Raw genomic sequence first — 55,863 nt, forward strand, 5'->3', positions numbered from 1 at the left:
CAGAAGACGCCAGACGAGTTCTAGGACGGTCTCGGGGGCTCGGAGAGGTGTATATGCGACAGGGGTGGTCCGCGGGGCGACGCTCCGCCGCCGCCTCCGGGTGGTCCCGACGGTCCCGGCGGGCGCGGCGGGCCTGCCGGACCGGGTGGGCCCGCCGGACCGGGTGGGCCTGCCGGACCGGGTGGACCGGGTGGGCCTGCCGAGCAGGCACCGCCACCGCCTCCGCCCTCCGGCGGGCCCGCCGGCCAGGCGCCTGCTCCCGCCGGCCAGGCGCCCGCTCCGAGCACACCGCCGCTGCCCGCCGAACGAGGTGCCACACCACAGGCGTGACGTCAGCCGTTGCGGTCCAACCGGTGTCGCAGGTTGGACCGCACGGCCGGCCATTCGACATCGAGGATCGGCTCAGCTACACAGGGTTTGGCGTGGAGTTCGCCCGTAGTGCTGGCGGTAGTACATCGCGAACCGACCGGTGTGGAAGAAGCCCCACTGACGGGCGACAGTACTGACTGTCGTGACTCCGCGGTTGGCGGCGACCAGGTCGAGGTGCGCATTGTGCAACCGAACGCGCCGCAGGTATTCGATCGGAGTGCAATCGCGGTGCCTGCGGAACATGTACTGCAAGGCGCGGGTGGTGACGAAGATGTGATTGGCGATGTCAGCGACCGTGATATCGGTCTGGGCGTGGTCGTCGATGTAGGCAAGGGCGCGCCGCAGCAGCGCAGGCGTGGAGTCGTGTCGGTCCTCGATGGTCGGTTCGAGCAGAGCGTTACTGGGGAAAGCGGCGATCATGGTCGCGGCGAGGTGCCGTGCGACCGAACCGACCATCAGTTGGCTGGCTGCAGCATCGGAGCTTGGCGCAACGTCATGAAAGAGGTGATGGAGCGTGTCCGCCATCAGCTTGTTGGCGACCGGTGACACCGGCATACCCCCGACAAGCTTCACAGGTTCAGGACTGCTGCCGAGCCCGGGTGCGGTCGAGGCCACGGCACCGAGCAACCCCCGGTCAACCGTCACCACATCGAAATGCCCGCGGTGAATGTCGCCAGCGATAGGCGCTTCAGCCTGCCACCCTATTGCTGTTGCCGTTCCTCTGTGACACGCGTGACCCATGCCTCCGGGGTGCGCATGGCGAAGGGAACCCGACCGCACCAGACACAACACGATGTCGCCCATCGGGTCACACTCGAAACGGCAGCGATAGCTGTGCCTGAGTTGATCGAACGCCAAAGGGCCCAACTGTGATCGCCCTGCCCAGGTATGGGGGGGTCGATCAGAGGTCGGGCCGAACGTGGTCTTCGTGTAGTTCGCGCTCACGAAGCTTTCTGCAGCGTCAAGCTCAGTCGTATCGAGGACGACGGCGCCCGCCGCAGGTGCACCACCCGGAGGATCCTCGTGATCGCCGCGTTGCAATTGAGCCGGTTCCATGGCGGACCCCCGTCCTCTCGGCGTACGTGTACTCAACCCACACTGGGCTTTCACCACGCCTGTTTCCTGATCCCACGGGCGCGAAGGGGCGACCGCAAATTCCTCCTCCTGTGCCCTGTTGACATCGCAGATGCGCCCTCGCGATGTGTAATCTGCGACCGGCCTTGACGTCTGCGCACAACGGCGTCGACTGCGGCCCGGTCGCCGTTGCGCCACGGTCTTGCACGCTTACGCTGGCGCGAATTGTCCGCTGTCCGAACATGTTTTAGCCGATCCCGGTCAGTGCGAATCGCGCATTCCGAGGCGGGTAGCCAGCGTTTCGGAGCACGGGAAACGTTCCCGCCGACGCTCTGCGCCGGGCACTGCCGCGTCACTCTCGAGCAGCCGTGACTGTTCCACTCCACAAGAGATGAGGAAAAGCAGATGATCGCAACAACGAAGTTCGTGATCGGGGCCGCGCTGAGCGGGGCGGCTCTGGCGATGACAGGCGCCGGCACCGCGGCAGCGCAACCCGCAGACGAAAGCGTCAACGTGATGGTTGACGCCGTCACGATCCAGGAGCACGCCAGTCCAGAGGACGCAGCGCAAACCGCCGCGGCCATCTGCGCCCAGAGCACTGCGCAGATCACCGCACTGGCGCGCACCGTCAACACCACTGGTGCGCCGCAAACCGTCTGCAACGTCCCCGGAGGATCTGTCGTGCTGACCAAGTACGGTCAGACCGAGGGCAACGTACCGGTCCACCCGCCGGCCGGCGCACAGCCCGCGCCTCCTCCGGCCCCCGGACGCTGACCTCACCACAGGAGCATGTCGCCTGACCTCGCGTCAGGCGACATTGCTCTTGCCGCCTCTGCCCCTCCAACCGGGCGACGGCGCAACGGCTCTCGAGCTACCGTCGGTCTAAGCGGTACCGCAGGTTGGACCGCACGGCCGGCCATTCGATGTCGAGTATCGAGTACACGACCGTGTCGCGCCGCGACCCGTCGGGCAAGACCTGGTGGCTGCGCAGGATGCCGTCGAGCTTGGCGCCCAGCCTCTCGATCGCGGCACGGCTGTCGCGATTGAGGTGATGCGTACGCAATTCGACTGCCAGACAACCTAGTTCATCGAACGCGTGGCCGAGCATCAGCAACTTGGTCTCGGTGTTGACCCCGGTGCGCCGGGCCGAGGCGACGTACCAGGTGTGGCCGATCTCCAGGCGCCGGTTCGGTGGATCGACGTTCATGTAGCTCGACGAGCCGACGATCGCCCCCGAGCGGTCCCGCACCACGAAAGTGAGCCCGGTGTGCGGGGTCTGCGCGGCCAGCCGGCCCGCCACCCACTGCGCGGCAGCCCCAGCTTTCGGCGCCGCGGTGAACCACAGCCCACCGAGCTCGCCATCGGCTGCCAGGACCTCGATGTCTGCGACATGGTCTTCTCGCAGGGGTTCCAGCGACACCCCGCTCTTGCCTGTCAGCAGGACCGGTTCGACGAACCCGCTCACCTTCGGGCACCGGCGATTCCGGCCGAGCGCCAACCCGAGACCATCGTCCAGATCGAGAGCACCACCGCTGCGGCGGCCACCCCGCCGGCGATGTAGAGGCCGTAGGCAGCCGTCACCGGCGGGTACACATACAACCGGTAGAACCACACTGCGAGCACCACCAGGACCACCGAAATCCCCAGCGCCGCAGTTGAAGCCATGCGCACCGAGACACCGCGCGCCGCCATGGCGCCTGCCACCACCAACGTCGACGACAACAACACGATCAGCTGTCCGACGCCGAATCCGGGGGGCGGCACCGGCATGGCGCCGGCGACGCCACCGATGCCGTTGGCGCGTCCTCCGCCCCCGGCCGATGAACGCAGCCACGGCAGCCAGGCGCTCACCGCCACCACCAGCGCGCACACTGCCACCAGCCAGCCGGGACGGGCGCGAGACATGGGCAAAGACTACTAGGGTGAGCCGATGAGCGATCTCCCCGAATGGGCGCGTCGGCTGAACCTTTCTCCGCACCCTGAGGGCGGCTGGTTCACCGAGACGTGGCGCAGCGAGCTCACGGTGCCCGAGTCGGCACTGCCACCGGACTACACGGGCAGCCGCAACGCCGGCACCGCAATCCTGTTCCTCCTCATGCCCGGTCAGCAGTCGGCGTGGCACACCGTGCGCAGCGCGGAATTGTGGCTCTTCCACTTCGGCGGTCCCCTGCTGCTCGACGTCGGCGCCAGCCAGGACGGCGCCACGACCCACGTGCTCGGCACCGACATCCTCGGCGGTGAGCACCCTCAGTTCGTCGTCCCGCCCGGACACTGGCAGCGCGCCCGCCCCCAGAGCGAGGAACCCTGCCTGGTCAGCTGTGTCGTCGTCCCCGGGTTCGACTTCGCCGACTTCGCGCTCGGGGCACCTACCGACTGAGCAGCTCGACCGCGGCCGCGACCAGCGAGGCATTGCCGTCGGCGAGCGAACCATCAGGCAGCCGCAGCGTGTCCTCCAAACCGATCCGGGTCTGCAGACCATGTGCCCCGGCATGCTGCAGCAGGGGCCAGCAACTCTCGTCCAGTCCGTGCAGCAGCACGGGGGCCGGCGACTGCGCCTCGGCAACCACTTCCAGCACCTCGTCCGCCGTCGCGACGTCGCCGTCGGCGCCCAGCTCGACCATCACCCGCAGACAGTGCGCGGCCAGATCAGAGGCTGCCCACGCCCGGGCCGCCTCGGTGTGGAAGACCCCCGCCTCCACGCCGATACCACGGGACAGCAGCAGCTCGGCAAGCTCCTCAGACCCCGGCTCGTGCCAGTTGACCGACGCGAAATCGGGTAGCACCGACCACTTTTCGATCGCTCCTCGACGCTGCTCGGCGTCCGGCAGCGCCCAGAAGCCCGTCGTCACCCCCAGCGGCAACCCGGGGAGCGCCTCCCGGACGGCTACCACCGCTGCCGCCACATTGGCGGCCAGCAGCGAATCCACGCCGCGGTCGTCCTTGGGGTGGAGGTGCACCGCCCGCGCGCCCGCGCCGTGAGCGGCCACCGCTTCGGCCGCCAACTGATCCGGGCTGACCGGCAACGCGGAGTGTTCCTCCGGGGTACGCACTCCGTTGATGCACGCCTTCAGATAGAACGCCTGTTCGTCCACGGCACCATCTTGACGCTTCCCCGACCATGTGACAGTTTTCGGATCCGCACTCTCCGCACGCCGCCTGTCGATGGGCGGTGGGGAAAGGTATGGTCGGCGAAGCCAGTTTCTGGCGGCCGCGCGGGTCAGCAGCGTACCCGCGCCGCGCGCCGCAGGTGAATCTAGAACTCAGATGAGGATGGGCGAATGTCGAACACCGAAACCGATCAGCCGCAGGGCACAGCCCAGTCGAAGTGGCTGTCGAAGTCTGCGTCGGAGACCCGCGGCTCGGACAAACAAGAGGTGCAGTTCCACTACGACATCTCCAATGAGTTCTTCCGGCTCTGGCAGGACCCCAACCAGGTCTACAGCTGCGCCTACTTCGAGAAGGACGACTACACCCTCGAGCAGGCCCAGATGGCGAAGATCGACCTGTCGCTGGGCAAGCTCGGCCTCAAGCCCGGAATGACGCTGCTCGACATCGGCTGCGGCTGGGGCGCGACGATCATGCGGGCAGTGGAGAAGTACGACGTCAACGTCATCGGCCTGACGCTGTCGGAGAACCAGAAGGAACACATCGAGAACCACTGGTTTGCCAACTCCACCAGCGAGCGCAGCATGGAGGTGCGCCTGCAGCCCTGGGAGGAGTTCGAGGGTCAGGTCGACCGGATCGTGTCAATCGGCGCGTTCGAGCACTTCGGCTTCAACAAATACGACGACTACTTCAAGAAGACGTACAGCTGGATGCCCGACGACGGCGTCATGATGCTGCACACGATCATCATCCCCGAGGATGAGGAGATCAAGGCCAAGGGACTGCCCCTGACCATGTCCAAGGTGCGGTTCATCAAGTTCATCATGGATTACATCTATCCCGGTGGCCGCTTGCCGCTGGCGTCGATGGTGCGCGACCACGCTGTCAAGGCCGGCTTCACGATCACCCGCGAGCAGCACCTGCAGCCGCACTACGTGAAGACCCTCGACACGTGGGCGTCGAACCTGGAGAACAAGAAGGACGAGGCCATCGAGATCACCTCCGAGGAGATCTACGAGCGGTTCCTCAAGTATTTGCAGGGCTGCGCCGACCTGTTCCGGGACGGCTACACCGACGTCGCGCAGTTCACCTGTGAAAAGCAGGCATTGACGTCTGTGTAGTAATTTGAGCAGATTCGCCATCGGTGCGGATGAATTGGAGGTCGGTCGGGGAATGGGTAAGGGCGCAGCAGGACGGTCCGACTCGAACAAGGACATGACGCCCCACTTCGAAGAGGTGCAGGCGCACTACGATCTCTCCGACGACTTCTTCGGTCTGTTCCAGGATCCGTCTCGGACCTACAGCTGTGCGTACTACGAGCGTGACGACATGACGCTCGAAGAGGCCCAGATGGCCAAGATCGACCTCGCGCTGGGCAAGCTGAACCTCGAGCCGGGCATGACACTGCTCGACATCGGCTGCGGCTGGGGTTCGGTGCTGCAGCGGGCCGTCGAAAAGCACGACGTCAACGTGGTCGGGCTGACCTTGAGCCGCAACCAGTGCAAGTTCGCGCAGGAACTGCTCGACGGTCTCGACACCGACCGCTCACGGCGAATTCTGCTGCGCGGCTGGGAACAGTTCGACGAGCCCGTCGACCGGATCATCAGCATCGAGGCGATCGAGGCGTTCCCGCAGGAGCGCTACGAACCGTTCTTCAAGATGTGCAGCAGTGTCCTGCCCGAGGGCGGCCGCATGCTCCTGCAGGCCATCCTCGGCCATCCGCTGAAAAAGTGGCCGGAGCTGGGCATCCCGATCACGATGACCGACCTGAAGTTCATGCGGTTCATCGCCAAAGAGATCTTCCCCGGCGGATCGGTGCCCGGCGAGGAGAACATCGTCGAGTTGTCCAGCCAGGCCGGGTTCACCCTCGAAAAGACGCAGTTCCTCAACGCCGACTATGTGCGCACGCTCGACACCTGGGCCGAGGCGCTCGAGGCCCATCACGACGAGGCGGTCGCTGCGACCTCCGAAGAGGTGTACCAGCGCTACATGAAGTACCTCGTCGGCTGCAGCGACTTCTTCAACCGCGGCGTCAGCGAACTGGGGCAGTTCACGCTCGTCAAGAACTGACCACCGTCACCCTTCGGTCAGGTCTGCGCGGCCGCGAGCCGGGTACTCGCCGCCTATGAGCGAATTCAAAAAGGGCGACAAGGTCACCTGGGAAAGCCACGGCAACACCGTCAAGGGCACCGTCGAGGAGAAGATCACCTCAGACACCGAGGCGGCAGGACGGACGGTCCGTGCGTCCAAGGACGACCCGCAGTATCGGGTGGTCAGCGACAAGAGCGGCAATGACGCCGTCCACAAGCCGGACTCGCTGAAGAAGTCCTGACAGTCGCGCGAGCAGACGCGAACTCGAGTGAGTTGGGCCGCGATCACTCGAGTTCGCGTCTGCTCGCCGTCATGAGGTGACCCCCAGGACCCGCAACGCGTTCTGCTTGTAGATCAGCGGCAGCACCGCGGGATCGACGTCGAGGGTGTCGAAGTCGCGGCGCCACCGGTCGAGCTGCAGATACGGGTAATCCGTCCCGAACAGAGCCTTGGTGCGCAACTGCCGGCTGAGCGCATGCACCAACTGCGGCGGGAAGTACTTCGGGCTCCATCCCGAGAGATCGACGTAGACGTTCGGCTTGTGCGTGGCGATCGAGATCTGCGCATCGACCCACGGCACCGCAGGATGGGCCATCACGATCGTCAGCTCCGGGAAGTCGGCGGCGACATCGTCGAGCAGCATCGGATCGCTGTAGCGCAGCTTGATGCCATACCCGCCCGGCAGCCCAGATCCCATCCCCGTCTGCCCGGTGTGGAACAGCGCGGGCACACCGGCATCGGCGATCGCGTGATAGATCGGGTAGTACGCACGGTCGTTCGGCTCGAACGCCTGCATGCTGGGATGGAACTTGAAGCCCTTGACGCCGAAGTCACGCACCAGCTCATGGACCCGATGTACCGCGTGCCGACCCTGGTGGGGGTCCACGCTTGCGAACGGGATCAGCACGTCGTTGTTGCGCTCGGCCCCCAGCACCAGATCCTCGATCGAATTGGGCGCATGCCGCATCCCGTGCCGAGCATCGATGGTGAACACGACGGCAGCGGTGTTGTGGCGGCGGTACTGGTCGGCAATCGCGTCCACGCTGGCGACGATCCCCGGTGCCATCTTGAAGTACTTCGCCGTCGCCTCGATGAGCACGTCGTCATAGGCGCGATGGCCATGTCCGTCGATCTCGACGTGGGTGTGGATGTCGATCGCCTCGATGCGGTCGAAATCGATGGCGTAGGTGTACATTTCGCTTCCTCCGCGGCCGGATCGCCGGTTCAGGCCGACGTCACGGCCTTGATCTCGAGGTACTCGTGGAAGCCGAACCGGCCCCATTCGCGGCCGTTGCCACTGCGCTTGTATCCGCCGAACGGCGCCTCGATGTCGAAAGCGTGATTGATCGCCACCGATCCCGCGCGGATGCGCTTGGCCACGGCCCGGGCCTGCGCGGGGTCAGCGCCTGCCACGTAGCCGGCCAGCCCGTAGTCGGTGTCGTTGGCGATTTCGATCGCGTGGTCGAGATCGTCGTAGCCGAGGATGCACAGGACGGGTCCGAAGATCTCCTCGCGCGCGATGGTCATGTCGTTGGTGACGTCGGCGAACACCGTCGGCCGCACGTAGTAGCCGGTGTCGAGACCGTCGGGCCGACCGAGCCCGCCGGCCACCAGCGTGGCCCCTTCGTCGATGCCCCGGGCGATCAGACCCTGGATCTTCTCGTACTGCGCCTTCGACGCCACCGGCCCGATGGCTTTCTTGTCTGCCGGGTCGCCCACACGCACGGCCTGCGCCGAATCCCGGGCCGCCTCCACCGCCTCGGCCATCCGAGCAGCCGGCACGATCATCCGCGACGGCGCGTTGCAGCTCTGACCGCTGTTCAGCATCATCGCCGTCGTGCCGACGGCGACACTCCTGGCGAATCGGTCGTCGTCGAGCACGATGTTCGGGCTCTTGCCACCGAGCTCCTGCGTCACCCGCTTGACCGTCGCGGCGGCGTTCCTCGCGACGTCGACGCCGGCGCGAGTCGACCCGGTGAACGAGACCATGTCGATGTCGTCATGCGCGGACAGCGCAGCACCCACTCCGGGACCGTCACCGTAGACCAGGTTGTAGACACCCGCGGGAACTCCTGCGGCAGCGACGATCTCGGTGAAGATCTGAGCGGAGAAGGGCGCCACCTCCGAGGGTTTGAGCACCATCGTGGCGCCGACGGCCAGCGCGGGGAACACCTTGCAGGCGATCTGGTTGAGCGGCCAGTTCCACGGCGTGATCAGACCGCACACCCCGATCGGTTCACGCACCACCTGTGTGCTGCCCTGCTGCTCGTCGAAAGCGAAGGTCTTCAGCGTCTCGATCGCCGAAAGCAGATGGCCCATCCCGAGGTTGACCTGAGTGCCTCCTGCCAGGGCCGGCGGCGCCCCCATCTCTTCGTGCACCGCGTCGGCAAGGTCGCTGCTGCGTGAGCGGTATTCGGCCAGGATCGACGACAGCAACTCGAGGCGCTCGTCACGGCTGGTCTGCGACCACCCGGCGAACGCGCGCCGAGCGGCCTGGACAGCGAGGTCCACATCGGCGGAGGAGCCGAGAGCGATGCGGCCCGCAACCTTCTCGGTGGACGGATTCTCGACGTCGAGGGTGTTCGGCCGCAGCGGGGGCACCCACTCACCGTCGATGTAGAACTGGAGATATTCGCGCATGACCCCACTTTTCCTCACCGGGTCCGAGTGCGGGCGCCTTCTGCGCATGGATTCGTGGGGTTTGGTTTTGACGGAACTGGTAATTCCTCTGACGCAATTATGACGTGAACGTGTCCTTCGAAGATCGGATTGATCATGATCGTGCTCGGCATCATCCTTCTGTTGATCGGCTATTTCACCAGCCTGTCGATCCTCTACACGATCGGCGCGATCCTCGTGGTCGTCGGAGTGGTGCTGTGGATTCTCGGCGCCGTGGGCCGTCCCGTCGGCGGGCGAAAAGTCTGGTTCTAGCGGGCCGACACATGCCGCCAAAGCCCACGGGCTTTGGCGGCATGCGGCATCGTTGATCCATGACCCCTCAAGTCCCCAGTCCGAAAGAGCTCAGAGCGGCCGCGCAGGCGGCGGCAGACGCGGCCCAGACGGTCGCCTCGACCGCCATGCGACTCCCGCCCGCCTCCATCCAACTCGCGGCCGAGATGCCCGACCTGATCGAGAATCTCGCCGCAGCTACCGCGAGACTCAATGCGGTGATCGACCGCACCGAACGCTATCTGGCGCTGGCCGACCCGATGCTGCGCACCCTCGATGCCCTCCTGCCCCAACTCGAAGCGCTGGTGGCCACCGGCAACGACGTCTACCGCACGGTGTCGACGATGCCCGGGGTGTCCACGCTGGGCCGGTTCACCAACCGCGGCGCCACGGAGCCGCCCCGTGAGGAGAAGCCGCCGCGGAGGCGATCCTCACGCGACAAGCCTCACCCCACGTAGATGGTCTCGCCGGTCGACGGAGGCGCGTCGATCGCCGCGACGATCGCACCGGCGAACTCTGCCACTGTCGGCAGAGGGCCCGCTTCCCGTCGGGCCGCCACCCCGTCCGGGTCGAGACGGTGCAGCATCCGCACCGCCACCGACCCTTCCAGCAGATCCCCTGACACCACGACGAACGTGACGCCGCGGGCGGCGAATTCGTCCTGCAGCGCACGCAGCGCCACCTCGCCGGCGTGCTTGCTCTCCGCCACGTCGGCATAGCCGTCGATCGGAACCGGTCGACGGCCGAAGAAGTGAGCGGGATGACTGGTGACGAACACGATCAGTCCCCCGGCCGGCATGCAGGCCAGCGCCCGCCGCGCCACCGCCACCTGAGCGTCACGGTTGAGCCGCAGCGCGTATTCGGCGTCCGCATGCCGCTCGAGACCGCCAGAAGCGTTGAGCACCAACACCTTCAGCACCCCCAACCGCGAGATTTCGTCGAACATCGTGCTCACGGCGTCCTCGTCGCACAGATCCGCCTGCACCGCCGTCGCTCCCGCACCGGACTCACGCACCGCCGCGACGACCTCAGCGGCCCGGCGCTCCTTCTCCCGGTAGTTGACGACGACGTGCCGGCCCGGACGCGCCACCCCGACGGCCACGCCGGCACCGACTCCGCGCGACGCGCCGGTCACGACCACGACGTCGGGACGATCACCCATCGATGTCGAGGGCTGCGCCGGTATCGGCGTCGCTGAGGTCGTAGTCGACCATGACGCCTCCCCACGCCTCGCCGGCGCCGTAGGCAACCAGCAGCGCGCGACCCTCAGTGGGGATGGTTCCCTGCCGCAACGATTCACCGAGCGCCAGCGGGATCGACGCCGCCGAGGTGTTGCCGAAGTTCTCGACGCAGTCCACGAACACGGCGTTCCCGATGTCGGCTTCGTCACGGACTCGCTGCAAGATACGGGAATTGGCCTGGTGACCGATCACGATCGAGGGCTCGACATCGCCGTCCTGCAGGATCTTCGCCGTCTCGGTCATGGTCCGGACAGCGCGATGGTAGACGCGGATGCCGTCGAGTTGAATGCCCTGACCCACCTGCCCACGCATGAGATCCGCACCGGCGCCGTCGGATCCGGCGTGCCAGCGATGCTTGCGGAACGCCGGCCTCGGGGCGATCAGCACCGCACCCGCCCCGTCGCCGAACAACGGACCCGTGTTGCGGTCGGTCTTGTCCAGCATCCGCGACATCGCCTCGACGCAGCAGACGATCACCGCCGAGCCGTCGCCACCGTCGCACAGAGTCAAGCCGTTGATCAGACCGTAGATGAATCCGCTACAGGCCGCGGACATGTCGAAAGCCAGGATGTCGTGCGGCAATCCGGCCTTCGTGGCCACGCGCTGCGCGATACCGGGCACGGCGCCGCCGGCCGAACTGCTCACCACCACCAGCGCGGCGATCCGGATGTCCCGGTGCCGGGCGACCAGCGGCGCGCACACACGCGCCGCGACATCGTCGAGCGCCTCGTCGTCGTCCATCCACCACCGCGCGGCGACGCCGGTGCGCCGACGGATCCACTCGTCGGTGAGCCCGATGGCGTCGAAGAATGCGTTCGGGACGTGCTCACCCGTTGTGGCCGTGACGATATCGACGATGCCGGCGTTCACGGTGTGCCGATCAGTCCCAGGAAGTAGGCCTTGATGTCGGCGGGGCTGACGCACTCGTCGAGCTTCTCGAGATCGGCCTCGACGCTGAACTCCTTCTCCAGGAGCTCGGTCAGCTCGGCGACGTCGAGCGAATCCAGGTCGAGATCCCAGACCGCCGTGCCGAAGTCGTCGACGCCGGCGTCAGGAGATCGACGTCGGACGATTTTGAGCATGATGGTGTTCATTCGTTCTTCGATGGATGACATCGCTTCGACCTTTCACCGTCGCTCGTCGATTTTGTACAACACTGATCCTGACGTGGTGATCGACCGGGCATCGACCACTATTTCGACCACCGTGCCGGCTCTTTCGGCCATCAGATCCACACTGCTCTTGTCCGTTTCGAGAACGGCGACCACATCGCCGCGCTCCACGGAATCACCGACGGAGACCAGCCACTCCACCACCAGCGCGTCGGTCAGCCCGTGACCGAAGTCCGGGACGTGGATGTCGACCGTCGAATCTTCGCTCACCGGCACATCTCTTCCATCATGCGGACGACGGCCGGTTGGTCCACCAGATGGTCGGCCTCGAAGTCCGCGGGGGGATAGATGTGGCGCGGCGGCGCCAACCGCCGAACCGGGGCGGTCAGGTCGGCCCAGCCTCGCTCACTCACCGTGGCCGCCAATTCTGCTCCCACACCGCAGAATTCGACGGCTTCGTGCACGATCAGCAGCCGGCCGGTGCGCGCCACGGAGGTAAGCACCGTGTCGACATCCATCGGCGCGATCCAGCGCAGGTCGATGACCTCGACATCGACGCTGCCGGCCAGGTCGTCGGCCGCGGCCAGGACCTCTTCGAGCACCGCGCCCCAACCGGCCACCGTGATGTCCGACCCGGACCGCACCACGCGTGCACCGAGAGCCGACAGCGCGTGCGCATCAGATCGGGCCTGCCGCCGACGATGCCAGTACAGGCGTTTGGGTTCGAAGAAGATCACCGGCGCCCCGAGATGGCACGCGTACTCGAGCATCGCCGCGGCATCCTCGGGCGATGACGGATAGGCGACATGGAGGCCCGGCGTGTGGGCGAACAGCGCCTCGGGGGATTCACTGTGGTGCTCGACCGCGCGGATACCACCGCCGACGGGAACCCGCACCACCAGATGCAGGTCGAGGTCGCCGTTCCAGCGCGTGATCATCTTCGCGGCCTGGGTGACGATCTGATTCATCGCCAGGTACACGAAGCCGTCGAACTGTATCTCGCAGATCGGTTTCAGCCCTGCGATCGACATCCCGATCGCTTGGCCGACGATGGACGACTCCGCGAGCACGGCGTCGCGCACGCGGTCCACACCGAAGCGACCCTGCAAGCCTCGCGTCACCCGGAACACCCCGCCCAGGCGTCCGATGTCCTGCCCGATCAACACGATCGAGCTGTCGCGGTCCATCATTTCGGACAGCGTGCCGTTGAGCGATTCGGCCAGGCAGCTGGGCCGCGCGGTGGTCATCGACCGAACGCCTCCACCATCGCACGGCTGTGCGCTTCGATGTCGCGGTCGATCTCGGCGAGCCACAGGTCGTCCACGACGCCGGCGGACAGCAGCCTGTCGCGGTACCGCTGCACCGGATCGTTGGCTGCCGCTGTGGCCAACTCGTGTTCGTCACGGTAGAGCGTGTGGGCGTCAGAGCTGCTGTGCCCAGCCGTTCTGGTGGTGCGCAGTTCGATCAGCCCGGGCGTGCCGGTGGTCTCGACGTGCTCGCGTGCACCGACACAGTGGAGGTAGGCGAGTTCGGGATCCTCGGTAGGCACCGACCATGATGTGATGCCGAAGCCGCGGGCCCGCTCGGCGATACTGGTCCGCATCTGTTCGTGGCTCGGTTTGGAGATGGCCCACCCGTTGTTCTGCACGACGAACAGGACCGGAACCTGTTCCACCGCAGCGAGGTTCATGGCTTCTGACACATCCCCCTCGCTGGTTGCGCCGTCGCCGAGGTAGACGACCACCATCTCGGAGAGGCTCTGCAGCCGGCGGGCGATCGCGAAGCCGACCGCGTGCAGGGTCTGTGCCGCCACCACCAGGGTGTAGGGAAAGAAGCGGTGCCGATGGGGATTCCACCCGCAGAAGGTCTTGCCGGCCCATTGCGCCACCAGCCCGACACCGTCGATGCCACGCACGATTGCCACGGCGTGTTCCCGGTAGCTGGGAAAGATGGTGGTGGCCTCACCGATGGCCATCGCCGAGGCGACCTGCGCTGCTTCCTGGCCGCGGCACGACAACCACAGATCGACCCGACCCTGATTCTGCAGACGGACCGCTTCCGCGTCCACGCCGCGTGCGACCAGCATGTGGCGCAACATCGCGCGGCTGGTCTGTACATCCACAGACGTTGCCAGATCGGTCAATTCAGCACGTTCCTGTCGGCGTCAACGACTACGACCTACCCAATGGCATCCCGGTGACCAGCCCCGGATGCGTGAGAGATGCAGTTGACGCAACGCTGTGACTGACCTACGGAACAAGTTCTTAGCCACTGTAACTTACCGCACCGTTGAATACAGCGGGTGCACTAATTCACAGCATCGGGAGGTCAGTCCGGCTGCGGCGCCTGTTCTCCGGAACTGGCGGGGCGTGACGGAGCCGTGTTCCCCGTCGGACCCCCGGCACCGAACAGGCCCGTTCGCGGCGGGGCGCTCTGTCCATGTCCGTGACCGTGAACGCCTTCTGCATAGGCGGTTTCGGCGTGCTGGGAGAAGTCCACACCGGACACCTCGTCCTCGGCGCTGATGCGGAAACCGATGACCCTGTCGACAATTTTGGCCAGCAGGAACGACGCGGCGAACGCATAACCCGCGACGACCACGACCGCGACCGCCTGCTTACCGAGCTGACCGAAGCCGCCACCGTAGAACAGACCGCTCGCCCCGCCCGTCATCGTGGACGACGCGAGGAGACCGATCAGCAGGACCCCGACCACGCCGCCGACGAAGTGCACCCCGACCACGTCGAGGGAATCGTCGTAGCCGAAGCGGAACTTGAGGCCGATGGCGAAAGCGCAGACCACGCCGGCGGCCACACCCACCAGCGCGGCACCGAATGTGGTGACGGTCCCGCACGACGGCGTGATCGCGACCAGGCCGGCCACCACTCCGGACGCTGCGCCAAACGTCGTCGGCTTGCCGTCGCGAACCTGTTCGACCGTGAGCCAGCCGAGCATGCCCAGGCACCCTGCCACCAGTGTGTTCAGGAAGATGGCCGCGGCGGTCCCGTTCGCAGCCAGCGCCGAGCCGGCGTTGAATCCGAACCACCCGAACCACAGCAGTCCGACGCCGAGCAGGACGAACGGCAGATTGTGCGGTCGCATCGCTTCCTTCTTGAATCCGATGCGCGGTCCCAGCACCAGCGCCAGCGCCAACGCCGAAGCGCCCGAGACGATCTCGACGACCAGACCGCCGGCGTAATCCAGCACACCCCAGCGCATCATCCAGCCGTCCGGTGCCCATACCCAATGTGCGACAACGGAGTACACCACGATCACCCACAGCGGCACGAAGGCCACCCAGGCCATGAACTTGGCGCGGTCGGCGATCGCACCGCTGACCAGCGCCGCAGTGATGATCGCGAACGTCAGCTGGAACGTCACGAACAGCAGTTCGGGAACCTGCCCGTGCACGCTGTCCGGGGTGATGCCACTGAGCCCCACATGCGCCAGGCTCCCGATCGCTCCGCCGGCGCGGCTGTCCGAGAACGCGAGGCTGTAGCCGGCGAGCAACCACGCCACCGTGACCAACGGAATCGCGATGAAGCTCATCATGATCATGTTCAGCACGCCGGTGGTGCGGACCATCCCGCCGTAGAAGATCGCCAGGCCCGGCGTCATGAGAAGCACCAGGGCGGTGCTGGCCAACAACCAGGCGGTCGCTGCGGGGTCGATCTGATTCACGTGCGCACTCCTTCGGGCGGTCCCGCACGAGAATGTCGGCCCCGCGTTTCCACCACGAGGCGATCATGTTTCCGACATGTTTCGCAGGACCCACCGTCCTGCCGCCCTGCCGCCCTCCTATCGAACAGAGCGGACAGCGCCTGGTGTGCGGACGCCGCTGAGTCAGCGGCCGTGCGCGGCGAAGAAGTCCGCGCTCGCCTGGCTGGCGTCGAACCCGAATCCGGTCGGCCAGACGTGGCCACCACCGCCGAGGATCACGAACTCGACCGCGGTGCCGTCGGCGCAACCCGTCGCCGACGAGCGACCCGGGCTGTCGACCGGGGGCGGGCAGCCGTCGATGGCGCGCCAGCGGTTGACGAGCTCGGGAGCCGAGACGATGACGCTCGGTCCGCCGCGACCGACCATGGGGCCGCCGCCGAAGGGCACCACCGGATCGGCGTCACCGTGCACGGCGAGCACCGACACCGGTCGCGACGGCGCGCACGGGACCGTTGCGCCCAGCGTGCCCGCGACTGACACCACGGCCGCGACCAGATCCGCGCGGTCGCAGGCCAGCCGCTGCGCCATGAAGCCGCCGGCCGACATGCCGGTGACGAACACCCGGCCCGGGCTGACCCCGTACTCGTTGGTGAGCTGGGTGATCAGCGTGGAGAGGAAGCCGACGTCGTCGACGCCCTGCCGCTCGGGAACCGAGCCGCCGCGTCCGTCCGCCCAGCTCATGTCGACGCCGTCGGGGTAGGCGACGACGAATCCGTAACGGTCGGCGACCGCGTCGTAGTTTGTGAACGTCTCCTGGTCGCGACCGGTCTGGCCGGCACCGTGCAGGTTGATCACCAGGCCCGTCACGGCGCCGGGCGGTACGTGCACCGAGTAGGTGCGCTGCAGGCCGCCGACCTGGAGCAGGCCCTGAGCCGGGTCCGGGGCGGCACCGGCCGGCACGGCTGACGCGACGACGGTGACCACCGCAGCGGCCAGCGCGGTCAAGACACGGGCGACTCTTGCGGGCACGGGCGCCAGTATTGACCCAACGGTTTCGGCCGAAACACGCCGGGGCACGGTGGTAGACACGGGGTCAGTGTCCCCGACCGAGAGGAACAGACGGTGAACGTTGTCATCGCAGGTGGTCACGGCAAGATCGCTCTCATCACGGAACGGCTGCTCGCTGCGCGGGGGGACGCGGTCGTCGGACTGATCCGCAACCCCGACCACGCCGCCGATCTCGAGGCCGCCGGCGCCAGGCCCGTCGTCATCGACCTCGAGAAGGCGACGGTCGACGAGGTCGCCGGCCACCTCGCCGGCGCGGACGCCGTGGTGTTCGCCGCCGGCGCGGGCCCCGGCAGCGGGGCCGCCCGCAAGCAGACCGTGGACCGGGATGCAGCGATTCTGCTGGCCGATGCCGCCGAGGCGGCGGGCGTACGGCGCTACGTGATGATCTCAGCCATGGGCGCCGACGTCGACACCCCCGACGACGCGGCCGACGAGGTCTTCGTCGCCTATCTGCGCGCCAAAGGTGCTGCCGATGACGACATCCGCTCGCGCACAGGACTTTCGGCAACCATCGTGCGCCCGGGACACCTCACCGATGACAAGCCCACCGGCCGGGTCACCATCGCCGAGCACACGGGCCGGGGAAGCATCGCCCGCGCCGATGTCGCAGCTGTGATCGTCGACGTGCTCCACGACCCGCAGACCGAGGGCCGCACGTTCGAGCTGATCGCCGGGGACACCCCGATTTCCTCGGCGCGAGGAGACGCGAACTCGAGCACTTAGAGCCCCGAACAGCTCGAGTTCGCGTCTGCTCGCCGGAAGACGATCAGGCCGGCGCGAACACGGCCTTGAAGCGGTTCAGCGACTCCTCGATGTCACTGCGCAGCGCACTGGCGACGACCATGCCGATCGGACCGAACAGCGCCGGCCCGCCCAGGTGGACGTCGAACTGCACATTCGACCCGTCGGGGGAAGTGGTGGCGGAAGGCCGCACCTTGCCGATCAGCTTCACCTTCACTCCCCCGCGACCGACGCCGTTCAGCGTCATCGCCTCCGGCGGCTTGAAGTGCACGACAGTCCAATTGATGCGGTTGAGCATGCCCTTGACCTCGACGATCGAGTCGAGGGTCGTGCCCTTGTCGATGGTGTCGGGCAGCGGCGAGCGCCACACCCGGTGAATGGAGAGCCACTCCTTGTAGCGGGACAGATCCGAGGCGCTCTCCCAAGCCTTTTCGGGCGGTAGCGGCACGTCGACGGAAACCGAGAGCTTGGCCATCGGCGCGTTACGAGATCGGAGGGGCCGTCGGCGGTTCCTGCTGCGGCGGTACCGGCGGCTTGACCGCGTCGGGTTGACCGGGCGTGCCGGGCTGCCCCGTCTGATCGGAGACGGCCTTCCTCGCGGCCTCCTGCACCTTGTCGACAGTCGACGTGTACTTGCCCTGCGTCTTCTTGTCGACGAGGTCACCGGCCTTGTCGATCACGGTGTCCACTTTGTCGGCGTTCTTGGAAAGAAGATCTTTCGCCTTGTCCAAAAATCCCATGCGCCCGACTTTACCGTTCTGGCGAACGCCACAGCCTGCGGGTTTCGCCGAGGACCCTGCCCTGCACCCACCAGATCACCTCGACCGCGGCCGCCCCGACCAGCCCGATGGCCAGCGCGGTCGACGTGGTCGTCAGGTTCGTCGGGTCGAGCAGGAACAGCTTCCAGGCCGCCGGCAGGCTGAAGATCAGCACGTAGGCCAAGGCGGACACGGCGACCAACGCCACCCGCCACCATTCGTAGGGCCGGGCCACCACGGCCAGCACCCACAGCGCCGACACCAGCAGCGTGATGAGCGCCGCGGTCGAGGCCTGCGTCTGCTCGACCGCAGTGGCGGCCCGCCCCTGATAGGCCAGCAGATACGACACAAACGTGGCGATCCCGACCACCAGGCCCGAGGGCAATGCCGCGGTCATCACCCGGCGGACGAACCCGGTGTGCGCGCGTTCGGCGTTGGGCGCCAGCGACAGGATGAACGCCGGCACCCCGATCGTGAACCAGGCCGCGATCGTGACGTGGATCGGCTGGAACGGGAACAGGAGCGGATCGGTGCCGAAGATCTTGGCCGACAGGCCGGCCACACCCACGAGCACCGCGAGCAGCACCGAGTAGACGGTCTTGGTCAGGAACAGGTTGGAGACCCGTTCGATGTTGCCGATCACCCGACGGCCCTCCCCCACCACGTAGGGCAGGGTGGCGAACTTGTTGTCCAGCAACACGATCTGCGCCACCGCGCGAGATGCCGAGCTTCCGGACCCCATCGCGACGCCGATATCGGCGTCCTTGAGCGCCAGCACGTCGTTGACTCCGTCGCCCGTCATCGCGACGGTGTGCCCCCGCGACTGCAGCGCACGCACCATCGCCCGCTTCTGGTCAGGCCGCACCCTGCCGAACGTCGTGCACTCCTCCAGCGTGTCGGCCAGGCGGTCGTCCTCGGTGGGCAGTCGGCGCGCGTCCATCGTCTCGCCCGCCAAACCCAGGGAGGACGCCACCGCGCCCACCGACACCGCGTTGTCCCCGGAGATCACCTTGACCGAGACCCGTTGGGAGGCAAAGTAGTCGAGGGTGTCGCGGGCATCGGGCCGAACGCGCTGCTCCAGCACCACCAGCGCGGCCGGGGTCACCGAACCCGGTGCCTGCGGATCGTCGACCGGCACGTCACTGGAGCCCAGCAGCAGCACGCGCAGACCCTGGGCACCGATCTGCTCGGCCTGCGCGGCCGCCGGCGACGCCGGGTCGAGCAGCACGTCCGGCGCCCCGATGACCCAGTTCCCGTGCTCGCCGTACGACGCGCCGCTCCACTTGGTGGCCGACTTGAACGGCGCGGTCGCGGTGGCCCGCCAACCGGGCGGCATGCGGTAGGCCTCGGCGATGGCAGCCATGCTGGCGTTGGGCCTGGCGTCGTCGGCGGCGAACTGGGCCAGCACCTCGGTGACCTCGCTACCGTCCAGCGGCTCGACCTCGCTGACCCGCATGCCGTTCTCGGTGAGCGTGCCCGTCTTGTCCGCGCACACCACGTCCACCCGGGCCAGGCCTTCGATGGCGGGCAGCTCGTTGACCAGACACTGCCGCCGCCCCAAGCGGACAACGCCGACGGCGAATGCGATCGACGTCATCAACACCAGGCCCTCCGGCACCATCGGCACCAGCGCACCGACCATGCGCAGCACGGATTCCTGCCAGCCCGCATCGGTGGTGAACAACTGGGTGTAGATGATCAGCGCGCCGGCCGGCACCAACAGATAGGTGATGAACTGCAGGATCTTGTTGATGCCGCTCCGCAGTTCGGACTTCACCAGCGTGAACTTGCTGGCCTCCTCGGCGAGCTTGGCGGCGTACGCCTCCCGCCCCACCTTGGTGGCGCGGTAGACGCCGCTGCCGGCCACCACGAAGCTGCCCGACATCACGTGCTCACCGGGGTGTTTGGCGATCGCATCGGCTTCACCGGTCAGCAGCGATTCGTCGATCTCGAGGTTCGCCGCCTCGACGACGTCACCGTCGACGATGATCTGGTCGCCAGGACCGAGTTCGATCAGATCGTCGAGGACCACCTCGCTCGGCGGGAGCGGCGCCGTGCCGGAAAGCCTCCGCACCAAGGGTTTCGCCTGCCCGACGATCGCGAGCTTGTCCAGGGTGCGCTTGGCCCGAAGCTCCTGGATGATGCCGATCCCGCTGTTGGCAATGATCAGCAGGCCGAAGGCACCGTTGATCACCGACCCCGTCGACAGCACGATGACCAACAGCACACCGAGGATCGCATTGATGCGGGTGAACACGTTGCCGCGGATGATCTCCGAGACGCTGCGCGCGGCGCGGGTCGGCACGTCGTTGGTCTTGCCCGCGGCGATGCGCTGGGCGACCTCGGCATCGGACAGACCTGTGGTCACCGGGTGAACACTCCCTTGCCCTCGGCGTTGTAGTAGTCGAGCGTCAGACGCGGACCGTCGAACGTCGCCGACGCCACCGTGCCCGGTGGCGCGTTCTCGGTGATGAAGTCGTAGGCGAATGTGTTGCCGTTCCAATGCCGCAGCGGCACATCGAGGTTCGCTCCGATCCGGAGTCTCAGCGCGCCGTCGGCTTCGGTCACGGTGGCCGGACCCCAGAAGTCGTTCCGATAGGTCCCCAGATAATTCGCCAGCGGAGCAGGCGGCGCGGGGTCGGCGGGGGGCTGCTTGCCGGACAGAGATCCCGTCGGGGCGTCGATCTTCTCGAATGCCTTCGCATACAGGCTGCGCCAGTCCTGCCTGATCTCGCCGAACTGCACCAGGTCGGCGAACTCGGCGGTCAGCGTCTCGGGCACCCCGGTCGGCGTCGCGTTGGTGAGCGCGACGATCGCCACATCGGCCGACGGGAGGATCAGGATGTTCGTGCCCGCGCCCAGTTCGAACGCGCCGGAGTGGCTCAGCTCGGTGCGCGCCGCCGACGTGGTCCCCACGTTGAAGCCGAACCCGTAGAAGCCCGTGCGCATCGCCGGCTCGGTGGCCGGGCTGGACACCGACTGGGGGGTCAGCGCGGGGAGCAGCGCCGCCGGGTCGATCACCTGCCGGCCCTCGTAGGTCCCGTTACCCAGCACCATCGCCAGCCAGTGCGTCATGTCGGTCACCGAGGCGCTGGCCCCGCCGGCGGGAGCTTGGGCGTCGGCGTCGCGGACGAACTGCGGCCGGTAGGTGCCGTCGATGCGGATGTGGCCGATCGCGCGATCGGGACGGCGGGCGTAGTCGGCGAAGCGGTAGCTGGCCGTCGTCATGCCGAGCGGACGGAACAGCACATCGGTGGCGAGGTCTTCCCACGGCTTGGTCGCGGCTGCCGCTGCCGCCTCGGCACCCGCGGTGAATCCGAAGTTGGTGTAGGCGTACGAGATTCGGAACGGGTCGAGCGGATAGTCGCGCAGTTTCTCCAAGACCTGCCTGCGGTCGTTGCCCAGATCCTCGAGCAGGTCGCCGGCATGGTCGGGCAGCCCGGAGCGGTGCGACATCATGTCGCCGATCGAGACCATCGAGGTGACGGCCGGATCGGCGAGCTCGAACCACGGCAGCTTCGACACGATCGGGGTGTTCCAGTCGACGGTCTTGACTCCGACCTCGTGGGCCACCACCGAGGCCGACAGTGATTTCGACACGGACGCCAGCTGGAACACGGTGTCCGGTCCGACGGCGTTCTCCGAGCCGTCGGGGCGGGTCAGATCTTTCCTGCCGAAACCCTTCGCGTACACGGTCTTTCCACCGTGAACCACGGCGACGGCCATCCCGGGAATGCGCGAGGACGTCATCAACTCCTCGGCGAGCTCGTCGAGCTCGGCCACCGCGCCCTCGACCGCGCCCTCGGGCAGCGGCATCGCCGGCACCAACGGCGGGGGTGTGTCGGCGCTCTGACTCGGGGGCGACGCCGTCGTCGTCGGATTCGACGAGGGTCCGGCGCCGCAGCCGGCGGCCAGCAGGGACAGCACGGCGAGCACGGCCAGCTTCATGATCGAAACGGTAACCCGCGGCGGTCCGCTAGAACCGCCACCACGGATCGAAGTCCGACTCGCCGTCCACCCGGCCGCCGGGGATGGGCACCGCGATCCGCACGCCTTCGGCGTCGGCGGCCACCACCAGCCGCTCCGCCGGTTCGGCCCACGGATGCGGCGCCAACCGGAACGTCGCCCAGTGGATCGGCATCATCAACCCGCCCTCGGTCATGTCGAGGTGCGCGCGCACCGCGTCCTCGGGGTTCATGTGGATGTCCGAGAACGCGGGGTGATACGCGCCGATCGGAAGCAGCGTCAGGTCGAACGGCCCGAACTCGGCGCCGATCTCGGCGAAACTCTTGGTGTATCCGGTGTCACCGCCGAAGAACGCGCGATGCTTCGGCCCCATGACGACCCACGACGCCCACAGCGTGGTGTCGCGGGTGAAGAGCCGGCCGGAGAAATGCCGGGCCGGCGTGCAGACCAGCGTCAGATCCCCGATGCGGTGGGATTCGTGCCAGTCGAGTTCGACGATGCGGCTCTCCGGAATGCCCCACTTGCGCAGATGCGCGCCGATGCCCAACGGCACCAGGAACGGCGCCCGCTGGCTGTGGGTGAGCGCGATGACGGTGTCGATGTCGAGATGGTCGTAGTGGTCGTGGCTGATGACGATCGCGTCCACCGCGGGCAACGCTTCGATCAGCAGCGGCACCTCGTGCATGCGCTCGGGACCGACGGCACGCGACGGCGAACACCGCCGACTCCAGACGGGGTCGGCCAACACGCGGTAGCCGTCCACCTCGATCAGCGAGCTGGAGTGGCCGTACCAGCTCGCGGCGGCCGTCTGGGCCTCCGGATGCACCGCCGGCGGGACGGCGATCGGGATCGGCCCCGGCGGCTTACCCGAGGAGCCGGCGTTGGCCAGATCGCGCAGCAGGGTGCGCTGCGCCTGCCGGTCCATCGTCATACCCGACGGGGGCTCCAGGTTGACGAACTTGCCGTCGCGGTACTGCGGCGAGCGCCGGGCCACCGGAGCGATCTCGGCGGGCGTGGCGCCCAACGATGCCGAGGTGCCCTGCAGCGCCCGCAGCACCCAACCGGCACCCAGCAGAGAGGCTGTCCCGAACCCGAAGCGCAGCGCCGCGGCGAACATCAGGCGCCCAGGAATTTCGGCGCGCGCTTCTCGATGCGGGCCACCTGCGCCTCGATGATGTCGTGGCTTTTCCACGCCTTGTCGAACAGCTCCTGGTGCGTGGGCCACGGATCCTCGTAGGCGCCGTCGTCATTGAGCACCCGCTTGGCGTGCTGAAGGGCCAGCGGCGCGTAACCGGCGATCTCCTGCGCCCAGGCCTGCGCGTCGGCCAGCGTGCCGATGCGGTTGGCCATCCCGGTCTGCAGCGCCGCCTCCGAGGTGAGCCGCTCGGCGGCCAGCAGCATGCCGCGTGCCCGGCCGGCACCGACGAGTGAGGTCAGCCGCCGGATGCTCCAGTTGTCCAGCGCGATGCCGTACTTGGCGACCGGGAACTGGAAGTAGGCCTCCGGCGCCACCACCCGCAGATCGCAGATCATCGACAGGATCACCCCGGCGCCGATCGCCGGGCCGTTGACCGCGCCGATCACGGGCACCGGCGCCCGGTCGATCGCCAGATTGAGGGCCCGCGCCTTGTCGGGCAGCTCATCGGCGACGCCCTGGCCACCCGACAGATCGGCGCCCGAGCTGAAGACGTGCCCGCCTCCGGTGAGCACGATCGCGCGGACGTCCTCGGTGCCGGCTTTCTCGATCGCCTCGCGCAGACCGTCGACGAGTTCGGAGTTCAGGGCGTTGCGCCGCTCCGGACGCTGCATCTCGAGAGTCAGCACATGGCCGTCACGGGTGGCTTCAATCATGGGCCCAGCCTATTAGCCTCGAGCTGTGAGCCGGATCCGCGCCCTCGAGCTGCGCGACGCCGTTCTCGACGAGGAATCGTTCGTGAGCTGGGACTCCGCGCCCCTGCAGGTGCCGATGTCGGACACCTATCGTCATGAATTGAGCACTGCCAGCGCGGCCACCGGGCTCGACGAGTCGGTGCTCACCGGCGAGGGCCGGGTGATGGGCCGCCGGGTCGCGCTCATCGTGTGCGAGTTCGAGTTCCTCGCCGGTTCCATCGGGGTGGCCGCCGCGGAACGCATCGTCGCGGCGGTGCACCGGGCCACCGCCGAGCGGCTGCCGCTGCTGGCTTCCCCCAGTTCGGGTGGCACCCGCATGCAGGAGGGCACCGTGGCCTTCCTGCAGATGGTCAAGATCACCGCCGCCGTACAGCAGCACAAGCAGGCCCATCTGCCCTACCTGGTGTATCTGCGGCACCCGACGACGGGTGGCGTGTTCGCGTCGTGGGGCTCCCTCGGCCACGTCACCGCGGCCGAACCGGGCGCGCTGATCGGGTTCCTCGGCCCACGGGTCTACGAGCACCTGTACGGCGAACCGTTTCCGGCCGGGGTGCAGACCGCGGAGAACCTCCGGCGCCACGGCGTCATCGACGCCGTCGTGCCGCTCGATGTCCTGCGCGCGACCATCGACCGCACGCTGACCGTGGTGTCCGATCCGCCGGGCACAGCGCCACCCGCTCCCCCGTCCGAGCCGCTGCCCGACGTGCCCGCCTGGGACTCGGTGGAGATCTCCCGGCGGCCGGATCGGCCCGGAGTCGGCGCTCTGCTGCGCCACGGCTCCACGGAGCGGGTCCTGCTGTCGGGCACCGGGCAGGGCGAGGGAGCGACGACGCTGCTGGCGCTGGCCCGCTTCGGCGGCCAGCCCGCCGTCGTGCTCGGTCAGCAGCATGTCGTTGGTGGCGTGGTGGGCCCAGTCGCGCTGCGTGAGGCGCGGCGCGGCATGGCGCTCGCGGCCGGTCTGCAGCTGCCGCTGGTGCTCGTCATCGACACGGCAGGACCCGCGCTGTCGGTGGAGGCCGAGGAGGACGGCCTGGCCGGGGAGATCGCGCGCTGCCTCGCCGATCTGGTCATGCTGGACACCCCGACCGTGTCGATCCTGCTGGGGCAGGGCAGCGGCGGCCCCGCCCTGGCGATGGCGCCGGCCGACCGCGTGATCGCCGCGCTGCACGGCTGGCTCGCGCCGCTCCCGCCCGAGGGGGCCAGCGCGATCGTCTACCGCGACGTCGACCACGCCCCCGAATTGGCTGCGGCACAGGGAATACGCTCCGCCGACCTGTTGCGCAGCGGCATCGTCGACGCGATCGTCCCCGAACATCCCGACGCCGCCGACGAACCCCGCGCCTTCATCGGCCGCCTGTCGGACACCATCGCCGCGGAGCTGCACTCCTTGCGGGCAGTGCCCGCCCTCGAGCGGCTGGAAGCCCGCATCGCGCGGTACAGCCGCATCGGCCTGCCCTGACTTCTCACACGACGAGCGTGAGTGCGCCGAGCACCACCTGCAGCGCCAGCCCGCCGAGTGCGAGCCATGCGGCAGGACGCGTCCTGGCCACCTGCCAGACCGCCCCGGCGAGGGTGAGCATCAGCACGGCGAAGCCGCCGTAGCGCAGCACGGGGCCAGCACCGTGGGAATGGAACATGGCTGCGCGCCAACAGAATCCCTGCAGGAGCAGCAGCACCACCGCGCCGGCGAAATCCTTCAGCCGTCGATCGTCGTCACGGCTCACCTCACACCTCGATCGGCGGATGCAACCGCTCCATCGTGTACTGCCTGTTGCGCCGCGCCGCCCACGAGCTGGCCGCCAGCGACGCCAGCAGCACCGCCGAGAGGACCGCGATCGCCGTCCACAACCGAGCATCCACCCCGCCGACGATCAGCTGGCGTAACCCGTTGACCGCGTAGGTCATCGGGTCGAAGGGGTGCAGGATCTGGAAGGGTTTCGCGGTGGTCTCGACCGGATAGATCCCGCCCGCCGACACCAGCTGCAGCATCAGGAACGCCAGGGTCGCGACGCGGCCGACCGCGACGCCGAGCACCGCGTTGAACGCCTGGATCAACGCCAGGAAGGCGCCGGCGACCAATGCGAGGAACGCGACCGTGGCCAGCGGGTAGGTGGCGTGGAGTCCGACCCCGAAGTGCACGACCACATACATCACCACCACCTGGCAGACGACGATCAGCAAGCCGGGCCAGTACGATGCCAGCACCACCCGCAGAGCGCCCAGACCGTTCACGATGGGCCGGGACTGCAATGGCGTCAACAACATCCACACGATCAGCGCACCGATGAACAGTGCCAGCGGCAGGAAGAACGGCGCGAAACCGGTGCCGAACGTCGGGGCGGGATGGGTGTTGCGCAGCTCGAGTTCGGTCGGAGCGGCCAGCGTGCGCGCGACCTCGGTGCGCTGTTGGGGGTTCCACGCCGGGATCTGCTCCGCGCCCTGACGCAGGCGGGTCGCCAACTCCTGACCGCCGGTGCGCAGCTGCGCCGTGCCATCGGCGAGTTGATGCGCGCCCGAAGACAATTGATTGCCGCCGGCGGCCAGCTGACCGAGTCCGGCGTCGAGACGCCGCGCACCGGAATCCAATTGGTGCACGCCGTCGCGCAGCTGCGCGACGTCGGCGCGCAGACCGCCGTTCAGTGCACGCGTCAGGAATGTCCGCAACCGGCTGTTGGGGTCGCCCAGTTCCCCCTCCAGCGTGGCGGCGCTGTCGCGCAGCCGGACGAGCCCGTCGTCGGTGGTGGGATCGATGCCCTGGGCGCGCAGCAGCCGCTGCGCGCCGGCGAGGGCCTGCCCGGCGTCGCGCACCGCCGGATCGGGATTGTTCTGCAGGAACCCGACGGCCTGGTCGACGATCGCGGCCGCCTGCGCACTGGTGACGTTCAGCGCGGCGATCCGGTCCGTCGTCGACCGAACCGCACCGGACAGATGCTGCGCGGCGCCGGCGACCTCGTCGGGGTTCAGGCCCAACGCGCCCACGCGGTCGAGCACATCCAGCAGCGGTGCCGTCGCGGTGTCGACGGCTCCACTCAGACGCCGGGTGCCCGCGGCCAACTGTGTCGATCCCGCCTGCGCCGTGCGCAGACCCGACGTCAACGTGTCCGCGCCGCCGGCGAGGCGATGGGCGCCGTCGTCGGCCGTGACCAGACCATCCGCCAGCTGTTCGGCCCCACCGGCCGCCTGATCCAGACCCGTGCCGGCGGCGGCCAGCCCGTTCACGACGGTGCCGATACCGCGTTCGCCGATCTTCGCGTTGACCTGGTTGAGGATCTCGCGCGAGGCATTCTGTCCGATGACCGTGCCGAGGTAATTGTTGGCGTCGTTGAACGTGAACTGCAGCGGGGCCTGCGCCGGACGGGGTCCCGATGGCGAGCCCACCAGCTCGGAGAAGTTCTCCGGCAACGTGATCGAGAAGTAGAAGCGGCCGTCGGCGACCCCGTCGGCCGCCTCCTGCGCAGACACCTCGGTCAGGTCCAGCTGACCGGAGTCGAGCAGCGCCCGCGCGACCTCGTCGCCGGCACGCACCTGCGCGCCCTGCACCTGCGCGCCGCGGTCGGCGTTGACCAACGCGACGGGCACCTTGCCGACTTCGGCGAACGGATTCCAGAACGCCCACAGATACATCGCGCCGTAGAGCAGCGGCAGCACGATGATCGTGACGAGTGCGATCCGCGGCATCAGCCCGTGCGTGTACCGCTTGAGATCCGTGCCCAGTGACAAACCGGCCAGCACCACTAGATCCCACCTTTCGGATGTGCCGCCAGCTCGGCACGGGAGACGTTGGCCACCGGGACCTCCCGGAGGCCGGGGCGCGCGGCCACCCCGTTGACGCTCGCGGTCAGCACCGTCTGCGCCCGGCCCAGATCGACCAGGCGATCCACCAGCAGATCGCGCTGCCGGTCGCTGGTGACCTGTTCGAGATTGCCGACGACGAGCAGTTCGGGGCGGCGTGTGTTGGCCAGAGCGATGCGCAGCAACAGACCGTCGAGTTCGGTGAGCTCCTCGACGAACTCCGAGCGCGGCGGCAGCGGCAGCTCCCCGAACACGGGCCCGCACACGCGCACCAGGTCGTCATCGTCGGCGCGGCCAATGAGCTTGTACCACGGCGCATCCCAGCGCAGTTGCTCGGTGATGAGATCCCCCACGGTGACCGACTCGGCCACGGTGTCCAGTTCGTCGATGCCGGCCAGAGCGGCGACGGCGAAGATGTCGCGGGCCGACGTCCGTCCGAACACCGTCAGGGAGCCCGATGTCGGACGCATCCGCCCGGCGAGCGTCATCGACAGCGCGGTGCGTCCCGACCCCGCGGGGCACACCATGACCGTCACCCCGCCGGCGGTGACGTCGAGATCCACGGGGCCGTACACCGGCCCCCACGGGCCCCGCAGGGTGAGCCCGCGGGCGATGACCGCGAGCTCGGGAGCGCGATCTTCGGCACCGGGATCCGGGGACACATCCGACATCGGCCAATCCCACCACATCGGCCGGTGGCATTCTGGGCATGTGGAGGCGCTGTTGCAGTTCGCCGGCAACTACTGGTGGCTGGTCTTTCCGCTCGGCGGGGTGATCGGCGGGGCTGCGCGCGGAATCTCGGCCGCCAACGAGCGCCGCGCCCAACGGCGGCTCGAGCGGTACCGGATCAAGCAGGAGACGAAAGTCGCGCTCGCCAGGGAGAAGGCCGCCGGACAGTCCACCGGGGAGAACCGGCGCCGCGAGCTGAGCAAGGTCCTCGAGCGTCACGACGCCACCGACGCGCGGTGGCTCTCCTACGAGATGGATGTCGCCAAACTGCTGGACTTCCCCGTCATGACCGACATGCGCGAACCGCTGACCCTGGCATTCCACAGGGCGAAGAGCCGGGCGGACCTCCTGCGGCCCGCGCACCCCGACGAGATCCTCGGCGACCGTGACGCCGTGGCCGCGTATCGCGACGCGGTCGGCGACTACGTCGCCGCGTTCGATGCCGCCGAGGCCGAAGCGACCCGACGGCGGCGCAGCGACTTCTCCGCCGACGACCAGGACCGCCTGGCCCGCGCCCAGCACCTGCTGCGGTTGGCCGCCGACGACGCCGCCACTCCGCAGGAACGCCAAAACGCCTATGGCCGTGCGCAGAAGGAGCTGGCCGGACTGCTCGTCCTGCCGGTCGCCACCCGCGCGGCGATCGAGCGAAAGTTGCTCGGCGAACTCGAAGCATGAGTCCGCCACGGGCGGTCGGTAGCCTCACCGACGTGGACTACGAAACGCTCCAGTGCACCGTCGACGCCGACGGGGTCGCTCTCCTGACGCTCTCGCGGCCCGAGCAGCTCAACGCCTTCTCCGTGACGATGGCCCGGGAACTGGAGCAGTTCTTCGCCGTCGACGCTTACGACGACGCGATCCGCGCCGTCGTCGTCACCGGCGCCGGCCGCGCGTTCTGTGCAGGAATGGACCTCTCCGCCGACGGCAACGTGTTCGGTCTCGACGAGGGTCTGGCGCCCACCCCCGAACAGATGCGGGCCGACTACGCGAGCGAGCCGCTGCACAGCGGCATCCGCGACACCGGCGGCCGCGTCACCCTCGCGATCCATGCGCTCCCCAAGCCCGTCATCGCGGCGATCAACGGCGCCGCGGTCGGCATCGGCGCGACCATGACGTTGGCCATGGACATCCGGCTCGCGTCGGAGAACGCCCGCATCGGATTCGTCTTCGGCCGTCTGGGCATCGTGCCCGAGGCCTGTTCGTCATGGTTCCTGCCCCGGCTGGTCGGCATCCAGCAGGCGCTGGACTGGGTGTACTCGGCCGACATCCTCACCGCCGAGGACGCGCTGCGTGGCCGGCTGCTGCGCTCGGTGCACCCGGCGGATTCGCTGGTCACCGATGCGGTCGCGCTGGCCCGCAGCTACGTGTCCGGGCGTTCGCCTGTGGCGCTGGCGCTGGCCAAGCAGCTGCTCTACCGCAACGGCGCCGCGGAATCACCGCTGCACGCCCACCTCAGTGACTCGCTGGCGATGTTCTACACCTCCATCGGCGACGGCAAGGAAGGCGTCGCGGCGTTCCGGGAGAAGCGATCACCGAACTTCACCGGCAGCGCCACCGAGTTGCCGCGGATCTTCCCCGAGGACTGAACTCAGGCCAGTGCCAGGGCGGTGAGCATGGCGCCGGAGGTGACGAGCAGCAGCGGCACGCGCAGCAGGTTGCGGCGCGTCCAGCGCACCGCCGCGGCCTCGTCGACGTCGGCGGGGTCGGTGCGTTCGAACTCCGCGGCGCGCGGGATGAGGTCGAACAGCGCCCACAGCCGCATCGCGGCGTGGCTGACCAGCGCCACCAGCAGGGCGGTCCCGATCGCGGAGTCACCCCAGGTCACGATCAGGGTGAGGATGAGCAGCACCTCGAACACCACGGGGGCGGGCAGCCAGAACCGGACGCGGGCGATGCCGCCGTTGCGCGACTGGATCAGTCCAGGGCGCCGCGGCCAGTACGGATCGACGACGAGCACTTCGTAGAGCGCAGCGCCCAGGCAGATGCAGGCCGCCAACGTGGTCGCAGCGAGCAGGATGAGCGTCGGGGTGGACACGAGATCCGATTATCCCGGTGTCAGGATGAGTCATGCCCGCCGTCACGCCGTTCCGCATCGACATCGCCGACTCCGACCTCGCCGACCTCCACGAACGGCTGCGCCGCACCCGCTGGCCCGAACAGGAATGCGTGCAGGACTGGAGCCAGGGTTTGCCGCTGGCCTATGCGCGGGAGCTGGCCGACTACTGGCGCGACGAATACGACTGGCGGACAAGGGAAGCCTTGTTGAATCGGTTCGACCAGTTCACCACCGAGATCGACGGTCTGCAGATCCATTTCATCCACCAGCGCAGTGGCCGCGATGATGCGTTCCCGCTGCTGATCACCCACGGCTGGCCGGGATCGATCGTCGAGTTCACCAAGGTGATCGAACCGCTGACCGCCGCAGGGTTCGACGTGGTGTGCCCGTCACTTCCCGGCTACGGCTTCTCGGGTAAACCCACCTCGACCGGCTGGGGCGTCGAGCGGATCGCGACCGCGTGGGACGAGCTGATGGTCCGCCTCGGCTACCAGCGCTACGGCGCCCAGGGCGGCGACTGGGGGTCTGCGGTCACCACGCAGATCGGCCGCAACAAGGGCCACTGCGTGGCGATCCACACCAACATGCCGATCGGGCGACCACCCAAAGACTCCAGCGATATCACCCCGGAGGAGCGCGAGGTCCTCGAGGCGTATGCCGATCACCAACAGTGGGGCACCGGTTATTCCAAGCAGCAGTCGACGCGACCGCAGACGCTGGGCTACGGGCTCACGGACTCGCCCGTCGGTCAGATGGCTTGGATCGTCGAGAAGTTCTGGGCCTGGACCGATTCCGACGGGCACCCGGAGAACGTGCTGACCAAAGACGAGATGCTCGACAACGTGATGCTCTACTGGCTGACGGCCAGCGCGGCGTCGTCAGCCCGGCTCTACTGGGAGAGCTTCGGTAGGTTCGGCAGCCCAGGCCGGGTCGACTTGCCCACGGGCGCCGCATCATTCCCTAAAGAGATCCTGCGCGCGTCACGCCGCTGGTGCGAGGAGACCTACAACATCACCCGGTGGACCACGATGCCACGCGGCGGCCACTTCGCCGCGTTCGAGCAGCCCGAACTGTTCACCGACGACGTCGTCGCCTTCTTCTCCGAGTTCCGCTAGAGGCCGAGGATCTCGACGCTGCGCTCACGCATCTCGACCTTGCGCACCTTGCCGGTGACGGTCATCGGGAACTCGTCGACGATGTGTACGTAACGTGGAATCTTGTAGTGCGCCAGAGCCTCCGACGCGAACGCGCGGAGCTCGGCCGCGTCGAGCGCGGGCCGGCCGGGTCGCATCCGGATCCAGGCGCAGATCTCCTCGCCGTATCTCGCGTCCGGTACACCGACGACCTGCACGTCTTCGATGTCGGGATGCGTGTACAGGAACTCCTCGATCTCGCGCGGGTAGATGTTCTCACCGCCACGGATCACCATGTCCTTGATGCGGCCGACGATCGTGCAGTAACCGTCCTCGCGCATCACCGCGAGATCGCCGGTGTGCATCCAGCCATCGGAATCGATGGCCTGCGCCGTCTTGTCGTCGTCGTCCCAGTAGCCGAGCATCACCGAATAGCCGCGCGTGCAGAACTCGCCGGGCTCACCGCGCTCGACGGTCTCGCCGGTGTCGGGGTCGACGACCTTGATCTCGACGTGCGGATGCGCACGCCCTATCGTGGCCGTGCGCCGCTCGAGGTCGTCGTCGACGAGTGTCTGGCACGACACCGGCGATGTCTCGGTCATGCCGTAGGCGATCGCCACCTCCGACATCGACATGTCCTCGATGCAGCGCTTCATCACCTCCACCGGGCACACCGAACCCGCCATGATTCCGGTGCGCAGCTCGGACAGGTCGTACCGCGCGAAGTCCGGGTGGTTCTGCATCGCGATGAACATCGTCGGGACACCGTAGACCCCCGTACAGCGTTCCTGTTCAACAGCTTTCAACGTCAACTCGGGATCGAACCCCGGCGCGGGAATCACCATGGTGGTGCCGTGGCTCGTGCAGCCGAGGTTCCCCATCACCATGCCGAAGCAGTGGTAGAACGGCACCGGGATGCAGAGCCGGTCCGTGGGACCGAGCCCGATGAGTTCGGTGGTGAAGTAGCCGTTATTGAGGATGTTGCGATGCGACAGCGTCGCCCCCTTGGGGAAACCCGTTGTGCCCGAGGTGTACTGGATGTTGATCGGGTCTCGGTTGTCGAGAGCGGCACCGCGGGCGGCGAGCTCGTCGGCGCCCACCGCGGACGCCCCGGCGCGCAGCGCGTCCCAGTCGGGGGTGCCGATGAACACCACATCGGTCAGCACCGGCGCTTCGGCGCGAACCTTATCGACCATCGACACGTAGTCCGACGACTTGAACGACGTGGCCGCGATCAGCAGCCGCGTTCCGGACTGGTTGAGCACGTAGGCAAGTTCGTGCGTGCGGTAGGCGGGGTTGATGTTGACCAGGATCGCGCCCACCTTGGCGCAGGCGTACTGCGCGATGGTCCACTGCGCACAGTTCGGCGCCCAGATCCCGACGCGGTCGCCCGTGGCGATACCCCTCGCCATCAGACCGCGCGCGACGACGTCGACCTCGGCGTTGAACTCGGCGTAGGTGAACCGCAGACCCTGCGCGACGTCGACGAGCGCCTCGACGTCACCGTGGCGGGCCGCGGTGCGCTCCAGGTTCGCACCGATGGTCTCCTCGAGGATCGGCGTGCCGGTGGGCCCGGCGTCGTAGCTCTCGGTCACGGCAACAGATCCTCGTATCGGTGTTCGGTCTCGATGGGCGCACCCGCGGCATACGCCTCCTCCTCGCGGCGGCGCAGGTCGACGCGGCGGATCTTGCCCGAGATCGTCTTCGGCAGCTCGGCGAATTCGACGCGGCGCACCTTCAGGTACGGCGCCAGGTGCTCACGACTGTATTGCATGATCTGCCTGGCTGTTTCGGCATCGGCAGACCATCCTTCTGCCAGCGCCACGTACGCCTTCGGCACGGCGAGCCGGGTGTCGTCGGGGGCGGGCACGACAGCCGCCTCGACGACGGCCGGATGCTCGATGAGCACGCTCTCCAGCTCGAACGGTGACACCTTGTAGTCCGACGACTTGAACACGTCGTCGGTACGGCCGATGTAGGTGATGTAGCCGTCCGCGTCGCGGCTGGCCACGTCCCCGGTGTGGTAGTAGCCGTCGCGCATCACGTGCGTGTTGCGCTTCTCGTCGTCCAGATATCCGGTCATCAGGTTCAGCGGGGCCGCCCCCAGATCGAGGCAGATCTCGCCTTCCTCGGCCCGCGCCCCGGTCAGCGGATCGACCAGGACGACCGGCACCCCCGGCATCGGACGGCCCATCGAGCCGGCCTTCACGGGTTGGCCGGGGGTGTTGCCGACCTGCAGCGTCGTCTCGGTCTGGCCGAACCCGTCGCGGATCGTCAGGCCCCACGCCGTGTCCACCCGGGCGATCACGTCGGGGTTCAGTGGTTCGCCCGCGCCGAGGATCTCTCGCAGCCCCTCGGGTCTGGCACCCAGCTCGGCCTGAATCAGCATGCGCCACACGGTCGGTGGCGCGCAGAACGTGTTGACGCGAGCGCGGCGCAGCTGGTGCAGCAACGCCGCGGCATCGAAGCGGGCGTAGTTGTAGACGAAGATCGTCGCCTCGGCGATCCACGGCGCGAAGAAGCAACTCCAGGCATGTTTGGCCCACCCGGGCGAACTGATCGCCAAGTGCACATCGCCGGGCCGCACGCCGAGCCACGCCATCGTCGACAGATGCCCGACTGCGTAGCTCACCTGCGAATGCTCGACGAGCTTCGGCCGGCTGGTGGTGCCCGAGGTGAAGTAGACGAGGCTCGTGTCCCCGACCTCGGTGCACGCGGTGAACGGCTGAGCGGGCACGGAGTAGGCGTCGGTGTAGGTGTGCCATCCGGTGACGGGTTCGCCGACGACCACCCGCATGGACCCGCCCTCGACCGCATCGAACTTGGCCGTGTCCGCGGTGTTCGCGATGACGGCGCGGGCGCCGCCGCGGCCGATGCGATCGGCGAGATCGGCGGGGCCCAGCGCGCTCGTCGTCGGCATGATGACGGCGCCGAGCTTGGCGATCGCGAGCATCGACTCCCACAGCTCGAGCTGGTTGCCCAGCATCAGGATGACCCGGTCGCCCTTGCCGACGCCGAGGCCCTGCAGCCACGTCGCCACCTGATCGGAGCGCGCCGCCATGTCGGCGAACGTGATCTTCTGTTCGCTGCCGTCCTCTTCGACGATCCACAGCGCGATGTCCTGAGGGCGCCCACGGGCGATGACGTCGAACCAGTCGGTGGCCCAGTTGAATTGACCGGTGATGCGGGGCCACGCGAACGTCTCGACGGCCGTGGCGTAGTCACCGATCGTCTCGACGAGGTGGTCACGTGCCGCGCGATACCGATCGGTGTTCGTGGTCATGGCCACTAGGATCTATGTCACACCTGACCGACCGCTACCCCCGAAAGAGGGGAATCCGTGCCATCGCTGACGAGGCCTCGCGACGCCGACGTGCTGCGCGCCGAGCTGCGAAGAGTAGCCACCGAGGGCCGGGTGCCGGTGCTGTTCGGTGGCGAGGTACAGGGCGACGTACTGCGGCTCAGCGAGTTCGTGGGAACGAGAACTTCCTTGCTGCGGGGCCTGGTCGTGCGTGCGAGTTCCGGCCTCGGCGGCGCGAGCATGGTCGCCGGCCGGCCGCTGTCAGTCGCCGATTACCGCAGCGCTGCGACCATCACCCACGACTACGACACTCCCGTGTTGTCCGAGGGCATCAAGTCCGTGCTCGCCGTGCCGGTCATCGTCGAAGGCGTCCCCCGCGTGATGCTCTACGGCGCCTACAGGTCAGGAGCGCCGGTCGGCGGCCGCGCCGCGGACCTGATGGTCTCAGCGGCTCGCCGGATCGGCGACGAACTCCGCATCCGCGACGAGGTCGACCGTCGACTGTCGATGCACGAGACCGCAACCTCGCTGGGAGCGACGTCGGAGCGGGTCCGCGAGGTGCATGCCGAACTGCGTCGGCTCGCGAGTGTCGCGCCCTCTCTGCAGGACGAATTGACGCGGCTGGCCGAGCGGTTGGTCGGCGGCGAGGACGCCACAGTGCGCCTCACTGCCCGCGAGCTCGACGTCCTCACACAGGTCGCTCTCGGTTGCTCGAACGCCGTTGCTGCAGAGCGCCTCTCCCTGAAGACCGAGACCGTGAAGAGTTATCTGCGCAGTGCCGCGGCCAAGCTGGGTGCCCATACCAGGCACGAGGCGGTCTCGAAGGCGCGCCGGGCAGGCCTCCTGCCCTGACCGAGTGCTCGAGACTGCGGGCAGATCGCATTTCCGGCGCCGATTGCGATCTCCCCGCAGTTTCGGCGCCGAAGAGTTACGCCAGCGACTGCACCCAGGACCGATGCAGCGCCGCGTAGTGCCCGTCGTCGCGGGCGGTCAGCTCCTCCGGCGACCCGTCCTCGACGATCTGACCGTGCTCCAGCACGAGCACACGGTCGGCGATCTGCACGGTCGAGAGCCGGTGGGCGATCACGATCGCCGTCCGCTCGGCGAGCACCGTCTCCAACGCCCGCTGCACCATCCGCTCGCTCGGGATGTCCAGCGACGACGTGGCCTCGTCGAGGATCAGCACCGCCGGATCGGCCAGGAACGCCCGCGCGAACGCGACCAGCTGGCGCTGCCCCGCCGACAACCGGCCGCCCCGCTTGGCGACATCGGTCTCGTACCCCTCGGGCAGCGCGGAGATGAACCCATCGGCGCCGACCGCCGCGGCCGCCGCCCGCACCTCCTCATCGGTGGCACCGGGCTTGCCGAACCGGATGTTGTCGGCGACCGTGCCGCCGAACATGAAGTTCTCCTGCGTCACCATCACCACGTGGCGGCGCAGATCGCTCTGCCGCAGATCACGCAGGTCGACACCATCCAGTGACACGCTGCCCGCCACCGGATCGTAGAACCGGGTGACCAGTTTGGCGATCGTCGTCTTGCCCGCGCCGGTGGTGCCGACCAGGGCGACGGTCTGGCCCGCCGGAACCACCAGGTTCAGCTGCGGCAGCACGGGCCTGTTCGACACGTAGGAGAACCGGACGTCGCGGAACTCGATGTCTCCGCGCACCGAGTCAAGTGCGACGGGATCGGCCGGGTCGCTGATACCCGGCTTCTCGGCGAGCACACCGGCCAGCTTCTCCAGAGCCGACGACGCGGATTGGAACGTGTTGAAGAACTGCGAGATCTCCTGCATCGGCTCGAAGAACATCCGCAGGTAGAGCAGGAACGCGGCCAGCGTGCCGATCGTCATCTCGCCGTGCAGCACCCGGTACCCGCCATAGATCAGGACGAGGCCGGTGGTGATGTTGCCGACGAACTTCACGCCCGGCATGAAGATCGCGAGCAGCTTGAACGTCTTCTCGTTGATCACCCGGTAGCGATCGGCGACGTCCTCGAAGATCTCCTGGTTGCGCGGCTCCCGGCGGTACGCCTGCACCGCCTTGATGCCCGTCATGGTCTCGACGAACTGGACGATCACCAGCGCCGAGATCTCGCGCACCTCCCGGTAGATGCGTGACGATTCGCGGTGGAACCACGCGACCAGCATCACCAGGATCGGGAACGCCGCCAGGCACATCAGCCCGAGCTCGGCGTCCAGCGTGATCAGCAGCACGGCGGTGCCGACGAGCGTCAGCACCGCGGTGATCAGGCTGTCGAAGCCCGTCTCCAGCATGTCCTGGATAGCCTCGACGTCGTTGGTGGACCGGCTGACGACCCGGCCCGAGGTGTAGCGGTCGTGGAACGCGATGTCGAGCCGGCCGAAATGCCGGAACACCCGGCGCCGCAGTTCCCGCAGTACGCGCTGACCGACGCGGCCGGAGCGGCGCAGGAAGAACATGCGCGCACTCGCCTGGACGACGACGACGGCGCACAGGATGCCGACGATCGTCATCAGCGTGGCGGCCGAGCCACCCGCCAGCAGCGGGGGGATGCCGTCGTCGATGCCCTTCTGCACCAGGATCGGAACCGACAGGCGCGCAGCGTTTTCCACCACGACGACGACAGCCAGCGCGGCCACCGTCCACTTGTAGGGGCGCAGCAGCGAGCCCAATAGCGCGCGGGCTTCGCGGCGCCGGGGCACCGATTCGTCGATGGGCAGATCGTCGTGTTCGTCGAAGCGACCGCGCCACTCCGGGGTCACACTCGCCACGGTCGTCGGCTCCTCGCGCAATCGCTCGTCATAGTCGTCGGTTCCTCGCGCAAGCGCTCGTCATAGTCGTCGGTTCCTCGCGCAAGCGCTCGTCATAGTCGTCGGTTCCTCGCGCAAGCGCTCGTCACGGGCGCCCCTCCAGGATCTCGTGGTCCAACCGTGCCCGCTCAGCACGCTCCGCCCAGTCGACCTCGTGTTCGCAGCCGTCGTCGAGTTCGTCGTCGGCGGCCAGCAGGTAGCGGTACGCCGGGACGTTCGCCAGCAGCTCGGCATGGGTGCCCACGTGGGTGATGGTGCCGTTCTGCAGTAGTGCCACCCGATCTGCGAGCAGCACCGTCGAGGCGCGGTGGGCCACCACCACGCCGGTGACGGCGTGCAAGACCCGGCGCAGCGCCTCTTCGACGACGGCCTCGGTGTGCACGTCGAGGGCGCTCAACGTGTCGTCGAGCGCCAGGATCCGCGGTGCCGCCAGAATGGCCCGCGCGAGCGAAAGACGTTGCCGCTGACCGCCCGACAGGCTCATCCCCTGCTCGCCGATGCGGGTGTCCAGGCCATAGGGCAGGTCGTAGACGAACTGCGCGGCGGCCACCTCGACCGCCTGGCGCACCTCGTCGTCGGTCGCGTCCGGCTTGCCCAGCTTCAGGTTCTCGGCCACCGACATCGAGAACAACGTCGGATCCTCGAACGCCGTGGCCACCGACTGTCGCAGCGCCTCCAGGCTCAGCTCGCGGATGTCCTGGGCGTCGATGCGGATCTCGCCCTCGGTGACGTCGTAGAGCCGGGACAGCAGACCCACCAGCACCGACTTGCCCGATCCGGTCGCGCCGACAAGGGCGAGGGTCTCCCCCGGCTCCACGGTCACGTTCACGTGGCGCAGCGCCCATTCCTCGGAGTCAGGGAACCGGAAGCCGACGTCGACGAGTTCGAGCCGACCCCCGCGCGGGGCCTGATCGCGCGGGCCGTCGGCGATCTCCCGTGGCGCGTCGAAGATCTCCGCGATGCGGTTGGCCGCAGTGAAGGACTCCTGCGTCATCGACAACAGGAACCCCAGCGACGCGATCGGCCAGACGAGCGACAGCATCATCGTGATGAACGCGACCAACGTGCCCATCGTCACGTAGCCGTGGCCGGCAGCGTAGGCGCCGAAGCCGAGCACCAGGATCAGCGTCAGGTTCGGGATGATCTCCAGCAGCGTCCAGAACTTCGCCGACACCGTCACCCGGCGCACCTGCGTCTCGTACAGGCCGGCCAGTTGTTCGTCGAAGCGGTCGTAGACGTAGTCCTCCCGGCCGAAGGATTTGACCACGCGCAACCCGAGCGCGGCCTCCTCCACGTGCGTCGCGACATGGCCCGCCTGATCCTGGGCCTGCCGCGACAGCCGCGTGTACTCCTGCTGGAAGTGCAGCACCGTCAGCGTGATCGGCACGATCGACACCAGCACCACCACACCCAGCGGCCAGTACATCGCGAGCAGGATCGCGGTGACGATGGTGATCTGCAGGATGTTGAGGATCAGGAATGTCAGCCCGAACGACATGAACCGCCGAATAGAGCTCAGGTCGTTCATGATTCGCGACAACAGCTGACCGGACTGCCAGCGGCCGTGGAAGGACATCGGCAGGATCTGCAGCCGCGCGTAGAGGTCTTTGCGGATGTCTGCCTCGACGCCCATCGTCGCGCGCGCCACCAGCCACCGTCGGATGAACCACAGCGCCGCCTCGGCGATCCCGAGGCCCATCGCTGCCGCGCCCAGCGTCCACAGCCCCTGCTGGTCCTGATGTCGCACCGGTCCGTCGATCACCGCCTTGGTCATCAGCGGAATCCCGACCGTGGCACCCAGGCTCGCGAAGGCCACCGTGAACATCAGGATCCAGCGGCCGCGGTACGGGAGCAGGTACGGCAGCATCCGCCACAGGTCCGAGCTGGGCCTCACCCGCCGGGGCTGCGGCGCGATCGCGGGCGCTGCGCGCAGCGCAGAAGTTCCGGAGTCAGCCACTCACAACATCTTCCCACTGCGAGCAAGTGGTTAACCCATCTAGCGAATGCGACCGGTGGCACGGCAGATGAGCATGTGCGCCCGACGGCGCCCCGAACTGCGTGCGGTACAGCTCGGCGTAGCGGCCACCCCGCGCGAGAAGCTCCGGGTGCGTGCCGCGTTCGGAGATGCGGCCGTCCTCGACGACGAGAATCACGTCGGCCGCCCGAATCGTCGACAGGCGATGCGCGATCACCAGAGACGTGCGGCCGGCCAGCGCCTCCGCCAGCGCCTGCTGCACCTTGGCCTCCGATTCGGAGTCCAGCGATGCAGTCGCCTCGTCGAGCACCACCACGCGGGGCGCGGCCAGCAGCAGACGCGCGATGGTCAGCCGCTGCCGTTGCCCACCGGAGAGCCGGTAGCCGCGCTCCCCGACGATCGTGTCCAGACCGTCGGGCATGTCGGCGACCACCGTGTCGAGTCGGGCCCGGCGCAGGGCCTCCCAGATCTCGGCGTCGGTGGCATCCGGCGCCGCGAGCGCGACGTTGGCGCGGATCGACTCGTGGAACAGGTGCCCGTCCTGGGTGACCATGCCCACGGTGTCCTTCAGCGACGCGAATGTGGCGTCGCGGACATCGACTCCGTTGAGGCGGATGGCCCCGGACGACACGTCGTAGAGCCGGGCGAGCAGCGACGCCGTCGTCGACTTCCCGGCCCCCGACGAACCGACGAGCGCGATCATCTGACCGGGCCGGGCCGTGAACGAGATGCCGTGCAGGACTTCGTCGCCACCACGGTCGTCCAGCTCGCTGACGTCTTCCAGCGAGGCCAGCGACACGGTGTCGGCAGCGGGATAGCCGAACCGGACATCGTCGAACTCGACGGTGACCGGGCCGTCGGGGATCGCCACCGCATCGGGGCGCTCCTGGATCAACGGCACCAGGTCGAGCACCTCGAAGACCCGCTCGAAGCTGACCAGTGCGGTCGCGATCTCCACGCGGGCGTTGGCGAGCGCGGTCAGCGGCGCGTAGAGCCGGGTGAGCAGCAGGGCCAGCGACACGATCGCCCCGGCCTGCAGATGGCCACCCAGCGCGAGCGCGCCGCCCAGGCCGTACACCAGCGCCAGCGCCAGCGCCGACATCAGCGTCAGCGAGTTCATGAACGTCGACTGCAGCATCGCGGTACGCACCCCGATGTCGCGCACCCGGCCCGCCCGCAGCCCGAACTCGCGCGACTCGGCGTCCGCGTCGCCGAACAGCTTGATCAGCGTGGCGCCCGGCGCGGAGAACCGCTCGGTCATCTGGGTGTTCATCGTCGCGTTGTGTCCGGCGGACTCGCGTGACAGCTTCGCCATCGCCGCGCCGATGCGGCGGGCCGGAAGCAGGAACAACGGCATCAGTGCCAGCGACACCAGGGTCACCTGCCAGGAGATGCTGATCATCACGGCCAGCGTCAACGTCAGCGTGACGATGTTGGAGACCACGCCGGACAACGTGTCGGAGAACGCGCGCTGCGCCCCCATCACGTCGTTGCCCAGGCGGCTCACCAGCGCACCGGTGCGTGTCCGGGTGAAGAACGCCACGGGCATGCGCTGCACATGGTCGAACACCGCGGTGCGCAGATCCAGGATCAGACCCTCGCCGATCGTGGATGACAGCCAGCGAGTCAGCAACGACATCGCCGTCTCGGCGAGCGCCACGCCGGCGATCACCAGGGCCAGCACCACGACCGTGGCGACGGTGCCGCCTCGCGTGATCTCGTCGACCACGCGGCCCGCAAGCAACGGCGTCGCCACGGTCAGCACCGCACCGAGCACGCTGACCAGCAGGAACCACCCGAGCATGCGATGATGCCGGGCGGCGAACCGCCAGATGCGCGCCATCAGCCGGCGATCTGCCAACGAATGCAGATCACCGCCCCGGGCGTGCGTCTGCCGGTACAGCGACTGCCGGGCAACCGTTTCCAAGCTCATCTCATCACCGTAGAACCTCAACAATGGGTGAGGTCAAAGACTTCCCAGGCGGTCGCACTACCGTCAGAACCGTCGCGACACGATTTCGAGGAGTACACGGCGTGGAGACCAAGTTGCAGGCCTGGGAGCGCCGCGCCGAGTGGCCGCTCGCGATCGCCGCACTACTGTTCCTGGCCGCCTACAGCGTCGAAGTGCTCGCGCTCCCCGCCGGGGCCGCCGCCGTGGCAGTCCACGTCGTCAGCGTCGTCACGTGGGCGATGTTCGTCGTCGACTACGCCGTGCGCCTGTACCTCGCCGAACACCGCTGGCGGTGGTTCTGGCGGCATCTGTTCGACCTCGCGATCGTGGCGCTGCCGATCCTGCGCCACCTGCGGCTACTGCGGCTGGTCACGCTCATCACGGTGCTCAACCGCGCCGTTGGTCACGCCATCCGCGGCCGCGTCGCGATGTACACCGTCGGCGGCGCGGTGCTTCTGATCTACGTGTCCTCGCTGGCCGTGCTGCAGGCCGAGAGGCACTACCCGAACGCCCACATCACCCACTTCGGCGAAGCGCTGTGGTGGGCGATGACGACGATCACGACCGTCGGCTACGGCGACCTGACCCCGGTCAGCCCCACCGGACGGGTGATCGCGGTGCTGCTGATGATCGGCGGCATCAGCCTGCTCGGCTCGATCACCGCGACGTTGGCGTCGTGGCTCGTCCAGCGGGTGGCCGACGAGGACACCGCGGCGCAGATGGTGACGACCGCGCACATCGACACCCTGGTCCAGGAGATCGCCCAGCTGCGCGAGGAGGTGGCCCGGCTGGGTGACCCGGCGGCCACGCGCGACCGCCCCGACGGGTAACGGGCCAGGTTCCCGCAGCTTGGACCCGACGTCAGGCAAGATTGCGGGCATGGACAGTCCAGTGGGTTCGCCCCGAGTGCTCGTGGTCGACGACGATCCCGACGTGCTGGCCTCGCTGGAGCGCGGCCTGCGGCTGTCCGGCTTCGACGTGTTCACCGCCGTCGACGGCGCCGAGGCGCTGCGCAGCGCCACCGAGACGCGGCCGGACGCGATCGTGCTCGACATCAACATGCCGGTGCTCGACGGCGTGTCCGTGGTGACCGCGCTGCGCGCGATGGACAACGACGTGCCCGTCTGCGTGCTGTCGGCGCGCTCCTCCGTCGACGACCGGGTCGCCGGCCTGGAGGCCGGCGCCGACGACTACCTGGTCAAGCCGTTCGTGCTCGCCGAGCTGGTGGCGCGGGTCAAGGCGCTGCTGCGCCGGCGCGGATCGACGGCGACGTTCTCCTCGGAGACCATCGCGGTGGGTCCGCTCGAGGTCGACATCCCCGGCCGGCGCGCCCGCGTCGACGGCGTCGACGTCGACCTGACCAAGCGCGAATTCGACCTGCTCGCCGTGCTCGCCGAACACAAGACCGCGGTGCTGTCACGCGCCCAGCTCCTCGAGCTGGTGTGGGGCTACGACTTCGCCGCCGACACCAACGTCGTCGACGTGTTCATCGGCTACCTGCGCCGCAAGCTCGAAGCCAACGGCGCGCCCCGCCTGCTGCACACCGTGCGCGGCGTCGGGTTCGTCCTGCGACAGCAGTAGTCGTGATCCGCTCATGATCGTGGTGTCGCGGATTTTCCGCCGCACGCCGTCGCTGCGCACCCGCGTCGCGTTCGCCACCGCGATCGCCGCGGCCATCGTGGTCGGGATCGTCGGCGCCGTCGTCTGGGTCGGCATCACCCAGGACCGCAAGGAGCGCCTCGACCGGCGCCTCGACGAAGCCGCGGGCTTCGCGATCCCGTTCCTGCCGCGCGGCCTCGACGAGATCCCGCCCTCCCCCAACGACCAGGACGCCGTCATCACCGTCCGGCGTGCCGACGGCCAGGTGACCTCGAACTCCGTCGTGCTGCCCGAACTGCCACCCGGCTACGCCGACACCACGGTCGACGGAGTGCGCTACCGGGTGCGCACCGTCGAGCTGTCCGCGCCCGAGCCGATGTCGGTCGCCGTCGGCGCCACCTACGACGCGACGATCAACGACACCAACAACCTGCATCGCCGGGTGCTGATCATCTGCACGTTGGCGGTGGGCGCGGCGACCTTCGGCGGATGGCTGCTGGCGGCGTTCGCGGTGCGCCCGTTCAAGCGGCTGGCGCAGCAGACCCGCCAGATCGAGGCGGGTGACGAAGCACCCGACATCGACATCCGGGGCGCCACCGAAGCCGTCGAGATCGCCGACGCCATCAAGGGTCTGGTCGGCCGCGTGTGGGAGGAGCAGGGCCGCACCAAGGCGGCGTTGGCCTCGGCCCGCGACTTCGCGTCGGTCTCGGCCCACGAGCTGCGCACCCCGCTGACCGCGATGCGCACCAACCTCGAAGTGCTCGCGACGCTCGACCTCGGCGAGGAGCAACGCAAGGAGGTCGTCGGCGACGTCATCCGCACCCAGACCCGGATCGAGGCGACCTTGGGCGCACTGGAGCGGCTGGCGCAGGGAGAGCTGTCCACCGAGGACGACCATGTGCCCGTCGACATCACCGAACTTCTCGACCGCGCCGCGCACGACGCGATGCGCGTCTACCCCGATCTGGAGGTGTCGCTGGTGCCGGCGCCGACGGTGATCATCGTCGGATTGCCCGCCGGCCTGCGGCTGGCTGTCGACAACGCGATCGCCAACGCGGTCAAACACGGCGGCGCGACACGGGTGCAACTGTCCGCGGTCAGCTCACGCGCCGGTGTGGAGATCGCGATCGACGACGACGGCGTCGGCGTGCCAGAGGAGGAGCGCACGGTGGTGTTCGAGCGGTTCTCCCGGGGCTCGACGGCGTCGCACTCCGGCTCGGGTCTGGGGCTGGCGTTGGTGGCGCAGCAGGCCGAATTACACGGCGGGACAGCGGCATTGCAGGCCAGCCCGCTGGGCGGTGCGCGCCTGCTGCTGCGGCTGCCCGGGCCGCGCTAGCTCTTAGCGAGCGCCGAGCAGGTCGATGATGACAATGACGTCATCGGGTAGCCAGAAGGTCGATGACAAAGATCAAAGTCTTGCCCGACAGGCGGTGTCCGCCGCCGGCCGGACCGTAGGCCTGCTCCGGCGGGATGGTCAGCTTGCGCCGGCCGCCGACCTTCATCCCCGGAATGCCGTCCTGCCAGCCCTGGATCAACCCGCGCAACGGGAACTCGATGGACTCACCGCGGTTCCAGGAGCTGTCGAACTCCTCGCCGGTGTCGTACTCGACGCCGAGATAGTGCACCTCGACGTTGGCGCCCGGGACCGCTTCGGGGCCGTCGCCGACGACGATGTCTTCGATCACCAACTCGGTGGGTGCGGGGCCGTCGGGGAATTCGATCTCGGGTTTGGTCGCCATGCGCTCAGCCTAGACCGGCGCCTCGCCCGGCGACCGGACCTCCTCGGGCTGCAACCACTCGGTGGGCCGCAGCAGCACCACCTCGGGAAGGATGCACGCCGCCGACAGGCGCGTCGTCATCCGCACGACCTCGGCGACGTCGCGCGGCGTGATCATCGTCGAGGCCTCGATGGAGTCGCGGTAGACGTCGGCCATCGCCGTGTCCACCAGACCCGGGCAGATCGCGGTGGCCTTGATGCCCGAGGTCGCGAGCTCGTCGTGCAGCGATTCGGTGAACCCCACGACGGCGGCCTTGGTCGCCGAGTAGGACGACAGCGTGGCCTCCCCGCGCTTGCCCGCATTCGACGCCGTGTTCACGATTTGAGCCCAACCGTGTTGCCGCACAGCTTCTCTGAGTAGTGGCTGACATTTCGCGGTCAGCAGCACGACGGCGCGGATGTTGACGGCCAGCTGCGCGTCGAGGAACTCCGCGGTGATGTCGGCGACCGCCCGGTTCCCGGCGATCCCCGCGTTGTTCACCAGCAGGTCCAGCGCCCCGTACCGGTCGGCGTGGAACGCGACCACCTCGTCGAGAAACGACTCCTCGGCCAGCGAGCCGGCGATCGTGTGGACCGCCGATCCGCCGATGGACGTGGCGACCGCAGCCAGCTTGGCCGGATCTCGGCCGACCAGGGTCAACGCGAAACCCTCCTCGTGCAGGGCTGCCGCGATCGCCGCTCCGATACCGCCGGACGCCCCGGTCACCAGGGCACTACGCATGGTCACCGGTTCATTAGATCGCGCCGAGGGGCAGACTGTAGGCGTGGCCAACGACGAAGACATCCTCGCCCAGGTGAACCAGCTCGTCGCGGAGGAGAAAGACCTCCGCGCCAAGCTGCAGCATCACGAGATCGACGAGTCCGAAGAGCACCAGCGGTTGCGCGCCGTGGAGGTCAAGCTCGACCAGTGCTGGGATCTGCTGCGCCAGCGCCGGGCGCTGCGCGAGACCGGTGGTGACCCGACCGCCGCGCAGGTGCGTCCGGCGGACGAGGTCGAGGGCTACCTGAACTGAGCGTGGCCTCGGACTCCCGCACCGACGTCGTCATCGTCGGCGGCGGGCACAACGGTCTGGTGGCAGCCGGGTACCTGGCCCGGGCCGGCCGTCGGGTGTGCGTGTTGGAGCGGCTCGACCACGTCGGTGGCGCCGCCGTGTCGGCCCACGCCTTCGACGGCGTCGACGCGCGTCTGTCGCGGTACTCCTATCTGGTGAGCCTGCTGCCGCAGCGCATCATCGACGACCTCGGGGTCCGGGTGCGTCTCGTGCGACGCCGCTGGTCGTCCTACACCCCCGACCCGGCGTCCGGCGGCCGCACGGGACTGCTGGTCGGGCCGGCCTCCACGTTCGGCGCCGTGGGCGCGGGGGACGACGAGGCCGGCTTCGACGAGTTCTACCGGCGCTGCAACACCGTGACGTCGCGGGTCTGGCCGACGCTGACCGAACCGTTGCGCACCCGCTCGGATCTGCGTCTGGCAGTCGGCGGGGGTCCTGACGAAGAGTGGGCATGGCGGGCGCTCGTCGACCAGCCCATCGGGGACGCGATCACCTCGGCGGTGCGCAACGACCTGGTCCGCGGCGTGATGGCCACCGATGCCCTGATCGGAACCTATGCCGCGCTGGAGGATTCGGCGCTGCAGCAGAATGTCTGCTTCCTGTACCACCTGATCGGCGGCGGCACCGGGGACTGGGATGTGCCGGTCGGCGGTATGGGCGCGGTCAGCGGAGCGCTCGCCGCAGCGGCCGCGGGCTTCGGCGCCGACATCCGCACCGGGGCCGAGGTCGAGTCGATCACCCCCGACGGCGAGGTGCGCTACTGCCAGGACGGTGTGCAGCACCGTGTCGTCGCCGACCACGTGCTGGCCAACGTCACGCCGACGGTGCTGGCCCGACTTCTCGGAGAAGACGCGCCCGACAGCGCGCCCGGCGCGCAGGTCAAGGTCAACCTGATGCTGCGGCGGCTCCCCCGGTTGCGCGACGACAGCGTCACCGTCGAGCAAGCCTTCGGCGGCACCTTCCACATCAACGAGACGTACAGCCAACTCGAGTCGGCCTACCGACGCGCCGCAGAAGGCGCAGTGCCGGAGCCGCTTCCGTGCGAGATCTACTGCCACTCACTGGCCGACCCCACGATCCTGTCGGATGAGCTGCGCGCCTCGGGCGCTCACACGTTGACGGTGTTCGGGCTACACACCCCACACCACCTGATGACGGCAGGCACCCCGGAGCGCCTGCGTGACACGCTGACCTCCGCGGTCTTGACGTCGTTGAATTCCGTTCTCGCCGAGCCGATTCACGACGTCCTGATGGAGGACGCGGCGGGCCGGCTGTGCATCGAGACGAAGACGACCGCCGACCTCGACGATGCGCTGGGAATGACGAACGGCCACATCTTCCACGGCGCGCTGACGTGGCCCTTCGCCGAGGACGACGAGCCACTCTCGACGCCGGCGCAGCGCTGGGGCGTGGCCACCGCGCACGACCGAATCCTGTTGTGCGGATCGGGGGCTCGCCGCGGCGGCGCCGTCTCGGGCATCGGGGGGCACAACGCGGCGATGGCGGTGCTGGACCGCTAGCCGGGTGGTCGGCCGGCCAGCTTGTCCAGCAGCGTCCGCAGCGTCGCCAGGTCGTCGGCGTCCAGGCCGGTCAGCATCGGCGGCGCCGGATCGCGGACGTCGTCGATCGCGCGCACCAGCTCGTGCCCCGCATCGGTCAGCGACACCACCTTGCAGCGCCGGTTGCGCGGATCGATCTCGCGAACCACGAGTCCGCGCTCTTCCAGGTCATTGATCGCGACTGTGGCGGCGGGCGCGTCGATGGTCGCCGCGGCGGCGAGTTCCTTGACCGTCATCGGAGCACGACGGAGACGCGTCAGGATGCGAACACGGCTGAACGGTAGACCGGCGCGCTCGACGACGAGCCGCTTCCATCCGTCGAGGTTGTCCATGACCAGCGCGGACATGTCGCGCCAGACCTTGTCGGCCGCCGAGTCACCGGACATGAGCACCCACCGGGCTCGGCGTGCCGGCGATCAGCGGCGCCAGCCGGTCGGCGGAGCGTTGCGCGCGTTGCGATGTGGAGTACACGCCGAGCGCCAGGATCACGAAGCCCAGTGCCACGCAGACGAACCACAGCGGTCGAGCGGCCGTCGCGAAGTCCGTGCCACCCATCGTGATCGCCGAGCCGGCGACCGAACCGCACAGCGCCACACCGATACTCACGCCAACCTGCCGACTCGTCGACGTCACCGCCGAGGCGGCGCCCGCGCGATCCAGCGGCATCCCGCCGACGGCGGCGTTGGTGATCGGCGCGTTGACCATCGCGAAGCCGATACCGAAGACCGCGAACACGATCAGCATCCACCACACCGGGGTCGACGCGGTCAGGAAGGTCAACATCGTGGCGGCAGCGACGATCATCGTCCCGGCGATCACCAAGGACGGGCGGGCGCCGTACCGGCCGACCAGGCGGCCCGACAGCGGGGAGAAGATCAGGGCACCGATCGCGATCGGCAGGTAGATCAGGCCGGTGTGCATCGCCGAGAAGCCGCGCTCGCCTTGGAGGTAGAGAGACATCATGAACAGGAAGGCGCCCCAGGCGGAGAAGGCACTGACCGCCGAGATGGTGGCGGAGCTGAACGGGATGCTCCGGAAGAAGCGGAGGTCCAGGAATGGATCCTCGCGCCGCGACTCGAAGCGCAGGAACGCAGCCAGGGCCACGACAGCGATGACGGCGATGCCGACGACCCGGGGATGCGTCCATCCCAGCACCGGACCCTCGATCAGGGTGTAGACGACGCCGAACAGCGTCACCACCGCCAACAGCTGCCCGACCGGGTCGACGCTGCGCATGGTCGCCGACTTGGTCTCGGGCACGAAGATGGCGGTGAGGACCAGCGCGGCCGCACAGATCGGCAGGTTGATCCAGAACACCGAGCGCCAGCCGACCGTCTCGATCAACAGGCCGCCGACTATCGGCCCGGCCGCCATCGAGATACCGGTCACCCCACCCCAGATCCCCAGCGCCCTGGCACGCTCCTGCGGTTTGACGAAGATCTGCGAAATGATCGACAGTGCAACGGGATTCATCATCGAACCACCGATCCCCTGCAGAAAACGGGCGCCGATCAACGCGTCGATCGTGGGCGCGAGGCTGCACGCCAGCGAGCCCAGCGCGAACAGCGTCAGCCCGATCTGGAACACCCGGCGGCGGCCGAACCGGTCACCCGTGGCCCCCGACAGCATCAGCAGCGAGGCCAGCACCAGCGTGTAGACGTCGAGCACCCACTGCATCTGCGAGGGCGAAGCCGACAGATCGGTGCGGATGGCCGGAATCGCGACGTTGACGATCGTGGCGTCCATGGAGACGATCAGCAAGCTCAGGCAGCAGGACACCAGAACGATCACCTTGCGCCGCTGCGTCAGCGTGCCGACGGTTTCATTCATACAACGATTGTGAAACTACAACCGTCATGATCGCAAGCGACGAGAATGTGACGCTCGGCGCAAGCGAGCGCGCACAGAATGCCGTTGATTGCGGCGCGTCGGCGTGCAGACGCGCGCGCTCGCCGAACGAGGCTAGCGGTCGGAAAGGTCGGTGAAGTCCCGCTCGGTGTAGCCGGTGTAGATCTGCCGCGGCCGGCCGATCTTGTTCGGCTCGCCGTGCATCTCCCGCCAGTGCGCGATCCACCCGGGCAGCCGGCCCAGCGCGAACAGCACCGTGAACATCCGCGTGGGGAAGCCCATGGCCCGGTAGATCACGCCGGTGTAGTAGTCGACGTTCGGGTAGAGCTTGCGCTCGACGAAGAAGTCATCGGTCAGGGCGATCTCTTCGAGTTCCTTGGCGATGTCGAGCAGTTCGTCCTGCACGCCGATCTTGCCGAGGATCTTGTCCGCCTGCTCCTTGACGATGCGGGCGCGCGGATCGTAGTTCTTGTAGACGCGGTGACCGAAGCCCATCAGCTTCACGCCGTCCTCGCGGTTCTTGACCTTCTTGACGAACGTCGCGACGTCGTCGTCGCCCTTCTGGATCTTCGTCAGCATCTCCAACACGGCCTGGTTGGCGCCGCCGTGCAACGGGCCCCACAGCGCATTGATACCGCCGGAGATCGACGTGAACAGGTTCGCCTGCGAGCTGCCCACCAGGCGCACCGTCGAGGTGGAGCAGTTCTGCTCGTGGTCGGCGTGCAAGATGAACAGCATGTCGAGCGCCCGGACGATCTCCGGATCGACCTCGTAGGGCTCGGCGGGGAACCCGAACGTCATCCGCAGGAAGTTCTCCACCAGCGTCAGCGAGTTGTCCGGGTAGAGGAACGGCTGCCCCTCGGACTTCTTGTAGGCGTACGCGGCGATCGTGGGCAGCTTGGCCAGCAGCCGGATCGTGGACAGCTCCACCTGCTGCGGGTTGAACGGATCCAGCGAATCCGGGTAGTACGCACTCAGTGCGTTCACCGCGCTGGAGAGCACAGGCATCGGGTGGGCGTCGCGGGGGAAGCCGTCGAAGAACCGCTTGAGGTCCTCGTGCAGCAACGTGTGCCGCTGGATCTGGGTGGTGAACTTCTCCAGCTGATCGGCGGTGGGCAGCTCGCCGTACAGCAGCAGGTAGCTGACCTCGATGAAGTTGGACTTCTCGGCGAGCTGCTCGATCGGATACCCGCGGTAGCGCAGGATGCCGGCGTCTCCGTCGATGTAGGTGATCGCGCTCTTGGTCGATGAGGTGTTGACGAAGCCGCCGTCGAACGTGGTGTAACCGGTCTTTGCCAGCAGTGACCCGAGCGCGATGCCGTCGGCACCCTCGGTCGCTTTGACGATGTCGAGTTCCAGCTCCCCGCCCGGGTAGGACAGGGTGGCGTGCTCTTTCCCGGCTTCGGCGTGATCGGCCACTGGGATCCCTTCGGGTCGGTTCTAACGGGAATCGCGAGGTCTGGATGCAAGTCTGACTACAGAAGGTAGTCCCATTCCGACGAGGCCGCCCGCGGGGGTCGCCGACGCCGCGTCCCATCGGCATCGCCCGGGCGTCACACCGCCAGCCCGAACCCCGCGAACTCGTCCATGAAGTCAGCACAGACCGACTCGAACGCGGCGATCGTGTCGTCCACCCCCACGCCGGCCAGCGAAGACGAGCACCGCGTGACCTCCTGCAGCGCGGTCATCAGCACACCACCGAAAACGGCCGACATCAGCCTCACCCGCCGGTCGTCGACCCGCAGCCCCATCCGCTCGGCCATCGCGACATCGACAGGGCTGGCCCGGAACTCCATGGCCGCCTGCTGCAGCGTTCCCGAGGACACCGTGATCCTCAGGATCTGCATCAGTCGATACGACGACAGCGCCCCCGCGGGCGCCAACTTCGAGTTCTGCGCCATCCCGATGTACGCGCGGCGGAGCGCCTCGAAGTGTCCGATCTCGGGTGGTTGGGTGATCAATTCCGCCGCGACCATGTCGAGCACTTCGTCGATCAGAGCCAGCGCGATCGCGTCCTTGGTGGCGAAGTAGCGGCTGAAGGTGCGCGGCGAGACGTCGGCGCTCGCAGCGATCTGGTCGACAGTCGTTCCGTCGAAGCCCTGCCGATCGCACAGCAGGACGGCGGAGTCGATCAGAGTGGCACGGGTCCGGCGCTTCTTGCGCTCACGAAGCCCGAGCACGGGCTCCCCCCTGACATCACCCACGGGTACGGATGCTAATCGGCGCGACGGCGCCGCGAGGGCGATCTGAGGTGGGAGAGATCAGCGAATTCCCGGCACCCGATAGCGGACGAACGCGGGCACAGCGAGCGCCGCCAGCACCACCCCGACCACCACGAGCACACCGCCGCCTGCCGCGGCGACGGTCGTCCCGACGGCGGCGGCCGCCGCACCGTGCGCGGCGTCGGCGAACCGGGGACCACCGGCAACGACGACGGTGAAGACGCCCTGCAGGCGCCCGCGCAGCTCGTCCGAGGCCACCTCCTGCAGGATCGTCGACCGGAACGCCGCCGAAACCATGTCGGCCGCACCGCCGAAAGCCAAGCAGCCCAGGGCAATCCACAGCATCAGGCCCGCGGTCCCGTTCGCCGCCCCGGCTGCCAAGCCGAAGCCGGTCATCGCCAGGCCCCAGGCCACGATCGCGCCCACCACCGCGAGGCCCTGCCGGCGCACCCGGGGTAGCCAGCCCGAGAACACGCCGCCGGCCACGGCACCCGCCGACATCGCCGCCGCCAGCAGGGCCATCGTCGTACCGCCCGCCACGGGACCGCCGAAGCTCTCGTGAGCCATCTGCGGGAACAGCGCCCGCGGCATCCCGAAGATCATCGCGATCAGGTCCACGACGAACGACATCAGCACCACGCGGTTGCCGGCGAGGTAGCGGAAGCCGTCGAGGACGGCCTTCAGCCCGTAACCCGGTGCGCCCTCGCCGGTCAGCGACGGCGGCATCGGAGCCAACCTGATGGTGGCCCACACCGCGGCGAGACACGTCAGGGTGTCGATGAGGTAGAGCGTCGACAGGTCGACCCAGTGCAGGAGCACGCCGGCCAGCAGCGGGCCGGCGATCGCGCCGAACTGCATCACCGTCATGTTCAGCGAGTTCGCCGCCGGCAACTGGGCAAGGGGCAGCATGCGCGGAATGGCGGCCGATCGCGTCGGTGAGTTCACCGCGAAGAACGCCTGCTGCACCGAGAGCAGGCTCAGCACCACCCACACGTTGTCGATGCCCAGCGCCGCCTGCACCCACAGCAGCGCCGAGGACACGGTCAATCCGCACGAGGTGATGATGAGCAGCACCCGGCGATCCATCGCGTCGGCCCACGCGCCTCCCCACAGCCCGAACACGACGAGCGGCACGAGCGCGAACAGGCCGGCCAGTCCGACATAGAGCGAGTTCTGGGTCAGGGCGTAGAGCTGGACCGGCACCGCGAAGATCGTCAGATTCGCGCCGACGACGGTGACGATCCCGGCAGACCAGAGCCGGCGGAAGTCCGGCGTCTGCAGCGGCGTCGTGTCGGCGAACAGCCGCCCCACTACGGCTGGAGGCGTTCGATGTGACCCTCGCGCACGCGAATTCTGTTGTGCAGGCGGCTCTCTCGACCCTGCCAGAATTCGATCTCCTCGGGCGCGATCAGGTAGCCACCCCAGTGTGGCGGGACGGGCACGGTCTCGGTGCCGGCGAACCGTTCGGTGACCTCGGCGAGCTGACGGCGCAGGGCATCACGCGAGGCGATCGGTGAGCTCTGCGCCGAGGCCCATGCGCCGAGCTGCGCGCCCCGGGGGCGCTGCACCCAGTAGGCGGCGGTCTCGGCGTCGGACACCTTGGTCACCGTTCCGCGGACGTGTACCTGCCTGCTGAGCGCGTACCAGGGGAACGTCGCCGAGGCGTACGGCGCGGCGGCCAGCTGCTCGCCCTTGGCCGAGGCGTAGTTCGTGTAGAAGGTGAGGCCGGATGCGGTCACGCTCTTGCACAACACGGTGCGGGTGACCGGTCTTCCCGCCGCATCGACAGTGCCGACGACCATCGCGTTCGGCTCGACCACCCCGCCCTGCTCGGCGTCGGCCAACCAGCTGGTCAGCAGCGCCAGCCAGCCCCCGTCGAGCCAGCTCTCGTCGAGGTCGGCGCTGCCGTCCTTCTCGACCGATCCGTACTCCACCCGCATACGCGCGAGGTGATCCGATGTGCTCACGCGATCACGCTACGCCCGACGTCCGACTGGCAGTTTCGCCGGCGGGCCGTGATGCAACAATCACGCCCATGACTGCGGTGCCCAAGGATTTCGCCCCCGGACTCGCGGGCGTGGTGGCGTTCGAGACCGAGATCGCCGAACCCGACAAGGACGGCGGCGCCCTGCGCTACCGCGGCGTCGACATCGACGACCTGGTGTCCAACCGGGTCACCTTCGGCGACGTCTGGAGCCTGCTGGTCGACGGCCGGTTCGGGGCGGGACTCGCACCCGCGGAACCGTTCCCGGTGCCGGTGCACAGCGGCGACGTTCGCGTCGACGTCCAGGCGGGCATGGCCATGCTGGCCCCGATCTGGGGGTTGCGGCCGCTGCTGGACATCGATGACCAGACCGCACGCGACGACCTGGCGCGGGTCTCGGTGATGGGGCTGTCCTACGTCGCGCAGTCCGCGCGCGGAATCGGGAAGCCTGCCGTTCCGCAGCGCGTCATCGACGAATGCCCCACGGTGACAGCGCGATTCATGACGCGGTGGCAGGGCGACCCCGATCCGCGCCACGTCGAGGCGATCGACGCCTACTGGGTGAGCGCCGCCGAACACGGAATGAACGCGTCGACGTTCACCGCGCGCGTCATCGCGTCGACGGGCGCTGACGTGGCGGCCGCACTGTCCGGAGCAGTCGGCGCGATGAGCGGTCCGCTGCACGGCGGCGCGCCCGCCCGGGTGATCCCGATGATCGAGGAGGCCGAACGCACCGGGGATGCCCGCGCGGTCATCACCGGCATCCTGGACCGCAAGGAAAAGCTGATGGGCTTCGGTCACCGGGTGTACCGGGCCGAGGACCCCCGGGCGCGGGTTCTGCGGGCCACCGCCAAGCGCCTGGACGCTCCGCGCTACGAGGTGGCCGCCGCGTTGGAACAGGCCGCGCTGACCGAGCTCCGGGAGCGCAGACCCGACCGCGCGATCGAGACCAACGTCGAGTTCTGGGCGGCGGTCATCCTCGATTTCGCCGAGGTACCGCCGGCCATGATGCCCGCGATGTTCACCTGTGGGCGCACCGCAGGATGGTGCGCCCACATCCTCGAGCAGAAGCGTCTGGGCAAGCTGGTGCGACCGTCGGCGATCTACGTCGGCCCGGCACCGCGCAGCCTCGAGTCGGTCGACGGCTGGGACTCACTGGCCCGGCCATGACCGGCGAACGGATCGTCTTCGCATCGGCCGCACGGTATCTGGCGACACTGGTGCGTCAGATACCCGCGGACCGATGGGACGGACCGGGGCTCGGCGAGTGGACGGTGCGCGATCTGGTGGGGCACACGTCGCGATCACTCATCACCGTCAGCAGCTACCTGAACACCAGCGCATCACGCGAGGACGTTCGCGAACCCGCCGACTATTACGTGCGCATCAGTGACTACGTCACCGATGCCGGCGCCGACGCGATCGTCGAGCGCGGCCGTCAGGCGGGCCGTGATCTCGGCGCGGACCCCGTCGCGACGATCGACGGTCTGGTCGAGCGGGTGCTCGGCGAGATCGACACCGCCGGCGACCCGCTGATGGAGGTGATCGGCGGACTGGGCGTGCGGTTGTCCACCTACCTGCCCACCCGGACCTTCGAGATCGCCGTGCACGGCCTGGACATCGCCGCGGCGGTCGGGCTCACGGTGACTCCGCCGGTCGAGGTGCTCGCCGAGTCCGCCGCGCTGGCAGGCCGGATCGGCGCACACCTGGGCCAGGGCGCGGCGGTGCTGCTCGCGTTGACCGGGCGCAGCCCGCTGCCCGCGGGATTCTCCGTCGTCTGAGCCGATGAGTTCTGGGTGTCGGCCGGGTCAGTACCGACAGCCAACCGGCCAATGCAGAAGGAGATACCCGTGGCACCCGACAACACCCCGATGCTCGTCCCCCACCTCGTCGTCGGCGACGCCGCCGCGGCGCTGGACTTCTATGCCAGGGCGTTCGGCGCCGAGGAGATGGTCCGGCTGCCCGGGCCCGACGGCAAGCTGATGCACGCCTGCATGCGCATCAACGGATCGATGGTGTTCCTCAACGACGACTATCCCGAGTACAACGACGGCGTGTCGAGCACCCCGGCCG

At 68.2% G+C, this 55,863-nt stretch carries 58 protein-coding genes (1 of these 58 only partly in view); 21 read left to right on the forward strand and 37 right to left on the reverse strand.

The window, feature by feature from the left end; all coding sequences use genetic code 11:
• Positions 1–402: 402 nt before the first annotated feature.
• The gene (locus DMB80_RS20410) at positions 403–1,173 is read right to left on the reverse strand and encodes a helix-turn-helix transcriptional regulator (RefSeq protein ID WP_162938644.1); all 771 of its coding nucleotides are present in this window, start codon (positions 1,171–1,173) and stop codon (positions 403–405) included.
• A gap of 675 nt (positions 1,174–1,848) precedes the next feature.
• On the opposite strand from DMB80_RS20410, the gene DMB80_RS20415 reads away from it, so the two are divergent.
• Entirely contained in the window at positions 1,849–2,217 is a 369-nt protein-coding gene (locus tag DMB80_RS20415) for a hypothetical protein (RefSeq protein WP_111511541.1), read from the forward strand.
• Between the two features lie 97 nt (positions 2,218–2,314).
• Here DMB80_RS20415 and DMB80_RS20420 read toward each other — a convergent pair whose 3' ends face one another.
• Both DMB80_RS20420 and DMB80_RS20425 read right to left on the reverse strand, forming a co-directional pair.
• Positions 2,315–2,908, reverse strand: coding sequence for a GNAT family N-acetyltransferase (locus DMB80_RS20420; protein ID WP_111511542.1), 594 nt, complete (start codon positions 2,906–2,908; stop codon positions 2,315–2,317).
• The gene (locus tag DMB80_RS20425; RefSeq protein ID WP_111511543.1) at positions 2,905–3,348 is read right to left on the reverse strand and encodes a hypothetical protein; all 444 of its coding nucleotides are present in this window, start codon (positions 3,346–3,348) and stop codon (positions 2,905–2,907) included. The genes DMB80_RS20420 and DMB80_RS20425 overlap by 4 nt, the downstream gene beginning before the upstream one ends.
• A 25-nt stretch (positions 3,349–3,373) precedes the next feature.
• On the opposite strand from DMB80_RS20425, the gene DMB80_RS20430 reads away from it, so the two are divergent.
• Positions 3,374–3,820 carry a cupin domain-containing protein gene (locus DMB80_RS20430; RefSeq protein WP_111511544.1) on the forward strand — a complete coding sequence of 149 codons (447 nt, stop codon included), beginning with the start codon at positions 3,374–3,376 and terminating at the stop codon, positions 3,818–3,820.
• On the opposite strand, the gene DMB80_RS20435 is transcribed toward DMB80_RS20430, so the two are convergent.
• Positions 3,810–4,535 (reverse strand): 3-keto-5-aminohexanoate cleavage protein, encoded by a 726-nt coding sequence (locus tag DMB80_RS20435; RefSeq protein ID WP_111511545.1) that lies wholly within the window; start codon positions 4,533–4,535, stop codon positions 3,810–3,812. The two genes, DMB80_RS20430 and DMB80_RS20435, sit on opposite strands and share 11 nt — an antisense overlap.
• A gap of 186 nt (positions 4,536–4,721) precedes the next feature.
• On the opposite strand from DMB80_RS20435, the gene DMB80_RS20440 reads away from it, so the two are divergent.
• Genes DMB80_RS20440 through DMB80_RS20450 form a run of 3 tightly spaced genes read left to right on the forward strand, consistent with a single transcriptional unit; the run spans position 4,722 to position 6,880 of the window.
• Positions 4,722–5,669, forward strand: a complete 948-nt coding sequence (locus DMB80_RS20440; RefSeq protein WP_046365987.1) for a cyclopropane mycolic acid synthase family methyltransferase — start codon at positions 4,722–4,724, stop codon at positions 5,667–5,669.
• A 52-nt stretch (positions 5,670–5,721) separates the two neighbouring features.
• Positions 5,722–6,618 (forward strand): cyclopropane mycolic acid synthase family methyltransferase, encoded by an 897-nt coding sequence (locus DMB80_RS20445; protein ID WP_111511546.1) that lies wholly within the window; start codon positions 5,722–5,724, stop codon positions 6,616–6,618.
• A gap of 55 nt (positions 6,619–6,673) precedes the next feature.
• The gene (locus tag DMB80_RS20450) at positions 6,674–6,880 is read left to right on the forward strand and encodes a hypervirulence associated TUDOR domain-containing protein (protein ID WP_111511547.1); all 207 of its coding nucleotides are present in this window, start codon (positions 6,674–6,676) and stop codon (positions 6,878–6,880) included.
• A 69-nt stretch (positions 6,881–6,949) separates the two neighbouring features.
• On the opposite strand, the gene DMB80_RS20455 is transcribed toward DMB80_RS20450, so the two are convergent.
• A complete protein-coding gene (locus DMB80_RS20455) occupies positions 6,950–7,834 on the reverse strand; it encodes an amidohydrolase family protein (RefSeq protein ID WP_111511548.1) in 885 nt (294 codons plus the stop codon).
• 29 nt (positions 7,835–7,863) lie between these two features.
• Positions 7,864–9,279 carry an aldehyde dehydrogenase family protein gene (locus DMB80_RS20460; RefSeq protein ID WP_111511549.1) on the reverse strand — a complete coding sequence of 472 codons (1,416 nt, stop codon included), beginning with the start codon at positions 9,277–9,279 and terminating at the stop codon, positions 7,864–7,866.
• Between the two features lie 135 nt (positions 9,280–9,414).
• Here DMB80_RS20460 and DMB80_RS20465 point away from each other — a divergent pair, with 135 nt between their 5' ends.
• Entirely contained in the window at positions 9,415–9,570 is a 156-nt protein-coding gene (locus DMB80_RS20465; RefSeq protein ID WP_006241027.1) for a hypothetical protein, read from the forward strand.
• Positions 9,571–9,629: 59 nt separating this feature from the next.
• On the forward strand, positions 9,630–10,046 hold the full coding sequence (locus DMB80_RS20470; protein WP_111511550.1) for a hypothetical protein: 417 nt from the start codon (positions 9,630–9,632) through the stop codon (positions 10,044–10,046).
• On the opposite strand, the gene DMB80_RS20475 is transcribed toward DMB80_RS20470, so the two are convergent.
• From DMB80_RS20475 to DMB80_RS20510, 8 genes are all read right to left on the reverse strand, one after another.
• On the reverse strand, positions 10,034–10,750 hold the full coding sequence (locus DMB80_RS20475; RefSeq protein WP_111511551.1) for an SDR family oxidoreductase: 717 nt from the start codon (positions 10,748–10,750) through the stop codon (positions 10,034–10,036). The genes DMB80_RS20470 and DMB80_RS20475 overlap by 13 nt on opposite strands.
• A complete protein-coding gene (locus DMB80_RS20480) occupies positions 10,743–11,699 on the reverse strand; it encodes a 3-oxoacyl-[acyl-carrier-protein] synthase III C-terminal domain-containing protein (protein WP_048423962.1) in 957 nt (318 codons plus the stop codon). Before DMB80_RS20480 ends, DMB80_RS20475 begins: the two co-directional genes overlap by 8 nt.
• Entirely contained in the window at positions 11,696–11,944 is a 249-nt protein-coding gene (locus tag DMB80_RS20485) for an acyl carrier protein (RefSeq protein WP_111511552.1), read from the reverse strand. Before DMB80_RS20485 ends, DMB80_RS20480 begins: the two co-directional genes overlap by 4 nt.
• 12 nt (positions 11,945–11,956) lie before the next feature.
• Complete coding sequence (locus tag DMB80_RS20490; protein WP_046366000.1) at positions 11,957–12,211, reverse strand: biotin/lipoyl-containing protein; 255 nt, start codon at positions 12,209–12,211, stop codon at positions 11,957–11,959.
• Complete coding sequence (locus DMB80_RS20495) at positions 12,208–13,188, reverse strand: alpha-ketoacid dehydrogenase subunit beta (RefSeq protein ID WP_111511553.1); 981 nt, start codon at positions 13,186–13,188, stop codon at positions 12,208–12,210. Before DMB80_RS20495 ends, DMB80_RS20490 begins: the two co-directional genes overlap by 4 nt.
• Positions 13,185–14,084, reverse strand: coding sequence for a thiamine pyrophosphate-dependent dehydrogenase E1 component subunit alpha (locus DMB80_RS20500; RefSeq protein ID WP_205538803.1), 900 nt, complete (start codon positions 14,082–14,084; stop codon positions 13,185–13,187). The genes DMB80_RS20495 and DMB80_RS20500 overlap by 4 nt, the downstream gene beginning before the upstream one ends.
• A 185-nt stretch (positions 14,085–14,269) precedes the next feature.
• Positions 14,270–15,622: an ammonium transporter gene (locus tag DMB80_RS20505; protein WP_111511554.1), complete on the reverse strand. Its 1,353-nt coding sequence runs from the start codon at positions 15,620–15,622 to the stop codon at positions 14,270–14,272.
• A 162-nt stretch (positions 15,623–15,784) separates the two neighbouring features.
• The gene (locus DMB80_RS20510) at positions 15,785–16,630 is read right to left on the reverse strand and encodes a CE1 family esterase (RefSeq protein ID WP_240431302.1); all 846 of its coding nucleotides are present in this window, start codon (positions 16,628–16,630) and stop codon (positions 15,785–15,787) included.
• A gap of 93 nt (positions 16,631–16,723) precedes the next feature.
• Here DMB80_RS20510 and DMB80_RS20515 point away from each other — a divergent pair, with 93 nt between their 5' ends.
• A complete protein-coding gene (locus DMB80_RS20515; protein WP_111511555.1) occupies positions 16,724–17,392 on the forward strand; it encodes an NAD(P)H-binding protein in 669 nt (222 codons plus the stop codon).
• Positions 17,393–17,435: 43 nt separating this feature from the next.
• On the opposite strand, the gene DMB80_RS20520 is transcribed toward DMB80_RS20515, so the two are convergent.
• The 6 genes from DMB80_RS20520 to DMB80_RS20545 are packed head-to-tail and all read right to left on the reverse strand — an operon-like array spanning position 17,436 to position 23,985.
• Complete coding sequence (locus tag DMB80_RS20520; protein WP_111511556.1) at positions 17,436–17,885, reverse strand: type II toxin-antitoxin system Rv0910 family toxin; 450 nt, start codon at positions 17,883–17,885, stop codon at positions 17,436–17,438.
• A gap of 7 nt (positions 17,886–17,892) precedes the next feature.
• Complete coding sequence (locus DMB80_RS20525) at positions 17,893–18,150, reverse strand: antitoxin (RefSeq protein WP_111511557.1); 258 nt, start codon at positions 18,148–18,150, stop codon at positions 17,893–17,895.
• A 10-nt stretch (positions 18,151–18,160) separates the two neighbouring features.
• Positions 18,161–20,536, reverse strand: a complete 2,376-nt coding sequence (locus DMB80_RS20530) for an HAD-IC family P-type ATPase (RefSeq protein ID WP_111511558.1) — start codon at positions 20,534–20,536, stop codon at positions 18,161–18,163.
• Positions 20,533–22,116: a serine hydrolase gene (locus tag DMB80_RS20535; RefSeq protein ID WP_111511559.1), complete on the reverse strand. Its 1,584-nt coding sequence runs from the start codon at positions 22,114–22,116 to the stop codon at positions 20,533–20,535. Before DMB80_RS20535 ends, DMB80_RS20530 begins: the two co-directional genes overlap by 4 nt.
• A 28-nt stretch (positions 22,117–22,144) precedes the next feature.
• Entirely contained in the window at positions 22,145–23,251 is a 1,107-nt protein-coding gene (locus DMB80_RS20540) for an MBL fold metallo-hydrolase (RefSeq protein WP_111511560.1), read from the reverse strand.
• Positions 23,251–23,985 carry an enoyl-CoA hydratase gene (locus tag DMB80_RS20545; protein ID WP_111511561.1) on the reverse strand — a complete coding sequence of 245 codons (735 nt, stop codon included), beginning with the start codon at positions 23,983–23,985 and terminating at the stop codon, positions 23,251–23,253. Before DMB80_RS20545 ends, DMB80_RS20540 begins: the two co-directional genes overlap by 1 nt.
• A gap of 25 nt (positions 23,986–24,010) precedes the next feature.
• Between DMB80_RS20545 and DMB80_RS20550 the strand changes: the two genes are divergently transcribed.
• The gene (locus DMB80_RS20550; RefSeq protein WP_111511562.1) at positions 24,011–25,483 is read left to right on the forward strand and encodes an acetyl-coenzyme A carboxylase carboxyl transferase subunits beta/alpha; all 1,473 of its coding nucleotides are present in this window, start codon (positions 24,011–24,013) and stop codon (positions 25,481–25,483) included.
• 4 nt (positions 25,484–25,487) lie between these two features.
• Here DMB80_RS20550 and DMB80_RS20555 read toward each other — a convergent pair whose 3' ends face one another.
• From DMB80_RS20555 to DMB80_RS20565, 3 genes are read right to left on the reverse strand one after another with little or no spacing between them, the layout of a single operon-like run.
• On the reverse strand, positions 25,488–25,748 hold the full coding sequence (locus DMB80_RS20555; RefSeq protein ID WP_111511563.1) for a hypothetical protein: 261 nt from the start codon (positions 25,746–25,748) through the stop codon (positions 25,488–25,490).
• 1 nt (position 25,749) lies between these two features.
• Positions 25,750–27,759, reverse strand: a complete 2,010-nt coding sequence (locus DMB80_RS20560) for a YhgE/Pip domain-containing protein (protein ID WP_111511564.1) — start codon at positions 27,757–27,759, stop codon at positions 25,750–25,752.
• Positions 27,759–28,487 (reverse strand): P-loop NTPase family protein, encoded by a 729-nt coding sequence (locus DMB80_RS20565; RefSeq protein ID WP_111511565.1) that lies wholly within the window; start codon positions 28,485–28,487, stop codon positions 27,759–27,761. The genes DMB80_RS20560 and DMB80_RS20565 overlap by 1 nt, the downstream gene beginning before the upstream one ends.
• A 40-nt stretch (positions 28,488–28,527) precedes the next feature.
• Here DMB80_RS20565 and DMB80_RS20570 point away from each other — a divergent pair, with 40 nt between their 5' ends.
• Both DMB80_RS20570 and DMB80_RS20575 read left to right on the forward strand, forming a co-directional pair.
• Positions 28,528–29,220, forward strand: a complete 693-nt coding sequence (locus DMB80_RS20570) for a hypothetical protein (RefSeq protein WP_111511566.1) — start codon at positions 28,528–28,530, stop codon at positions 29,218–29,220.
• A gap of 32 nt (positions 29,221–29,252) precedes the next feature.
• Positions 29,253–30,128: a crotonase/enoyl-CoA hydratase family protein gene (locus DMB80_RS20575; protein ID WP_111511589.1), complete on the forward strand. Its 876-nt coding sequence runs from the start codon at positions 29,253–29,255 to the stop codon at positions 30,126–30,128.
• 2 nt (positions 30,129–30,130) lie between these two features.
• Here DMB80_RS20575 and DMB80_RS20580 read toward each other — a convergent pair whose 3' ends face one another.
• Positions 30,131–30,577 (reverse strand): hypothetical protein, encoded by a 447-nt coding sequence (locus DMB80_RS20580; RefSeq protein ID WP_048423950.1) that lies wholly within the window; start codon positions 30,575–30,577, stop codon positions 30,131–30,133.
• Positions 30,578–30,609: 32 nt separating this feature from the next.
• Between DMB80_RS20580 and DMB80_RS20585 the strand changes: the two genes are divergently transcribed.
• Positions 30,610–31,713, forward strand: a complete 1,104-nt coding sequence (locus DMB80_RS20585; protein ID WP_111511567.1) for an epoxide hydrolase family protein — start codon at positions 30,610–30,612, stop codon at positions 31,711–31,713.
• Here DMB80_RS20585 and DMB80_RS20590 read toward each other — a convergent pair.
• Both DMB80_RS20590 and DMB80_RS20595 read right to left on the reverse strand, forming a co-directional pair.
• Positions 31,710–33,326 carry an AMP-binding protein gene (locus DMB80_RS20590; protein ID WP_111511568.1) on the reverse strand — a complete coding sequence of 539 codons (1,617 nt, stop codon included), beginning with the start codon at positions 33,324–33,326 and terminating at the stop codon, positions 31,710–31,712. The genes DMB80_RS20585 and DMB80_RS20590 overlap by 4 nt on opposite strands.
• The gene (locus DMB80_RS20595; RefSeq protein WP_111511569.1) at positions 33,323–35,014 is read right to left on the reverse strand and encodes an AMP-binding protein; all 1,692 of its coding nucleotides are present in this window, start codon (positions 35,012–35,014) and stop codon (positions 33,323–33,325) included. Before DMB80_RS20595 ends, DMB80_RS20590 begins: the two co-directional genes overlap by 4 nt.
• Positions 35,015–35,071: 57 nt before the next feature.
• On the opposite strand from DMB80_RS20595, the gene DMB80_RS20600 reads away from it, so the two are divergent.
• A complete protein-coding gene (locus tag DMB80_RS20600) occupies positions 35,072–35,884 on the forward strand; it encodes a helix-turn-helix transcriptional regulator (RefSeq protein ID WP_111511570.1) in 813 nt (270 codons plus the stop codon).
• A gap of 76 nt (positions 35,885–35,960) precedes the next feature.
• Here DMB80_RS20600 and DMB80_RS20605 read toward each other — a convergent pair whose 3' ends face one another.
• The 3 genes from DMB80_RS20605 to DMB80_RS20615 form a co-directional block, all read right to left on the reverse strand.
• Positions 35,961–37,784, reverse strand: a complete 1,824-nt coding sequence (locus DMB80_RS20605; RefSeq protein ID WP_111511590.1) for an ABC transporter ATP-binding protein — start codon at positions 37,782–37,784, stop codon at positions 35,961–35,963.
• Between the two features lie 124 nt (positions 37,785–37,908).
• Positions 37,909–39,780 (reverse strand): ABC transporter ATP-binding protein, encoded by a 1,872-nt coding sequence (locus tag DMB80_RS20610; protein ID WP_111511571.1) that lies wholly within the window; start codon positions 39,778–39,780, stop codon positions 37,909–37,911.
• Positions 39,773–41,731: an ABC transporter ATP-binding protein gene (locus DMB80_RS20615; RefSeq protein ID WP_111511591.1), complete on the reverse strand. Its 1,959-nt coding sequence runs from the start codon at positions 41,729–41,731 to the stop codon at positions 39,773–39,775. Before DMB80_RS20615 ends, DMB80_RS20610 begins: the two co-directional genes overlap by 8 nt.
• Positions 41,732–41,832: 101 nt before the next feature.
• Here DMB80_RS20615 and DMB80_RS20620 point away from each other — a divergent pair, with 101 nt between their 5' ends.
• Genes DMB80_RS20620 through DMB80_RS20630 form a run of 3 tightly spaced genes read left to right on the forward strand, consistent with a single transcriptional unit; the run spans position 41,833 to position 44,684 of the window.
• Positions 41,833–42,579, forward strand: coding sequence for a potassium channel family protein (locus tag DMB80_RS20620; RefSeq protein WP_240431303.1), 747 nt, complete (start codon positions 41,833–41,835; stop codon positions 42,577–42,579).
• Positions 42,580–42,619: 40 nt separating this feature from the next.
• A complete protein-coding gene (gene prrA, locus DMB80_RS20625; protein ID WP_172835673.1) occupies positions 42,620–43,330 on the forward strand; it encodes a two-component system response regulator PrrA in 711 nt (236 codons plus the stop codon).
• 13 nt (positions 43,331–43,343) lie between these two features.
• Positions 43,344–44,684 (forward strand): sensor histidine kinase, encoded by a 1,341-nt coding sequence (locus tag DMB80_RS20630; RefSeq protein WP_048423941.1) that lies wholly within the window; start codon positions 43,344–43,346, stop codon positions 44,682–44,684.
• Positions 44,685–44,724: 40 nt separating this feature from the next.
• On the opposite strand, the gene DMB80_RS20635 is transcribed toward DMB80_RS20630, so the two are convergent.
• Positions 44,725–45,087 (reverse strand): FKBP-type peptidyl-prolyl cis-trans isomerase, encoded by a 363-nt coding sequence (locus DMB80_RS20635; RefSeq protein ID WP_111511573.1) that lies wholly within the window; start codon positions 45,085–45,087, stop codon positions 44,725–44,727.
• A 9-nt stretch (positions 45,088–45,096) separates the two neighbouring features.
• Positions 45,097–45,846 carry an SDR family oxidoreductase gene (locus tag DMB80_RS20640; protein WP_111511592.1) on the reverse strand — a complete coding sequence of 250 codons (750 nt, stop codon included), beginning with the start codon at positions 45,844–45,846 and terminating at the stop codon, positions 45,097–45,099.
• Positions 45,847–45,889: 43 nt separating this feature from the next.
• Between DMB80_RS20640 and DMB80_RS20645 the strand changes: the two genes are divergently transcribed.
• Together DMB80_RS20645 and DMB80_RS20650 are read left to right on the forward strand one after the other, a co-directional pair.
• Positions 45,890–46,138 (forward strand): DUF2630 family protein, encoded by a 249-nt coding sequence (locus DMB80_RS20645; RefSeq protein WP_111511574.1) that lies wholly within the window; start codon positions 45,890–45,892, stop codon positions 46,136–46,138.
• Between the two features lie 2 nt (positions 46,139–46,140).
• On the forward strand, positions 46,141–47,697 hold the full coding sequence (locus DMB80_RS20650) for a phytoene desaturase family protein (RefSeq protein ID WP_420812207.1): 1,557 nt from the start codon (positions 46,141–46,143) through the stop codon (positions 47,695–47,697).
• Here the strand turns inward: DMB80_RS20650 and DMB80_RS20655 are convergent.
• The 6 genes from DMB80_RS20655 to pdxH all read right to left on the reverse strand — a co-directional run bounded on the left by DMB80_RS20655 (position 47,694) and on the right by pdxH (position 53,746).
• On the reverse strand, positions 47,694–48,122 hold the full coding sequence (locus tag DMB80_RS20655) for a MarR family winged helix-turn-helix transcriptional regulator (protein WP_073684344.1): 429 nt from the start codon (positions 48,120–48,122) through the stop codon (positions 47,694–47,696). The genes DMB80_RS20650 and DMB80_RS20655 overlap by 4 nt on opposite strands.
• Positions 48,112–49,566 (reverse strand): MFS transporter, encoded by a 1,455-nt coding sequence (locus tag DMB80_RS20660; protein WP_205538805.1) that lies wholly within the window; start codon positions 49,564–49,566, stop codon positions 48,112–48,114. Before DMB80_RS20660 ends, DMB80_RS20655 begins: the two co-directional genes overlap by 11 nt.
• 132 nt (positions 49,567–49,698) lie before the next feature.
• The gene (locus DMB80_RS20665; RefSeq protein WP_111511576.1) at positions 49,699–51,003 is read right to left on the reverse strand and encodes a citrate synthase; all 1,305 of its coding nucleotides are present in this window, start codon (positions 51,001–51,003) and stop codon (positions 49,699–49,701) included.
• A 134-nt stretch (positions 51,004–51,137) separates the two neighbouring features.
• The gene (locus DMB80_RS20670) at positions 51,138–51,788 is read right to left on the reverse strand and encodes a TetR family transcriptional regulator (RefSeq protein WP_111511577.1); all 651 of its coding nucleotides are present in this window, start codon (positions 51,786–51,788) and stop codon (positions 51,138–51,140) included.
• Between the two features lie 57 nt (positions 51,789–51,845).
• Complete coding sequence (locus DMB80_RS20675) at positions 51,846–53,117, reverse strand: MFS transporter (RefSeq protein WP_111511578.1); 1,272 nt, start codon at positions 53,115–53,117, stop codon at positions 51,846–51,848.
• A complete protein-coding gene (gene pdxH / locus DMB80_RS20680) occupies positions 53,117–53,746 on the reverse strand; it encodes a pyridoxamine 5'-phosphate oxidase (RefSeq protein ID WP_111511579.1) in 630 nt (209 codons plus the stop codon). Before pdxH ends, DMB80_RS20675 begins: the two co-directional genes overlap by 1 nt.
• A 95-nt stretch (positions 53,747–53,841) precedes the next feature.
• Here pdxH and DMB80_RS20685 point away from each other — a divergent pair, with 95 nt between their 5' ends.
• The 3 genes in view from DMB80_RS20685 to DMB80_RS20695 are tightly spaced (at most 51 nt apart) and all read left to right on the forward strand, a layout consistent with a single transcriptional unit that may run on beyond the window.
• On the forward strand, positions 53,842–54,960 hold the full coding sequence (locus tag DMB80_RS20685; RefSeq protein ID WP_048423937.1) for a citrate synthase 2: 1,119 nt from the start codon (positions 53,842–53,844) through the stop codon (positions 54,958–54,960).
• On the forward strand, positions 54,957–55,571 hold the full coding sequence (locus tag DMB80_RS20690; protein ID WP_111511580.1) for a maleylpyruvate isomerase family mycothiol-dependent enzyme: 615 nt from the start codon (positions 54,957–54,959) through the stop codon (positions 55,569–55,571). Before DMB80_RS20685 ends, DMB80_RS20690 begins: the two co-directional genes overlap by 4 nt.
• A 51-nt stretch (positions 55,572–55,622) precedes the next feature.
• On the forward strand, positions 55,623–55,863 hold the 5' portion of the coding sequence (locus tag DMB80_RS20695; protein ID WP_111511581.1) for a VOC family protein. It continues 230 nt past the right edge of the window; only the first 241 of its 471 coding nucleotides appear in the window; it begins with the start codon at positions 55,623–55,625; its stop codon lies off the right edge, out of view.

It is taken from the genome of Mycobacterium kyogaense (assembly GCF_003254575.1).
Lineage (GTDB): Bacteria > Actinomycetota > Actinomycetes > Mycobacteriales > Mycobacteriaceae > Mycobacterium > Mycobacterium kyogaense.

What these genes read in the sequence shown, in the direction of transcription:
- DMB80_RS20430 (WP_111511544.1), top strand. Translation starts at nt 3,374, where the DNA reads ATGAGCGATCTCCCCGAATGGGCGCGTCGGCTGAACCTTTCTCCGCAC.
- DMB80_RS20655 (WP_073684344.1), bottom strand. Translation starts at nt 48,122, where the DNA reads ATGTCCGGTGACTCGGCGGCCGACAAGGTCTGGCGCGACATGTCCGCG.
- DMB80_RS20595 (WP_111511569.1), bottom strand. Translation starts at nt 35,014, where the DNA reads ATGACCACGAACACCGATCGGTATCGCGCGGCACGTGACCACCTCGTC.
- pdxH (WP_111511579.1), bottom strand. Translation starts at nt 53,746, where the DNA reads ATGCGGGTGGAGTACGGATCGGTCGAGAAGGACGGCAGCGCCGACCTC.
- DMB80_RS20685 (WP_048423937.1), top strand. Translation starts at nt 53,842, where the DNA reads ATGACTGCGGTGCCCAAGGATTTCGCCCCCGGACTCGCGGGCGTGGTG.
- DMB80_RS20460 (WP_111511549.1), bottom strand. Translation starts at nt 9,279, where the DNA reads ATGCGCGAATATCTCCAGTTCTACATCGACGGTGAGTGGGTGCCCCCG.
- DMB80_RS20425 (WP_111511543.1), bottom strand. Translation starts at nt 3,348, where the DNA reads ATGTCTCGCGCCCGTCCCGGCTGGCTGGTGGCAGTGTGCGCGCTGGTG.
- DMB80_RS20660 (WP_205538805.1), bottom strand. Translation starts at nt 49,566, where the DNA reads ATGAATGAAACCGTCGGCACGCTGACGCAGCGGCGCAAGGTGATCGTT.
- DMB80_RS20585 (WP_111511567.1), top strand. Translation starts at nt 30,610, where the DNA reads ATGCCCGCCGTCACGCCGTTCCGCATCGACATCGCCGACTCCGACCTC.
- DMB80_RS20440 (WP_046365987.1), top strand. Translation starts at nt 4,722, where the DNA reads ATGTCGAACACCGAAACCGATCAGCCGCAGGGCACAGCCCAGTCGAAG.
- DMB80_RS20415 (WP_111511541.1), top strand. Translation starts at nt 1,849, where the DNA reads ATGATCGCAACAACGAAGTTCGTGATCGGGGCCGCGCTGAGCGGGGCG.
- DMB80_RS20450 (WP_111511547.1), top strand. Translation starts at nt 6,674, where the DNA reads ATGAGCGAATTCAAAAAGGGCGACAAGGTCACCTGGGAAAGCCACGGC.
- DMB80_RS20465 (WP_006241027.1), top strand. Translation starts at nt 9,415, where the DNA reads ATGATCGTGCTCGGCATCATCCTTCTGTTGATCGGCTATTTCACCAGC.
- DMB80_RS20545 (WP_111511561.1), bottom strand. Translation starts at nt 23,985, where the DNA reads ATGATTGAAGCCACCCGTGACGGCCATGTGCTGACTCTCGAGATGCAG.
- DMB80_RS20525 (WP_111511557.1), bottom strand. Translation starts at nt 18,150, where the DNA reads ATGGGATTTTTGGACAAGGCGAAAGATCTTCTTTCCAAGAACGCCGAC.
- DMB80_RS20535 (WP_111511559.1), bottom strand. Translation starts at nt 22,116, where the DNA reads ATGAAGCTGGCCGTGCTCGCCGTGCTGTCCCTGCTGGCCGCCGGCTGC.
- DMB80_RS20690 (WP_111511580.1), top strand. Translation starts at nt 54,957, where the DNA reads ATGACCGGCGAACGGATCGTCTTCGCATCGGCCGCACGGTATCTGGCG.
- DMB80_RS20635 (WP_111511573.1), bottom strand. Translation starts at nt 45,087, where the DNA reads ATGGCGACCAAACCCGAGATCGAATTCCCCGACGGCCCCGCACCCACC.
- DMB80_RS20615 (WP_111511591.1), bottom strand. Translation starts at nt 41,731, where the DNA reads ATGAGCTTGGAAACGGTTGCCCGGCAGTCGCTGTACCGGCAGACGCAC.
- DMB80_RS20470 (WP_111511550.1), top strand. Translation starts at nt 9,630, where the DNA reads ATGACCCCTCAAGTCCCCAGTCCGAAAGAGCTCAGAGCGGCCGCGCAG.
- DMB80_RS20445 (WP_111511546.1), top strand. Translation starts at nt 5,722, where the DNA reads ATGGGTAAGGGCGCAGCAGGACGGTCCGACTCGAACAAGGACATGACG.
- DMB80_RS20410 (WP_162938644.1), bottom strand. Translation starts at nt 1,173, where the DNA reads ATGGGCGACATCGTGTTGTGTCTGGTGCGGTCGGGTTCCCTTCGCCAT.
- DMB80_RS20455 (WP_111511548.1), bottom strand. Translation starts at nt 7,834, where the DNA reads ATGTACACCTACGCCATCGATTTCGACCGCATCGAGGCGATCGACATC.
- DMB80_RS20520 (WP_111511556.1), bottom strand. Translation starts at nt 17,885, where the DNA reads ATGGCCAAGCTCTCGGTTTCCGTCGACGTGCCGCTACCGCCCGAAAAG.
- DMB80_RS20540 (WP_111511560.1), bottom strand. Translation starts at nt 23,251, where the DNA reads ATGTTCGCCGCGGCGCTGCGCTTCGGGTTCGGGACAGCCTCTCTGCTG.
- DMB80_RS20495 (WP_111511553.1), bottom strand. Translation starts at nt 13,188, where the DNA reads ATGACCACCGCGCGGCCCAGCTGCCTGGCCGAATCGCTCAACGGCACG.
- DMB80_RS20485 (WP_111511552.1), bottom strand. Translation starts at nt 11,944, where the DNA reads ATGTCATCCATCGAAGAACGAATGAACACCATCATGCTCAAAATCGTC.
- DMB80_RS20640 (WP_111511592.1), bottom strand. Translation starts at nt 45,846, where the DNA reads ATGCGTAGTGCCCTGGTGACCGGGGCGTCCGGCGGTATCGGAGCGGCG.
- DMB80_RS20630 (WP_048423941.1), top strand. Translation starts at nt 43,344, where the DNA reads ATGATCGTGGTGTCGCGGATTTTCCGCCGCACGCCGTCGCTGCGCACC.
- DMB80_RS20475 (WP_111511551.1), bottom strand. Translation starts at nt 10,750, where the DNA reads ATGGGTGATCGTCCCGACGTCGTGGTCGTGACCGGCGCGTCGCGCGGA.
- DMB80_RS20565 (WP_111511565.1), bottom strand. Translation starts at nt 28,487, where the DNA reads ATGTCGGATGTGTCCCCGGATCCCGGTGCCGAAGATCGCGCTCCCGAG.